Origin of the sequence: Roseovarius tibetensis, assembly GCF_050896375.1 — a bacterium.
Taxonomy (GTDB): Bacteria; Pseudomonadota; Alphaproteobacteria; order Rhodobacterales; family Rhodobacteraceae; genus Roseovarius; species Roseovarius tibetensis.
Map to the genome: position 1 here is coordinate 1 of NZ_JBPBBB010000027.1, position 41,827 is coordinate 41,827.

Annotated in this window: 34 protein-coding genes and 1 other annotated feature; of the genes, 7 read left to right on the plus strand and 27 right to left on the minus strand. The window is 64.3% G+C overall.

The genetic code is table 11. The features are described 5' to 3' along the window. The 9 genes from ACROSR_RS14975 to ACROSR_RS15015 form a co-directional block, all read right to left on the minus strand. On the minus strand, positions 1-1,283 hold a 1,283-nt coding region (locus ACROSR_RS14975; RefSeq protein ID WP_432686437.1), incomplete at its 3' end, for a SulP family inorganic anion transporter. 66 nt (positions 1,284-1,349) lie between these two features. Then, positions 1,350-1,406 (minus strand) — a sequence feature (sul1 is cis-regulatory element that is thought to sense ions involved in sulfur or methionine metabolism; They are found in Alphaproteobacteria). 218 nt (positions 1,407-1,624) lie between these two features. Further along, complete coding sequence (locus ACROSR_RS14980; RefSeq protein WP_432686439.1) at positions 1,625-2,443, minus strand: formate/nitrite transporter family protein; 819 nt, start codon at positions 2,441-2,443, stop codon at positions 1,625-1,627. 213 nt (positions 2,444-2,656) lie between these two features. Further along, a complete protein-coding gene (locus ACROSR_RS14985) occupies positions 2,657-4,042 on the minus strand; it encodes a M20 family metallopeptidase (RefSeq protein ID WP_432686441.1) in 1,386 nt (461 codons plus the stop codon). Continuing rightward, on the minus strand, positions 4,039-5,616 hold the full coding sequence (locus ACROSR_RS14990; RefSeq protein ID WP_432686443.1) for a gamma-glutamyltransferase: 1,578 nt from the start codon (positions 5,614-5,616) through the stop codon (positions 4,039-4,041). The genes ACROSR_RS14985 and ACROSR_RS14990 overlap by 4 nt, the downstream gene beginning before the upstream one ends. 1 nt (position 5,617) lies before the next feature. Then, positions 5,618-6,613: an ABC transporter ATP-binding protein gene (locus tag ACROSR_RS14995; RefSeq protein ID WP_432686445.1), complete on the minus strand. Its 996-nt coding sequence runs from the start codon at positions 6,611-6,613 to the stop codon at positions 5,618-5,620. Next, positions 6,610-7,608: an ABC transporter ATP-binding protein gene (locus ACROSR_RS15000; protein WP_432686447.1), complete on the minus strand. Its 999-nt coding sequence runs from the start codon at positions 7,606-7,608 to the stop codon at positions 6,610-6,612. Before ACROSR_RS15000 ends, ACROSR_RS14995 begins: the two co-directional genes overlap by 4 nt. Before the next feature lie 4 nt (positions 7,609-7,612). Next, on the minus strand, positions 7,613-8,509 hold the full coding sequence (locus ACROSR_RS15005; RefSeq protein ID WP_432686504.1) for an ABC transporter permease: 897 nt from the start codon (positions 8,507-8,509) through the stop codon (positions 7,613-7,615). 7 nt (positions 8,510-8,516) lie between these two features. Next, positions 8,517-9,434 (minus strand): ABC transporter permease, encoded by a 918-nt coding sequence (locus ACROSR_RS15010; protein ID WP_432686449.1) that lies wholly within the window; start codon positions 9,432-9,434, stop codon positions 8,517-8,519. Positions 9,435-9,526: 92 nt separating this feature from the next. Further along, the gene (locus ACROSR_RS15015; protein ID WP_432686451.1) at positions 9,527-11,044 is read right to left on the minus strand and encodes an ABC transporter substrate-binding protein; all 1,518 of its coding nucleotides are present in this window, start codon (positions 11,042-11,044) and stop codon (positions 9,527-9,529) included. A 171-nt stretch (positions 11,045-11,215) separates the two neighbouring features. Here ACROSR_RS15015 and ACROSR_RS15020 point away from each other — a divergent pair, with 171 nt between their 5' ends. After that, positions 11,216-12,016, plus strand: a complete 801-nt coding sequence (locus tag ACROSR_RS15020) for an IclR family transcriptional regulator (RefSeq protein WP_432686453.1) — start codon at positions 11,216-11,218, stop codon at positions 12,014-12,016. Between the two features lie 80 nt (positions 12,017-12,096). Here ACROSR_RS15020 and ACROSR_RS15025 read toward each other — a convergent pair whose 3' ends face one another. The 9 genes from ACROSR_RS15025 to ACROSR_RS15065 all read right to left on the minus strand — a co-directional run bounded on the left by ACROSR_RS15025 (position 12,097) and on the right by ACROSR_RS15065 (position 21,377). After that, positions 12,097-12,885 (minus strand): amino acid ABC transporter ATP-binding protein, encoded by a 789-nt coding sequence (locus tag ACROSR_RS15025; RefSeq protein WP_432686455.1) that lies wholly within the window; start codon positions 12,883-12,885, stop codon positions 12,097-12,099. Further along, on the minus strand, positions 12,872-13,537 hold the full coding sequence (locus tag ACROSR_RS15030; RefSeq protein ID WP_432686457.1) for an amino acid ABC transporter permease: 666 nt from the start codon (positions 13,535-13,537) through the stop codon (positions 12,872-12,874). Before ACROSR_RS15030 ends, ACROSR_RS15025 begins: the two co-directional genes overlap by 14 nt. 6 nt (positions 13,538-13,543) lie before the next feature. Continuing rightward, positions 13,544-14,194: an amino acid ABC transporter permease gene (locus ACROSR_RS15035; protein ID WP_432686459.1), complete on the minus strand. Its 651-nt coding sequence runs from the start codon at positions 14,192-14,194 to the stop codon at positions 13,544-13,546. Between the two features lie 75 nt (positions 14,195-14,269). Then, positions 14,270-15,145: a transporter substrate-binding domain-containing protein gene (locus ACROSR_RS15040; protein ID WP_432686461.1), complete on the minus strand. Its 876-nt coding sequence runs from the start codon at positions 15,143-15,145 to the stop codon at positions 14,270-14,272. A gap of 250 nt (positions 15,146-15,395) precedes the next feature. Beyond that, positions 15,396-16,703, minus strand: coding sequence for a histidinol dehydrogenase (gene hisD, locus ACROSR_RS15045; RefSeq protein ID WP_432686463.1), 1,308 nt, complete (start codon positions 16,701-16,703; stop codon positions 15,396-15,398). Positions 16,704-16,723: 20 nt separating this feature from the next. Beyond that, on the minus strand, positions 16,724-16,894 hold the full coding sequence (locus tag ACROSR_RS15050) for a hypothetical protein (RefSeq protein WP_432686465.1): 171 nt from the start codon (positions 16,892-16,894) through the stop codon (positions 16,724-16,726). Next, positions 16,891-17,925 carry a YeiH family protein gene (locus ACROSR_RS15055; protein WP_432686467.1) on the minus strand — a complete coding sequence of 345 codons (1,035 nt, stop codon included), beginning with the start codon at positions 17,923-17,925 and terminating at the stop codon, positions 16,891-16,893. The genes ACROSR_RS15050 and ACROSR_RS15055 overlap by 4 nt, the downstream gene beginning before the upstream one ends. Before the next feature lie 7 nt (positions 17,926-17,932). Continuing rightward, positions 17,933-19,711 carry a sulfoacetaldehyde acetyltransferase gene (gene xsc / locus ACROSR_RS15060; RefSeq protein WP_432686469.1) on the minus strand — a complete coding sequence of 593 codons (1,779 nt, stop codon included), beginning with the start codon at positions 19,709-19,711 and terminating at the stop codon, positions 17,933-17,935. Between the two features lie 34 nt (positions 19,712-19,745). Continuing rightward, a complete protein-coding gene (locus tag ACROSR_RS15065; RefSeq protein ID WP_432686471.1) occupies positions 19,746-21,377 on the minus strand; it encodes a GMC family oxidoreductase in 1,632 nt (543 codons plus the stop codon). Positions 21,378-21,491: 114 nt separating this feature from the next. Here ACROSR_RS15065 and ACROSR_RS15070 point away from each other — a divergent pair, with 114 nt between their 5' ends. From ACROSR_RS15070 to ACROSR_RS15085, 4 genes are all read left to right on the plus strand, one after another. Then, entirely contained in the window at positions 21,492-22,727 is a 1,236-nt protein-coding gene (locus ACROSR_RS15070; RefSeq protein ID WP_432686473.1) for a TRAP transporter substrate-binding protein, read from the plus strand. Between the two features lie 105 nt (positions 22,728-22,832). Next, positions 22,833-23,501, plus strand: coding sequence for a TRAP transporter small permease (locus ACROSR_RS15075; protein WP_432686475.1), 669 nt, complete (start codon positions 22,833-22,835; stop codon positions 23,499-23,501). 1 nt (position 23,502) lies between these two features. Beyond that, positions 23,503-24,861, plus strand: a complete 1,359-nt coding sequence (locus tag ACROSR_RS15080) for a TRAP transporter large permease (RefSeq protein ID WP_432686477.1) — start codon at positions 23,503-23,505, stop codon at positions 24,859-24,861. A gap of 13 nt (positions 24,862-24,874) precedes the next feature. Next, entirely contained in the window at positions 24,875-25,699 is an 825-nt protein-coding gene (locus ACROSR_RS15085) for an IclR family transcriptional regulator (protein WP_432686479.1), read from the plus strand. 45 nt (positions 25,700-25,744) lie between these two features. Here the strand turns inward: ACROSR_RS15085 and ACROSR_RS15090 are convergent, their stop codons facing one another. From ACROSR_RS15090 to ACROSR_RS15125, 8 genes are all read right to left on the minus strand, one after another. Beyond that, complete coding sequence (locus ACROSR_RS15090; RefSeq protein ID WP_432686481.1) at positions 25,745-28,804, minus strand: efflux RND transporter permease subunit; 3,060 nt, start codon at positions 28,802-28,804, stop codon at positions 25,745-25,747. Then, on the minus strand, positions 28,801-29,868 hold the full coding sequence (locus tag ACROSR_RS15095; RefSeq protein WP_432686483.1) for an efflux RND transporter periplasmic adaptor subunit: 1,068 nt from the start codon (positions 29,866-29,868) through the stop codon (positions 28,801-28,803). Before ACROSR_RS15095 ends, ACROSR_RS15090 begins: the two co-directional genes overlap by 4 nt. 415 nt (positions 29,869-30,283) lie before the next feature. Continuing rightward, entirely contained in the window at positions 30,284-31,246 is a 963-nt protein-coding gene (locus tag ACROSR_RS15100; protein ID WP_432686485.1) for a 2-hydroxyacid dehydrogenase, read from the minus strand. 3 nt (positions 31,247-31,249) lie between these two features. Then, complete coding sequence (locus ACROSR_RS15105) at positions 31,250-31,408, minus strand: hypothetical protein (RefSeq protein ID WP_432686487.1); 159 nt, start codon at positions 31,406-31,408, stop codon at positions 31,250-31,252. Positions 31,409-31,423: 15 nt separating this feature from the next. Then, positions 31,424-32,767, minus strand: a complete 1,344-nt coding sequence (locus ACROSR_RS15110; protein WP_432686489.1) for an amidase — start codon at positions 32,765-32,767, stop codon at positions 31,424-31,426. After that, entirely contained in the window at positions 32,760-34,178 is a 1,419-nt protein-coding gene (locus ACROSR_RS15115; protein WP_432686491.1) for a TRAP transporter large permease, read from the minus strand. The genes ACROSR_RS15110 and ACROSR_RS15115 overlap by 8 nt, the downstream gene beginning before the upstream one ends. After that, positions 34,175-34,759 (minus strand): TRAP transporter small permease subunit, encoded by a 585-nt coding sequence (locus tag ACROSR_RS15120; RefSeq protein ID WP_432686493.1) that lies wholly within the window; start codon positions 34,757-34,759, stop codon positions 34,175-34,177. Before ACROSR_RS15120 ends, ACROSR_RS15115 begins: the two co-directional genes overlap by 4 nt. Before the next feature lie 77 nt (positions 34,760-34,836). Beyond that, positions 34,837-35,967 carry a TRAP transporter substrate-binding protein gene (locus tag ACROSR_RS15125; RefSeq protein WP_432686495.1) on the minus strand — a complete coding sequence of 377 codons (1,131 nt, stop codon included), beginning with the start codon at positions 35,965-35,967 and terminating at the stop codon, positions 34,837-34,839. A 405-nt stretch (positions 35,968-36,372) separates the two neighbouring features. Between ACROSR_RS15125 and ACROSR_RS15130 the strand changes: the two genes are divergently transcribed. Both ACROSR_RS15130 and ACROSR_RS15135 read left to right on the plus strand, forming a co-directional pair. Further along, positions 36,373-37,515, plus strand: a complete 1,143-nt coding sequence (locus ACROSR_RS15130) for an efflux RND transporter periplasmic adaptor subunit (RefSeq protein ID WP_432686497.1) — start codon at positions 36,373-36,375, stop codon at positions 37,513-37,515. Then, the gene (locus tag ACROSR_RS15135) at positions 37,512-40,631 is read left to right on the plus strand and encodes an efflux RND transporter permease subunit (RefSeq protein WP_432686500.1); all 3,120 of its coding nucleotides are present in this window, start codon (positions 37,512-37,514) and stop codon (positions 40,629-40,631) included. The genes ACROSR_RS15130 and ACROSR_RS15135 overlap by 4 nt, the downstream gene beginning before the upstream one ends. 65 nt (positions 40,632-40,696) lie before the next feature. On the opposite strand, the gene ACROSR_RS15140 is transcribed toward ACROSR_RS15135, so the two are convergent. Further along, complete coding sequence (locus tag ACROSR_RS15140; RefSeq protein ID WP_432686502.1) at positions 40,697-41,701, minus strand: hypothetical protein; 1,005 nt, start codon at positions 41,699-41,701, stop codon at positions 40,697-40,699. Positions 41,702-41,827 lie beyond the last annotated feature (126 nt).

The window sequence follows — 41,827 nt, forward strand, 5'->3', positions numbered from 1 at the left end:
TCCTTGAAGTCGAAGGCGGTCATGAAATCCTCGACCGAGCCGTAGAACAGCTGTCCCTCGACCCGGTAGGTCCGCACCCGGCCATCGGCGCTGATATCGGTCGTCACGCGGAAAAGCTGCGCGATCTTGCCCGCGAAGAAAATGCCCGACAATAGCACGCCCACCAGCACGCCGATGGCAAGGTTGTGGGTGTAGACCACGGTCACGACCGTGGCGATCATCACCAGCGACGACGAGCGCGGATGCACGCGCAGCGCCTTGATCGAGGACCACGAGAATGTGCCGATCGCGACCATGATCATGATCGCCACCAGTGCGGCCATCGGGATGATGCTGACCAGATCGCCCAGCACCACCACCATGAACAGCAGGTAGACCCCGGCCGCGAACGACGACAGGCGCCCGCGCCCGCCCGATTTCACGTTGATGATCGACTGGCCGATCATGGCACACCCCGCCATGCCGCCGATGAACCCGGTCGCGGTGTTGGCCACGCCCTGGCCGATGCATTCCTGGTTGCGGTTGGATTTCGTGTCGGTCAGGTCGTCGACGATGTTCTGCGTCATCAGGCTTTCGAGCAAGCCCACGACGGCCACCGCCACCGAGTAGGGCAGAATGATCATCAACGTCTCGAAGGTGAGCGGGATCTGCGGTATGAGGAAGATCGGCAGCGTGTCGGGCAATTCGCCCATGTCGCCCACCGTGCGCACATCGAGCCCGAGCGCGAAGGCCAGCGCGGTCAGCACGACGATGGTGACCAGCGGCGAGGGGATCGCCTTGGTCAACAAGGGCAGCCCGTAGATGATGCCAAGTCCCGCAGCGACCAGTGGATACGTGATCCAGGTCACATCGCGGGGATCAAGCTCGGGAAGCTGCGCGATGAAGATCAGGATCGCCAGGGCGTTGACGAAGCCGGTCATGACCGATTTCGACACATAACGCATGATGAAGCCGAGCCGGAACACCCCGGCGCCGATCTGCAACAGCCCCGCCAGCACGGTCGCTGCCAGAAGGTATTGCAGCCCGTGATCCTTCACCAGCGTGATCATCAGAACGGCAGTCGCGGCCGTCGCGGCCGAAATCATGCCGGGCCGCCCGCCGGTGATCGCGATGATGACCGCAATCGAAAAGCTTGCATACAGTCCGACCTTCGGGTCGACGCCGGCAATGATCGAAAACGCGATGGCTTCGGGAATGAGGGCCAGTGCAACCACCAGCCCGGCCAGCAGGTCGCCGCGAATGTTTCCCAGCCACTGGCTGCGGTAAGCGTCGAATGAAATCATGTAAACGTATCCGGTACCGACCGCGCTCGTGTCGCGCTGCCGGTGTGCAAGTGCACGATTGTCTGTCGTTGTCCGGCGGATCGGCGGCCGGAAGAGCCACCCGGGATCGCCCCCGGGTCCGTGTTCGCTGCAACGCCGGGTAAGGCCTGTCGATGACAAGGGCAACCCGATAGGCGGATCGAGGCACGGAACGGACCGATTTCGCGCCGGTTCGACGCGATCCGCCCTGAAAATCGGCACGTGCGGGTTACGCCACGTGCGGGCAGCGGCACACGCCCACCGGCGCACAACCGCGACGCACGGGCTGCAAGACAAGCGGTCGCACCACGCGGGGCCGCGGATCAGATCTCTTCGCGGACCTGCGCATAGGTCAAGGCGGCAAATATGCCGGTACCGCCCAGCACATTGCCGGCAAGCGCGGGCAATATTCCCCCGAACACCGCTGGTACGATCCCGATCTCTCCGCGGGCGACGAGGATGAACAGTTCCGTCGAACCGGCCACGACATGCGACATCCCCCCAAGGCCGATCACGTATGTGATGAGAACGATCATCAGGACCTCGCCCGCATCTTGCATGCGCGGCAAGATCCAGACCAGCGCGGCGATGAGGAAGCCCGCCGGAATGCCCCAGGCAAAATGCTCGAACGGTGTTGCCTCGGCGTAATGCCGCGAAATGGAGAGGATACCCTCAAGCCGTGTCTCCGGCAGGATGTGGCCATGGGCCAGCACCAGCGCCGCGGCCGCGCAGCCCACCATGTTGGCCGTGAAGACGATCCCCCACAGACGCGCCGTTTGGTAGAAATTGCCGCGCGTCGGCCCGAGAAACAGCGTCAGGATCGGGGTCAGCGTGTTCTCGGTGAACAGTTGCATCCGTCCGAGGATGACGATCAGAAATCCCACCGTGTAGCCCAGGCTAGAGACGCCGTCGGACCAGTCGGCATCGGGCAGGATCGAGGCGAGCAGCCCCTTGCACAGCACCGAAGTGCTGATCGCGAGACCCGCGGCGACACCGGACCACCAAAGCGCGCTGAACGGGCGCGACAACTCGTGCTCGCCTTCGCGGCGGATCGCCTCGAAGATGACCGAGGATGGAACCGACTCGAACTCATCCGCCTGGTCACCCGTCGCGGACGTTAGCGCCGCTTTTTTATCCGACATTCGTCATCCCCCTCGCCGCCCGGTCAGACTGTCGCACCGTCCGGTGGGTTGCCACGCGACCGTTCCCCGACGCCGCGTCGCACCGGCGTCGGGGAACGGTCGCGTCAGGCATCTGCCGGTCGCATGCTTGTCGAGAAAATCTACACCGTATCCAGAACGGATAAAAGATAACTCGTGCAGGCAGGAACGGTCCACCGGGCGACGGATCGCGGCTCAGCGGGGCGTGGCCCCTGCACCGACATCCCAGAACAGCCCCGCCATCAGGCGCAACGCATCGCGGCAGACGGGCTTGAGCACATGTTCATCCGGTGCGTGCTGCGAACAGCCCCGGTAGGAATGCGGCACCCAGACCGTGGGCAGGCCAAGGATCTCGGCAAAGGCATCGTTTGGCAGCGACCCGGCGAGGTTGGGCAGGATGTGCGGCGCCTGCCCGGCCGTTTCCTGCAACGAGGCCGCGGCAAAGCGTACCCACGGATGATCCGGGTCCAGCCGCGTGGCGCGGAAGAAGCCGCGGTCATGCGGAATGATCTGCACCGACGTGAACCCGTGCGCGTCCAGATGGCGGCGCAGCGCGGGGATGATGTCCTCGGGCGTGGTGCCGACGACGTAGCGCAGTTGGCAGGTTGCGCGGGCATGGGCCGAGATCGCGTTGACCGGCGCCTCTGGCACGCCGCTTTTCATGGCCAGAATGGCAAAGCTGTTCCAGCCATAGGCGCGCTCGACCGGGGTCAGGCCCTCTTCGCCCCAGTCGGCGTCGATGGCGGGGCCGTCGTCGCTTTGGATCGGCAGGTCGCCCAAGGCCGCGCGCACGCTGTTGGACAGGCTGTCGGGCCGCCATTCGGGGATGCGGATCTGGCCGCGCGCATCGGTGATCGTGGCAAGCGCATGGGCGAGGATCATCGCCGGATCGGCCAGCAGCCCGCCCCAGTTGCCCGAGTGGTGCGCGCCCTCGCGCAGATCGACCGCAAGGTCAAAGGTGACGCCGCCGCGTGACCCCATGAACATGGTCGGTGTCTCGGGTTGCAGACGCGGGCCGTCCGAGGCGATCAGCACATCGGCAGACAGCGCGTCCTTATGGGCCGCGAAGAAGTCGTGCAGGCCGGGCGATCCGGTTTCCTCGCCCGTCTCGATCACCATGCGGCAGTTGAAACCAAGCCGCCCGCGCGCCGCGATCACCGCCTCCAGCGCCGCGATGTTGATCAGGTGCTGGCCCTTGTTGTCGGCGGTGCCGCGGCCGTACAGGCGTTCGCCCTCCTCGACCAGCGTGAAGGGGTGCAGCCCGTCGCGCCACTGGTCGGTCTGGGCGCGGATGACGTCGCCATGCCCGTAGCTGAGGACGGTGGGCAGATCGCCCCCCTCAAGCCGTTCGGCGGTCAAGATCGGCCCGGCGCCGGGCGCGGGATTGTCGTGCACGCGGCAGGTAAAGCCCATCTCTTCAAGGCGCGGCTGCATCGCCTGTTGCAGGTAGCGCACCAGTTCGGGGGCCTGATCGGGATTCTGGCTTTCGGTCTGGTATCCCACGAGATCGGCAAGATCTGTCTGGAAGGTGCCGGCGTCGAAATACTCGGAAATCGTCTCTATCGCTACGTCTCTGGTCATGACTGTCCTGTCTGGTCTTCTGAAACGGCATCGCCCCAGGGCGACATGATCTCGGTGCAACCGGTATTGTGTTGGCCCTGCCGCATGACCCCGGCGGGGCAGCCGAAGGCAAAGGGAAAGGGGCTGCGCCGGGTGGTGTGCACGGCATGATCGGCACGCAGACGCGCCAGCACGTCGTCAGGCAGCGTCTCGTCGGCAACCACCACCGGCCCGCCCGACACGTCGATGCGCGGGTGGTGGAAGGTGTCGTTCAGGTCCATGCCGTGATCGGCGATGAGGGACGCCATCTGCACCATCGCCGAGACGATCTTGCGCCCGCCCGAGGCGCCGAGGGCGAAGCGCGCGCCGCCCGCATCCCCGAGGATCGGGCAGACATTCATCAGGCAGCGCTTGCCCGGCGCCAGAGAATTGGGCCGGCCCGGGACCGGGTCGAACCACATGATGCCGTTGTTCATCGTGAACCCAGTGGACGGCGACACCACCCGCGACCCGAAGATCGACAGCAAGGTTTGCGTCTGCGACACCATGTTGCCGTGGCGGTCCACGACCGAGAAATGCGTGGTGCAGCCTGAGTGCGCCTCATCCTCGCCGGTGTCGCCCATCGTCGCCAGCCGGTCGGCATACGCGGATTTGAGCGCGGCGGCATAGGCGGCGAAAGCGTCGGGTTTCGTGCCCATGTCGCGGGCGTCCATCAGCCGCATCGCGTGGGCGAAGGTCGGCCCGGCGGTCAGGCCCGGCGGCACATGAAACTGCGCGTCACGATACGGAACGCTCAGCGGCTCGCGGAATTCGGCATGGTAGCCGCGCAGGTCGTCATGGCTCAGGCAGCCGCCCTTGGCCTGCACATCAGCGGCCATCGCAGCACCGAGATCGCCATCGTAGAGCGCACGCGCGCCGTGCCGGGCGATCTGGTCAAGGCTGTCGGCCATGCGGGTCTGATCGAGACGTTTTTCGGCCAGCGCCGTCCAGCCCGAGATCGTCGGCCACTGCCCGTCCTCCAGAAACAGGGCTGCGGCATCCGCATCCTTGGCCAGCTCACGGGTGGTCGAGGCGATGACGAGGGCAGCGTACCAGTCGACCAGCAGCCCCTGCCGGGCATGCGCTATCGCGGGGGCCAGCAGATCGGCCCAGGGCATGCGACCGTAACGCGCATGCAACCGCCCCATGCCGTCCACCAAGCCGGGGACGGCCACGGCGGTGGCCCCTTGCACGTTGCGGTCGCCGGTCACCTTTTCCCACGGAAAAAGATCACCCGCCACGCCCTCGCCCGACAGCGGGTAGTCCCCCGGATCAAGGGCCTTGGGCGCACGCATCCCGTAGTCGAGCGCCTGCGCGCGGCCGTCCTCGGCGCGCCACAGCATCAGCGTGCCGCCGCCCGCCGGGCCGCTCATCCACGGTTCCAGCACGCCGATGGCAAAAGAGGTGGCGATCGCGGCATCCACCGCGTCGCCGCCCGCCGCCAGCACATCCGCCCCGGCCTGCGCGGCCAACCGGTGCTGGGCGGCAACGATGCCGTGTTCGGTCTCGATCACGGTCTTGGTGGTGGTCGCGGTGCGCGACAGGTTCACCGACATGTCAGGCCGCCTGCCTGTCATACATCGGCCCGTCCGGGTCGTGCAGGTGGCATTCGACATGACCGACCGTCGTTGCGACGGGCCGCGGCGCCGTGGTCTTGCAGTGATCCGTGGCGAACGGGCAGCGCGGGTGGAAATGGCACCCCGAGGGCGGGTCGATCGGATTGGGATACGCCATGCCAAGCTGCGTGTCGGGCACGCCGAGGCCCGGCTCGGGCGTCAGCACCGATTTCAGCAACGCCTGCGTGTAGGGATGTGCGGCCTGATCGAAAAGGCCGGCCACGTCCGCCTCTTCCACGATGCGGCCGAGATACATCACGGCAACGCGGGTTGCCAGATGCTCGACCACCGCAAGATCGTGGCTGATGAACAGGTAGGTCAGCCCGAATTCCTTCCGCAGATCGCCCAGCAGGTTCAGGATCTGGCTTTGCACCGACACGTCCAGCGCCGAGGTCGGCTCGTCGCAGATCACGATCTCGGGCTTCATGATGAGGGCGCGGGCGATCGCCACGCGCTGTCGCTGGCCGCCCGACATCTGGCTGGGAAAGGTGTTCATCACCCGCGCGGGCAGCCCGACGATGTCGAGGATATCGCGCACCTGTTTTTGCCACTGCGCGCTGTCCCCCACGCCATGCACCCGCAGCGGCAGCGACACGATGTCGAAGATGCTCTTGCGCGGATTGAGCGACGAATAGGGATCCTGAAAGATCGGCTGGATACGGCGCGCCAGCGTCATGCGATCCTGTACGGCGACCTCTTCCCCATCGACCAGCACCTGCCCGCTTGTCGGTGTCTCCAACCCCAGAAGGATCTTGGCCAGCGTGGACTTGCCGCAGCCGGATTCGCCCACAAGGCCCAGAACCTCGCCGCGCGGCAGCGCAAGCGAGACGTCATTGACGGCCGTCAGGGGCCGGGACGTGCCGAAAAGACCCTGCTTGACCCGGTATGTCTTGGTGACGTTGCGCAGTTCGAGGATCGCGGGGGTTTGCGTGCTCATGCGAGGGCCTCCTCTTCGGCGTGGCGTTTGCCGTCCGGGTGAATGCACCGAAAGGCGTGGGACCCGTCCTCGTGACGCGGGATCGCGGCGCGGCAGGCCTGCTCGGCATACGGGCAGCGCGTGCGAAAGGCGCAGCCTTCGACATCGCCGACAAGCGACGGCACAATACCGGGGATGGTGCCAAGGGTACTGCCCCGCTCGGTCTTGCCCGGTTGCGGAATGCAGCGCAGCAGGCCGCGGGTGTAGGGGTGCGACGGGGTGTTGAAGACGTCGGCTGCCGGGCCGGTTTCCACCAGTTCGCCAGCATACATCACCGCCACCTTGTCGGCCACGCGCGCCACGACGCCCAGATCGTGGGTAATCAGGATCATCGCCATGTTCATCTCGCGCCCGAGATCGTAGAGCAACCGCAGGATCTGTGCCTGGATGGTGACGTCGAGCGCCGTCGTCGGCTCGTCCGCGATGATCAGTTCCGGCTCGCACATCAGGGCCATGGCGATCATCACCCGTTGGCGCAGCCCGCCCGAAAGCTGGTGCGGGTATTGGCCAAGACGGCTGGCCGCGCCGGTGATGCCGACCTTTTCCAATAGCTCCACGGCGCGCGCACGGGCGGCTTCGCGCCCGACGGGCTTGTGCAGCAGAAGCGCCTCGGTCAACTGATCCCCGATCGTGTATGCGGGGTTGAGCGAGGTCATCGGCTCTTGAAAGATCATCGACATGCGCGCCCCGCGCAGGGCCCGCATGGTGCGCGGCTTGGCGCGCAACAGGTCCGTGCCGTCGAAATCCATGCGGTCGGCGGACCTGTTGATGGTCTTGCCCAGAAGGCCCATGAGCGCCAGCGAGGTCAGCGACTTGCCCGACCCGGATTCGCCCACGATGCACAGCGTTTCGCCACGATCGAGGTCGAAGTCGATGCCACGCACGGCGTGCAGGGTACCGCCGCCGACAGGGATATCAAGCGTCAGGTTACGGACGCTCAGCAGAGGTTTCGCCATGATTTCAGCTCCGGTTTTCGGGGGCGGTGACGTCGCGCAGCCCATCGCCCATCAGGTTGATCGCCAGAACGAGGATGAACAGCACGATACCGGGGATGACGACCATCCACGGCTCGAACAGCATCATGTTCTTGCCTTCGGACACCATCAGGCCCCAGCTTGGCGTCGGTGGCTGCACGCCAAGCCCCAGGAACGACAGCGCCGCCTCCAGCAGGATGGCATGCGCCATTTCCAGCGTGACCACGACGATCAGGTTGTTGGCGATGTTGGGCATGATCTCGGACAGGATCACCCGCGGGGTCGAGGCGCCGATGGCGCGCGCGGCAGAGACGTATTCGCGGTTGCGCACCTGCAGGGTCGAGGCGCGCATCACCACCGCGAACCGGTCCCACAACAAAAGGCCCAGCACCACGATCACCACCTGAAGCGAGCCGCCCAGAATGGCCACGACCGCCAGCGCCACAAGCACCACCGGCATGGCAAGCCGCACGTTGATGAGAAACGTCACCACCATGTCCACGCGCCCGCCGAAATAGCCGGCGGCAACGCCCATGGCGGTGCCGATCACCCCCGAGATGAGCGCGGCGATCACGCCGATCATCAGCGACACACGCGCGCCATAGATCAGCCGCGACAGGTAGTCGCGCCCCAGATGATCGGTGCCCAGGGGGTGTTCCCAGTCGCCGCCCAGAAACACCGGCGGCTCCATCCGGGTCATCAGGCTTTGGGCGTAGGGATCGTGCGGGGCCAGAAGCGGCGCGAAGATCGCGACGAAGGTCAGGAACAGCAGGACGATCGCGCCGATCATCAGGCCCTGATGGCCGAACACGCGTTTGCGCAGCATCATCCCCGGTGTCGGGCCGGTGATCTCTTGCAACAGGGGATCGGTGGTTTCGGTCATGGTCATCTCAGCTGCTCCGCATCCGGGGGTCGAGCCAGGCATTCAGCACATCGGCAAGAAAGGTGAACACGATGTAGAACATCGAGAAAACGAGGATCAGCGCCTGCACCGTCGGCAGATCGTTGCGCGCGATGCTTTCCCAGGCCAAGTACCCGGCCCCGTGCAGGGCGAAGATCGACTCGACCACGATGGACCCGCCCAGCATGAACCCCATTTGCACGGCGGCCAGCGACACCACCGGGATGATCGCGTTGCGCAGCGCGTGGCGGAACAGCACCCGGCCCTCGGGCGCGCCCTTGGCCCGCGCCGTGCGGATATAGTCCGATGACAGCACATCCAGCATCCCGGCGCGTGTCAGGCGCATGATGGCGGGCATGGCATAATACCCCAGCACGATCGTCGGCATCACGAAATGCGCCGGGCTAGAGGCACCCGAAGGCGGCAACCATCCCAGTTGGATCGCGAAGACCACGATCAGGATCAGGCCGAACCAGAAGCTTGGCATCGCCTGTCCGGCAACCGACAGGAACAGCGCCACGCGGTCGATGATCGAATTCGGGCGGATCGCCGCGGCCACGCCAAGCGGCACCGCGGTCAGCAACGCAAAGCTGATCCCGCACACGCCAAGCGTCATCGTCACGCTCAGCCTGTCGGCGATGAGGGACGCGACCGGCAGGCGGAAATAGTAGCTTTCGCCGAAATCGAACTGCATGGCAGAGATCAGCCAATCGCCGTACTGGACCAGCATGGGCCGGTCAAAGCCGTAAAGCTTGCGAATCGACTCGATATCCTCGCCGCTGGCGGTCTCGCCGGCCAGCGCCGCCGCCGGATCGCCCGCCAGGAAAAGCAGGCTGAAGCTGATGAAGGACACGGTAAAGGCCACCAGAACGGCAAGGCCCAGTCGTTTGAGGATGAATAACAGCACGGAGGGCCCCTCGTGGTCAGGCGGGTCTCTGGAAGCTCGGGCGACGGGGGAGACGGAGGGCCGGTGACGGCCCCCCGTTCAGGTGGCGTGGATCAGTTCCACTCCATCGTGGTGAAGCGCAGCACCTCGTCGGCCGTGGGTGTGTACGCGACCTCCTTGGTGAACACGTAGTTCGTGTTGTACGAGAACATCGGCGCCCAATAGGCCTGCTCGGTGATGCGTTCGATGGCGTCTTCATAATGCGCGATACGCGTCTCGGGATCTGTCGAGCTGTCGGCAATCTCCAGATCGGCCAGAACCTGATCGTCGCGCGCATCATCCAGCGCGCCATGCTTGAAGAACTGGCTGACCATCGCCGACGCATCGTTGACCGAGTAGCTGCCCCAGGTGAGGAAGGCCAGCGGCACTTCACCGGACATGTTCATCTCGCGCAGCGCGGAATACTGCAGGAACTTGAAATCGACATCGATGCCCACGGCATTGAGATAGCTCAGGATAGCTTCGGCATATTCGCGATCACGATAGGCATAAAGCTCGGTCGAGAAGCCATCGGGATACCCGGCCTCGGCCAGCAGCGCGCGCGCTTTCTCGGGGTCGTAGTCATACTGCACGGCCGCCTCCTCGACACAGCCGAACTGGCTGGGAAAGCACGGCGTGTAGATCGGCTTCGACTTGCCCTTCAGCAGCGCCTCGACAAGTTCCTCGCGGTTGATGGCGTGATTGACCGCGCGCCGCACGTTGAGATCGGTGAACGGCGTATCGCCCGAACGACCGGCGGCATCCATCGAAAGATACCCGACGCGCATCGTGGATTCGTTGGCGACGGTGAACCGATCCATTTCGGCCAGCTTTTCGGCCTGGTCGGCAGGCACCTGCCAGATCAGGTCCAGCGTGCCACTGAACAGTCCGGCCATCTGCGTGTTGACATCCGGGATCGTGCTGATGTCGATATTGGTGATCGACGGCTGGCCCTTGGGGCTGTCGTGATAGCCGTCATATTTCTCCAGCACGAAATGCTGGCCCGACACCACCGAGACCGCCTTGTAGGGGCCGGTGCCGACAGGCTCCAGACCCATGCCCGACGGGCCCACCTCGGCGTAATAGTCGGCCGGGTACATCGAGACCGGGCCGGACAGGAACTCGATCGCCGCCGGGAACTTTTCCTTGAGGTGGATGCGCACGGTGTAGTCGTCGATCTTCTCGGCCGACTCCATCCAGTTGACATTGCGCTGCGTCTTGACGCCGTTCTCTTCCTTGGACACGAAATTGACGGTGTAGACCACGTCATCGGCGTCGAACGCGTCGCCGTTGTGGAAGGTCACGCCCTCGCGCAGCTTGAACTCGATCGTGGTGTCGTCGATCCATTCCCACGACGTGGCGAGGTTGCCCTTGTACTCGTTGGTGACCGGATCGCGGTAGATCAGGCCGTCCCAGATCGCGCGCTGCAGCACCACGCCCTCGCGCGACGAGTTGAAGTAGCTGTCGACGTTCTCGAGTTCCTTGGTGAAGGCGACGCGCAGCGTGTCGTTGGCCTTTTCGGCGAACGCCGCGCCCGAGGACGCGACGAGGGCCAGACCGGCGATGGCATGTGTCAGGTCGGATTTTTTCATGGAAGTCTCCCTGTGTTGGTTACGCGCGGATGTAACGCGTCTTGCAGTGTCGGATCTTGCTTGACATATCATATTACGATATTAAGTTGCATCCTTAATGCATTAACGTCGCCCGGACTACATTCGTCAAGTCCCGAGCGGCATGGTCGGTAAATTTTTTGTGAGATCTGCATGACAACCAGGCAAGATACGCTGTTCGTCGCCTCGCTTGCCAAGGGGTTGCGCTTGTTGCGCGCATTCGACGAAAGCCATTCCGAACTGTCGCTGACCGACCTCGCGCTGCGCACCGGCCTTGACAAAAGCGCGACGCAGCGGCTTGCCAACACGCTTCATGTCGAGGGCATGCTCGACAAGGACCCCGGCACGCGCCGTTTCCGCCCGTCGCATGCGTGGCTCGAAATGGCCTACTCGTATTACTGGTCCGACCCGCTGGTCGGTCAGGCGATGCCCAAGCTCATAAATCTCAGTCAGGACATAAACGAGACAGTCAACCTGACCGAGCGTTCAGGCGACCACATCATCTATGTCAGCCGTCTTCCCTGCAAGCGCACCTATTTCGCAGCCACCATCATAGGCCGGCGGCTGCCGGCGCTATCGACCTCTGCGGGGCGCGCAATGCTTGCGACCTGCCCCCCGGACGAGCGGCGCCACGCCGTCGAAACATGGCCGATCACCGCGTTCACACCCAGCACCACGCTGGATCGTGACAAGATCGCGGACAGCGTGGAACAGGCCGCGCGCGACGGCTTTGCCATATCCACCGGTCAGATGATCCTCAACGAGATCGGGGTGGCCAGCCCGATCATCGGCCATGACGGGCGCGCGCTTGCCGCCGTGCAATGCTCTGTCTCGGCGCACACATGGACGCGCGAGAGGATCGTCGCCGAAATCCTGCCAAAGCTTCAGGACACCGCGAACGCGATTTCGCCGAACCTCTCACGCTCGCCCCGCGGCAGCGTCGCCCCGCCTTGACCCGATCCGTCGCGCGCGGACTGATCTCCGGTTCTTACGGGCACGACATCGCGCCGAACCGGGGACATGGCGCGGCGCGATCAGGCGTACCGTGCAAGGAACTGCCTGGCTCGTTCGGTTCCGGGGGCCGAGAAGAACGCGGCAGGTGCTGCGCGTTCGACGACGTGACCCTTGTCCATGAAAACGACCTCTTCGCAGACGTCACGCGCAAAGCTCATCTCGTGGGTGACGACGACCATGGTCATCCCTTCGGCCGCGAGATCGCGCATCACCGCCAGCACCTCGCCGATCAGCTCGGGATCGAGCGCGCTGGTCGGCTCGTCGAACAGGAGCACCTCGGGCGACATGCACAGCGCGCGGGCGATCGCGACACGCTGTTTCTGCCCGCCTGACAGCGAATACGGGTAGACGTCGCGCTTGTCGCTGAGACCGACCTTGTCCAACAATTCCTCGGCGCGGGCGATCGCGGCGTCGCGGGCCATGCCCAACACCTGCGTCGGGGCCTCAATGACGTTCTGCAGCACGGTGAAATGCGGCCACAGGTTGAAGCCCTGGAAGACCATGCCCATGCGGGCGCGCACCTTGGCCAGTTCACGGTCCGACATCAGCTTGCCATCCGGGCGCCGCCCCACCGGCGCCCCGCCAAGCAGGATGCGGCCACTATCCGGCGTTTCCAGCCAGTTGATGCAGCGCAGCAGCGTGGACTTGCCCGAACCCGAGGGCCCGAGGATGCTCATCGTGGTGCCGGGCCGCACCGTCAGATCGACATCGTGCAGCACCTCCAACGCGCCGAAGCTCTTGCAGATCTTCTGCGCTTCAAGCGCGTATGTCTGCGTTTCGGGGTGCGACGCGGGGTCAGGAATCGCCAAGACCTCTCTCCTTTGCAAATCGGTTCACGATCAGGACGACGCCCTCGATCGACAGGCTCATCAGCCAGTAGAGCAGCAGCGCCACGACGAACGGCTCCAGCGGGACGAAATACATCGACTGTACCGAGGATGCGGCATAGGTCAGTTCCTGCACGGTGATGATCATCAGGAACGCGGTGTCCTTGAGCATGTAGATCAGCTGATTGCCGAGGATCGGCGCGCTGTTCAGCACAAGCTGCGGCAGGATTATGCGACCGAACATGCGGTATCCGTGATGGCCCTGCGCGCGCGCCGCCTCGGCCTGACCGGCGGGCAGTTGCGACCACGCCCCGCGCAGGATCTCGGCGACATAGGCGCAATGATACAGCGTCAGCCCGACGATGCCGGCGGTCCACGCGGTCATGCTGATCCCGACCGACGGCAGCCCGTAATACAGAAGGTAGACGAAGATCAGGAAGGGCAGCATCCGCATGCCGTCGATATAGATGCCCACGGCCTTGCGGGCGATCCGGTTGCGCCCGTAAAGGATGTTGACGAAGATCATGCCGATCAGGAACGCGCCGATGGTCGATAACAGAAACAGCGCCAGCGTCGTGCCGAAGCCGCTGGCAAAGCGGGGCCATTCGCTCAGGACGATTTCCCAGTCGGTCATTGCGGCCTATCCTTCGATCGAGGCAAAACGCTCTGCCCGGCGTTCAAACCGGCGCTGCAGGCGCACCATGCCCGCGATGATCGCGATGTAAAGCGCGCCGGCGACGATGATCGGCGGCAGCGGCTCGTAGGTTTGCGAGGCGATGCGGTTGGTCACACGGGTCAGATCGACGATGCCGATCACCGCCACGGCGGGGCTGGCCTTGACCAGCAGCGTCGCCTCATTGACCAGCCCCGGCATCGCGGCAAAGGTCATCTGCGGGAACATGATGCGGCGGAAATAGGCGGGGCGGGTCATGCCCACGGCCTTGGCCGCCTCGATCTGCGAACGCGGAAACGCCTGGTAGACCGAGCGCCAGATCTCGGCGTTGAAACACGCGGTGTTGAGCAGCAGCGTCAGCACGCTGGCGGTGTAGCGGTCGATATTGATGCCAAGCGTGGGCAGCCCGATGAAGATGAACAGAACCAGCGTCACCAGCGGCGTGGCGCGCCCGATGCTGATATAGATGGTGACGATCTGCGAGATCACCGGCACCTTGGAGATCCGCGCGAGGCCCAGAAGCAGGCCAAGCGGGATGCCGCCGGCGATCGCGATCACCGAGATCCAGATCGTGACCCATGCCCCTTCGAGAAGGGTTTGAAAATCGCCGGCACCCATGCGTGTCGCTCACTCTGTCAAGAGAATGTCATGGACGGTGGCCGGCGCCGGGCCGACCACCGCCGGGGTATGCGGTCACTCGACCGAGGTCAGCTCGTTATACTGCTCGACCGAGGTGATGGGCACGCGCGGCAGGTCGGGGAATGCCTCGCCGAACCATTTTTCCTGCAATTCGGCCAGCCGCCCGCTGTCGCGCAGTTCCAGAATGAACTCGCTGATATATTGCAGCAGCTCCTCGTTGCCCTTGGGCACCGGGTAGGCATGAAAGCCGGGGCCGGAGACGGGCTGCCCCATCTCGAAGGTGTCGCCGCGCTCGGCGATCACGCTTTTCGCCGAGATGATCGAATTGACGGTGTAATCAAGCCGCCCGTTCGACAGGTCCTCGTAGATTTCCGGGTACGAGGTATATTCGACGACATCGCCAAGGCTGCCGCCGGTTTCCTCGAGCATCGCTTCGAGCTCGGGCAGGCGCGACAGCAGGACACTGCCCGCCTGCACGCCGACGGTCAGCCCATCGAGATCGGCAACGCTGGTGATCCGGTCATCGCCCTTGCGCTTGATGTAGTAATGCTGCGCACTGGCCGTGGGCACGCCGAAATCGAACACCCGCAACCGCTCTGTCGAGATGATCGAGCCGGTGATCGCCATGTCGTACTGGCCCGCACGTACCGCGGCCAGAAGGCCCGACCATGGCAGGATCTCCTGGCGGACCTCGAAATCGGCGTAGTTCTTGAATTCCGCGACCACGTCATGGGTAAAGCCCGTGGGTTCGCCGTTCTTCATGATCTCGAACGGGGCGTAATTGTCTTCGGTCGCAATGTTGATATAGCCGCGCTCCATGATCTCGTCGAGCGAGACCGCCCCCGCCGAAACGGGGATTGCCAGTCCGGCGACAAGCGCAAGCGTGTATCTTTTCAGGCGGCCCCATACGGGCAATGTGCATTTTGTCATTCGATCTTTCCTTCCTGCTGGTGGTTTTGGTTTTTTCTCAAAAACTGTGGCATGATCGGTTCTGTCGATCCACAGGAACTTGAGCCGACGGGATTTTTCGTCTCGGGTCGCCTCCATCGTCGCGGATCGCGATCATCCTGAAGGCACAAACGTGCAGATCCCCGTCAATATCTGCACGAAACCGTGGTCCGGAACCTTTCGCACGCCATGGGACACGGCAACTGGTGCGGTTCTGGTCCGGCATCATGCGTCAGCCCTCCGCGCTCAGATCGAAGGTTTCACCGGGGAAATACTTGGCAAGCCGCATGTCGGCGGCTCGGGCGTGCCCTTCCATCCCTTCGAGCCTGGCGATGCGCGCCGTGGCGATGGCCACGGGTTTCGAGCCTTCGCGCGTGGCGCGCTGCCAGGTGACGATCTTGAGGTATTTGTGCACGCTCAGCCCGCCGGTATAGTTCGCGGCCCCCGAGGTGGGCAGCACGTGGTTGGTGCCCGACGCCTTGTCGCCGTAGCTGACCGTGGTTTCCTCGCCCAGGAAAAGCGATCCGTAGCAGCGCAGCCTGCCCAGCCACCAGTCGAGATCGGCGGCCTGAACGGTCAGGTGTTCGGGCGCATAGTCGTCCGAGGTCGCGGCCATCTCCTCGCGGTCGGCGCAGACGATCACCTCGGCATAGTCGCGCCAGGCGGCGGTGGCGTTCTCGCGGTTCATCTCGGGCAGGGCGTCGATCAGGCCGGGGACAAGGTCCATGACACGCGTCGCAAGCGCGCGGTCGTCGGTCACCAGCCACACGGGCGAATTGTAGCCATGCTCGGCCTGGCTGACGAGGTCGGTCGCCACGAGATGCGGGTCGGCGTCGCCGTCGGCGAGTATCAGGCTGTCGGTCGGACCGGCCACCATGTCGATCCCGACGCGGCCGAACAGCATCCGCTTGGCTTCGGCCACGAACTGGTTGCCCGGCCCCACGAGAATGTTTGCGCGCGGCAACCCGAACAGCCCAAAGGTCATCGCCGCGACGCCCTGCACGCCCCCCATCGCCACGATCCGGTCGGCACCGCAGACATGCGCCGCGTAGACGATGGCCGGATGCACGCCGACACCGGGGCGCGGCGGCGAACAGGCCGTGACATGCCGGCATCCCGCGACCTTGGCGGTGGTCACGGTCATGATCGCTGTGGCGATGTGGCTGTAGCGCCCGCCGGGCAGGTAGCAGCCGGCGGCATCGACCGGGATCGCCTTTTGTCCCGCAACAAGGCCCGGCACGATCTCGGTCTCGAAATCGGTGATCGTGGCGCGCTGTGCCTCGGCAAAGCGGCGCACGTTGTCATGCGCGAAACGGATATCGTCCTTGGCCTTTTGCGATACCTGCGCCGCGGCGGCAGCGATCTCGGCCTCGGTCAGCAGGATGTTGCCGTCATAGCGGTCGAACTTCGCCGCGTATTCAAGCGCCTTCGCGTCGCCGCCGCTCTCGATGTCGTTCAGGATCCCGGCCACGATGTCACGGGTTTCAGAGTCGTCGGACGCCGGCGTCCGCGTTGCGGTCTTGAGATACTCTCGGGCCATGGTTGCATCCTTGTCTGGGTCTATCCGGGACCGGCGCCGGGAAACCTGTGTCGGTGAAAAGCGTAAACCCGAACTGTCGCGCCGGCAAAGCCCGGTCGCGCGGTATCGCGGACCCCGGCGCGGTCCGTGTCCATCGTGCCGGGAAATCCGGCACGCCGCCCGGTCATCGGCACATGCGGGGCATCGGTCATGGCGCTAGCTCCAGAAATCCGATCCCGCCAAGCACCAGCAGCGCAAGAAACAGCGTCTCGGCCACGATAAGCGTGATCGCGCCGCCACCGACCTTTACGATGTTGCGCAGATCGGTCTTCATGCCGACCGCCGCGATGGCCGACAGCAGGGCCCAGGATGACAACTTGGCCAGGAACGCGCCAAGCGACTGCGGGATCAGCCCCAGCGAATTGAGCGTCGCAAGACACAGGAAGCCCAAAACGAAACCGGGAACGATGGGCGGGCGGGCACCGTCCTGTCGTGTCTCGGTGCGTTGCCAAAGCAGCGTGATCACGATCACCACGGGGGCGAGGAACGAGACCCGGATCAGCTTGACCAGCGTCGAGGTCTCGCCCGCCGTGTCCGAGATCGAGAAGCCCGCGCCCACCACCTGCGCCACGTCATGCACGGTGGCCCCGATAAAGGCCCCGGCCGTCACCTCGTCAAAGCCCAGGGCATTCGTCAGGATCGGATAGACGATCATCGCGATGGTCGACAGTACCGTGACGCCAAGCACTGTGAACAGCAGGTTGCGTTCCGACTTGTCGTCGCGGGGCAGCACAGCGGCGATCGCCATGGCCGCCGAGGCACCGCAGATCGCCACCGACCCGGCGGTCAGGATGGCAAAGCGCGGCCCCTGCCCGATCACCCGCGCCAGAGCCATGCCGAACAGGATCGTGGCGACCACGCCCAGCACCAGCAAGCCGATCATCCCCCAGCCGAGCGAGGTCAGCATCTCGACGCTGATCCGCGCCCCGAGGATGGCCACGCCAAACCGCAGGACGGAGCGCGCGGTAAAGCCGATCCCGGACGCGGTCGAGCCCTCTTCGCTGAGGAAGTTGAGCGCGATCCCGAACAGCAGCGCCATCAGCATCGCCGGCGCGCCGTAGTGTTCGGCCACGAACTGCGCGGCCAGCGCCACCAGCACGGCGATCATCACGCCGGGGAAATACTCCTTGGCGCGCCCGGCCACATGCCGACCGGACGCGAGGGTGAGCGACGGCAGTTTCATGCCGGCATCATGCCGGCTGATCGACCATGTCGGCGGGGTCGATACCGGCGACCTCGACAGGGTTCTTCATGGCGTCGCGGCGGAACGGATCGCCGAGTTCCTGGTTGAGCATCGCCTCGATCAGGGTGGTGGTGTTGTTCTCCATCTGGTCCTTGATCGCCTGATTCAGTGCCGCCGTCAGTTCCTCCATCGTGCGGGCGACCACGCCTTTCAGGCCGCAGGCCTCGGCCATGCGGGCAAAGCTGACTTGCGTGTCAAGCTCGGTACCCACGAAATTGTCCTTGAACCACAGCGTCGAGTTGCGCTTTTCCGCGCCCCACTGGTAGTTGCGGAACACGATCTGGGTGATCGCCGGCCATTCCGGGCGGCCGATCGCCGTCAGCTCGTTGACGGCGATGCCGAAGGCCCCGTCGCCGGCAAAGCCCACCACCGGCACGTCGGGGCAGCCGATCTTGGCGCCCATGATCGACGGCAGGCCGTAGCCGCAGGGGCCAAACAGGCCGGGCGCGAGGTATTTGCGCCCCTTCTCGAAGGCCGGGTAGGCGTTGCCGATGGCGCAGTTGTTGCCGATATCCGAGGAGATGATCGCCTCGCGCGGCAGCGCCGACTGGATCGCGCGCCAGGCCATGCGCGGGCTCATCCAGTCGGGCTTGGCCGCGCGGGCGCGCTCGTTCCAGTCGGTGCCGGGGTCGTCCTGCTCGTGATCCATCGACGAGAGCTGCTGCGCCCATTTCGACTTGGTCTCGGCGATTCGCGCCTTTCGCTCGTCGCGCCCCGCATCGCCGGCGCTATCCGACAGCTGCCCGAGGATGCCGCGGGCCACCTTGGCCGCGTCACCGACGATACCGATCGAGACGGCCTTGGTGCGCCCGATGCGGTCAGGGTTGATGTCAACCTGGATAACCTTCGCGTCCTTGGGCCAGTAGTCGATGCCGTAGCCCGGCAGTGTCGAGAACGGGTTGAGCCGCGTGCCGAGGCACAGCACCACGTCTGCATCCTTGATAAGCTCCATCCCAGCCTTCGATCCGTTATAGCCCAAAGGCCCGGCAAAGAGCGGGTGCGAGCCCGGAAAGGCGTCGTTGTGCTGGTAGCCCACGCAGACCGGCGCATCGAGCCGCTCGGCCAGCGCCTTGGAGGCCTCGATCCCGCCCTCGGACAGCACCACGCCCGCGCCGTTCAGGATCACGGGGTTGCGGGCCTCCGACAGCATCTGCGCGGCGCGGGACACCGAGGTTTCGCCGCCCGGCGAGCGCTCGAATTCCAGCGCCGTGGGCAGGTCGACATCGATCACATGCGTCCAGTAATCGCGCGGGATATTGATCTGCGCAGGCGCCGAAAGCTGTTTCGCCTTGGAGATCACCCGCGCCAGAACCTCGGCCATGCGCGACGGGTCGCGGACCTCTTCCTGGTAGGCGACCATGTCCTCGAACAGCTTCATCTGCTCGACTTCCTGAAAGCCGCCCTGGCCGATGGTCTTGTTGGCGGCCTGCGGGGTCACCAGCAGCAGCGGCGTGTGATTCCAGTAGGCGGTCTTGACGGCGGTGACGAAGTTGGTGATGCCGGGGCCGTTCTGCGCGATCATCATGCTCATCTTGCCGGTGGCGCGGGTATAGCCGTCGGCCATCATCCCCGCGCTGCCCTCATGCGCGCAGTCCCAGAACGTGATCCCGGCCTTCGGAAACAGGTCCGAGATCGGCATCATGGCCGAGCCGATGATGCCGAAGGCATGCTTTATGCCGTGGCGTTGCAGGGTTTTGACGAAGGCCTCTTCGGTCGTCATCTTCATGGCGTGTCAATCCTTTCGCGACTGGGTGTCGGGGTCATGTGGCACGGCTGAGCGCGCCAGAGGTGCGATCCGCGAGGATCATGTCGGAGGCTTTCTCGCCGATCATGATCGCCGGGGCATTGGTGTTGCCAGAGACGATTTCCGGCATGATGGAGCAATCTGCAACCCGCAGGCCGGTGATGCCATGCACGCGCAGCCGGGCATCGACCACGGCCTCGCGGCCCGGCCCCATCTTGCAGGTGCCGGTGGGGTGGTAGATCGTGGTCGAGTAGTTCCGCGCCCAGTCAAGCGTGCCCTCGTAATCATCGAGATCGAGCGACGCATCGGGCCGGTACTCCTCGGAGATCTTGTTCACGAGCGGCTCGTGCCGGGCGATGCGACGGGCGATCTTTATGCCCTCGACGATCGTGCGGCAATCGGCTTCGGTGGACAAGTAGCGCGGCAGGATGCGCGGGTAGACCGCGCTGTCGGCCGAGGCGAGGCGGATCTCGCCACGGCTTTCGGGGCGCAGCTGGCAGACCGACATCGTGAAGGCCGAGAACGGATGAACCCCCTCGCCGGGGCTGTCGGCCGACCAGGGCTGTACGTGGAACTGGATGTCGGGTGTGTCGACATGCGGCCCGGTGCGCATGAAGCCGGTGGCAAGGCTGGCGGCCATCGCCATCGGCCCGGACCGGAACATGGCATATTTCAGCGCGATCCGGGCCTTGTTGAACAGGCTGCGGACCTCGTCGTTCAGCGTCGGCTCGTTGCATTTGAAGACCAGTCGCGCCTGCAGGTGATCCTGCATGTTCCTGCCCACGCCGGGGCGGTCTTCCAGCACGTCGATTCCGTGGTCACGCAGATGCGCCGCCTCGCCGATACCCGAGGTCATCAGCAGATGCGGCGAGCCGATCGCGCCCGAACACAGGATCACCTCGGCCCGTGCCTTGACGATCTTCTCGGCCCCGGACGCGTCGCGCCAGGCCACGCCCGTCGCCCTTTTGCCGTCAAACAGGATGCGAGATGCAGGCGCCTTGGTCATGATCGTCAGGTTGGCACGATGGCGCACCGGGTTGAGAAAAGCCACTGCCGCCGAACACCGCCGCCCGTTTTGCGCGGTCAGCTGGAAATACCCGACACCGTCCTGTTGCGCGCCGTTGTAGTCGGGATTGAACGGATAGCCGGCCTCTTGCGCGGCGGCCACCCAGGCATCGCATATCGGCCGTTGCAGACGCATGTTCGAGACGTTGAGCGCGCCCTGGTCGCCGTGATAGTCGTCCGCGCCGCGTTCCTGCCGTTCGGACCGCTTGAAAAGCGGCAGCACGTCATCCCAGCCCCAGCCCGGATTGCCCATCTGCGCCCAGCGATCATAATCCTGCGGCTGACCGCGCACATAAAGCAGCCCATTGAGCGACGACGACCCGCCCAGCACCTTGCCGCGCGGCCAGTCGAGCGCGCGGCCATTGAGACCCGGATCAGGCTCGGTCCGATAACACCAGTCCACGGCGGGGTTGTGCATCGTCTTGAAGTACCCGACGGGAATATGAATCCACGGATTCCAGTCGCGCCCGCCCGCCTCCATCAGGATGACCGTGACCTTCGGGTCCGCCGACAGGCGATTTGCCAGAACACACCCCGCCGACCCGGCCCCGACGATGACATAATCCGCTGATAGTTCGGTCATTTCCGATCAATCCTTGCGCGTATTTTAGGCACAAAATAATTTTCTTGCCAGATTGATCATAGTGCAGCAGTATTGAGACCGCAAGTATCATTCTTGTGAAAAAGGGAGGACGTCATGAAAGTATCAAAAGCCCTGGCCGGGATTTCCCGGCGGGACCTGTTTCGCCTGTCGGGTCAGTTCGGCCTGTCATCCGTGGTGCTGGGCGCCGGCGCGCTGACCGGGGCGGTGTCGCTGCCCTCGCTCGTGCGCGCGGCCGAAAGCACCTACGAAAAACGCTTCGGCAAGGAGCCCAAGCACACGCTGAAGCTGGGGGCGTCGGGATTCAACGCGCAGAACCTGCTGATCGAGCGCGCCGGCGTGCTGCAATTCGCCCGCGATCTCGAAGAGCGGACCGACGGCGAGATCCGTGTCGAATTCATCGGCGACAACCAGATCTGCGGTCAGCTCAACTGTGTGGAAAAGACCCAGACCGGCGTGATCGAGATGTATGCGGCATCGACGCAGAACTCCGCCGGCGGGGCCCCCTATCTCAACGTGCTCGATTATGCCTACATGTTCCCCAGCCGGGCGTCGCAATATCATTTCCTCTACAGCCCTGAATCACAACGCATCCTGCGCGATCCGCTGGAAAAGCGGCACGGGCTGAAATTCCTGTTCTCGCATTGCGAACTGCGCGGCATCCAGCTTGGCAACACTTTCGCCGACAAGCCCACGGTCACCAAGCTTGAAGAGCTGTTCGGCACCAAGAACCGCGTGACCGGCACGCAACTGGGCCGGATCGCGATGCAGCAACTCAACCTCAACCCGGTGCCGGTGGCATGGGAGGAAACGCTCGACGGTCTCAAGCAGGGCCTCATCGACGGGGCCGAGACATGGGCGTCGGCGGTGGCCTATGCCAACATGTCCCCGGTGGTCAGCCAGTCCGTCGATCTGAAATTCTTCTGCGGGACCGAGCACACCTCGATGTCGGCCCGTGTCTATGACGCGATGGAGCCGCATTTGCAGGACGCGATCATGGAATCGGCCTATCTGGCGCAGGTCCATGTGCAGGCTGCCAACGAGGCCGCGCTGGTCAAGACCGTCGGATTTTCGGACCCGCAACTGCCGGGTACGATCTTCGCGGAAAACAACGTGCGCCCCGCCTTCCTTGCTGACGATCAGATCCGGATGGCCGAGGAGATGTGCTCGCCCGAGTTCAACCCCGAGCCATGGGCGCAGTGGCGCGAGCGCCTCAACAACTGGGCCGATGGCATCGACACCTATCAGGAGATCTACGACGTCGCGCGCCAGATCCCCGTGGACACCCTGCCCGAAAATGTCGAGCCGCGCCGCTGGTGGCGGTCGGCCTGACGCGACAGGCGTGATGACGGGCCGCCCCGATCCGGGCGGCCCGGCGACAGTGAAAGCCGCCGACAGCGCGGACCGACATACGGCAACCCGAGGGGAGAGATGGGAATGACTGGCTGGTTTCAGGGCATGAACGACATCCTGAGCGCGCTTTTCGCGGGCGATGCATGGATGCTGAGCGAGGCGATGCGACACCCTGTGATCTGGCCGCTCGGGCTGATGGCGATGCTGGCCCTCGCCGTGATGTTTCTGATCTTGTACCGTCTCGTTCCATGGACCGAGCGCAATCTCGAACAGACCTTGATGGTGGTGTCATATCTGGCGATCGGCGGGATCATCTTTGTCGAGGTGATCCGCCGCTTCGTCTTTTCGGTGCAGGCCCCGTGGTCGACCACCCTGCCACCGTTCCTTTTCCTGATCATGACCTGGTTCGGCTGCAGCTATAACGTCAAGCTGCGCACCCATCTTGCCTTTGCGGAATTTCGCACCGCCATGCCGCGCACGGGCCAGATGGCGTGCCTGATGCTGGATGCACTCTTGTGGATCGGGTTTTCGTGGGTGGTGATCGTCACAGCGCTGAAGCTGGTGGTCAATTCCGCGGCGAATTTCCAGATCATGCTGGGCACCGACAACGTGATGCAATGGTGGTTCCTGATCTCCATGCCGCTGGCCTTCACGACACTGGTCGCGCGGGTGCTGGAAAACGCGTTGATCGACATCGCCAGGTTCCGACGGGGCGATACGCTGATCCATCAGGCCGTGATCGGAGGAAACTGAGATGAACGATCCGACCCTGATTACCCTGATTTCCATAGGGGTGACGCTGTTTTTCATGCTGGGCGTGCCGGTGTTTCTGGTCATCGGCTACTGGGTGATCGGCATATCTTTCGTGATCGGCATGCCGTTGCAGAATATCGGCGGGGCGCTTTCGAATGTCTTTACCGACGGGTTCGCGCTGCTGGCCATGCCGCTATTCATCCTGACCGGCGACCTGATCAACCGTTCGGGGATCGCGCGCCGGCTCAGCGATTTCGCCTATGCCTGTCTTGGCTGGATCCGGGGCGGGCTGTCGATGGCCGCGCTCGGGGCCTGCGGTCTGTTTGCCGCGATCTCCGGCTCGAACTCGGCCACCACCGCGACCATCGGGTCGATGCTGCATCCCGAGATGGTCAAGGGCGGCTATGACGAGCGGTTCTCGGCCGCGACGGCCGCCGCGGGCGGCACGGTGGGCATCATCATCCCGCCCTCGATCATCTTCATCGTCTACGGGTTCCTTCTGAACCTGCCGATATCGGAACTGTTCGTGGCCGGCATCCTGCCCGGCGCGCTGATGGTAGTTGCGATGATGACGGCCGCCTTTCTGCTGAGCTGGAAGAACGGCTGGGGCTACATCATCGCGCTTCAGCCGATGCGCGTTATAAAGACCGCGATCGGCGCGTGGCTCGGTTTCTTCGCCATCGGGCTGGTGCTGTGGGGAATCTACACGGGCAAGTTCTCGCCCACCGAGGCGGCGGGCGTGACGGTGGGGTTCTGCGTGATCGTGGGCTTCATCAGCCTGCCGCTGCATTGGTTGATGGGCGGGGCCAAGGGGCGCGACGTCTCTGAAAAGCGCGTGTCGGAAATGCTCGTGGTCGAGGGTTTCAGCCCGCTGGAGCTGCCGTCGATCACCATGCGCTCGGCGCAGATAACCGGCATACTCGCCCCGCTGATCGCGATCTCGGTGGTGATGCAGCAGATCCTTTCGGTGCTGGGTGCGCGGGCGGTCGTCGGTGACTTCGTCACCTCGATGGGTGGCTATTACGCGGTGCTGTTCACCGCCATGGCGATCGTGTTCATCGGCGGCATGGTGCTGGAAAGCCTGCCGGTGACGATCATCCTTGCGCCGATCCTCGCACCGATCGCGCACAGCGTGGGCATCGACCCGATGCAGTTCGCGGTGGTGTTCCTCGTGGGTGCGTCGATCGGGTTCATCACGCCGCCTTACGGGCTGAATCTCTATGTCGCATCGGGTGTGACGGGCGTTCCCTATTTCCGGCTCTTGCGCTACACGGTCGCCTATATCGTGGCGCTGGTCGCGGTCTGGATCCTGATCGCGCTGGTACCGGCGCTTTCGACCGCATTATTGCCGCAACGCTGACGCAGGAGGCCGCATGGAGGGTGACAGCAAGGAGACGATCCCGACCACCCTGCGCCTGCTGCTGGTGATCGAACAGATCGCGAAGGCGGGCGTGCCGGTCACGCCCACCCATGTGAATGCCGCCATGGGCCTGCCCAAGCCGACCATCCACCGTCTGTTCAACACGCTGGAAGAAGAAGGGTTTCTTCAGCACGACATGGACGGGCGCACCTACTCGCCCGGCCCGCGCCTGCGCAGCATGGCCGGCGGAATCCTGTCCTCGCTGCGCATCAGGACCGCGCGTCAGGCCATCCTGCGCCGCCTGAGCCGCGAGATCGGCGAGACCTGCAACATCGCGCTGCCGGATCGCGACGCGATGACCTATCTCGAACGGGTCGAAACCGAATGGCCCCTGCGCATCCAGTTGCCCATCGGCACGCGCGTGCCGTTCTACTGCACCGCCAGCGGAAAGATGTATCTCGCGTCATTGGCCCGCAACCACCTGAAACAGTATCTGACCGCCACCGATCTGAAACGCCGCACACCCAACACGATCACCGACCGCGACGCGCTGATGCGCGAGATCGAGACCGTGGGCGCGCAGGGGTACGCGCTGGACCGCGAGGAATTCATGGAGAACATGATCGCCCTCGCGGTCCCCGTACTGGACGTCAACGGGCGTTTGATGGTGACGCTGTCCTTCCACGCCCCTTCGCAGCGGTTCGACGTGGACAAGACCCTTGCCTGTCTTCAACCCCTGCGTGACGCGGCCGATGATCTCTCAAAGCTCGTACTGGACAACGACGCGACGCAGCCCGAGGATGGCGCGCATCCCCAGCGCGATGCCCGGAACGGCTGACGTATCTTGCGGTTCAGGGCTGCGCGGCCCGCATCGGTTGCACCTTCAGGTCGCCTGCGCCGCAGGTTCGGCGTCGGTTTCGCGATCGCGTTGCAGAAGATCGTAAAGCACCGGCGTCAGGAACAGCGTCAGGATCGAGGCCACAAGAAAACCGCCAATGATGACGATCCCGATGGACATGCGGCTTGCGGCACCGGCCCCGCCCGACAAGACCAGCGGCACCGCACCCAGCACAGTTGACAGAACCGTCATCATGATCGGCCGCAGGCGCACGGTCGCCGCCTCGATCGCCGCCTCGCGCACGGCATAGCCCTGTTCGCGTAGCTGGTTCGCGAATTCGACGATCAGGATCCCGTTCTTGGCCATCAGGCCGATCAGCATGACCATGCCGACCTGCGTATAGATGTTCACCGCCTCTCCCAGCGCCAGCAGGGTCAGCAAGGCACCGGCCACGGCCAACGGCACGGACAGCATGATCACGACCGGCTGAATGAAGCTTTCGAACTGCGCCGCGAGAACAAGAAACACCACCAGCAGGGCAAGACCGAAGGTCGCGGCGATCCCACCCGATGTTTCCTGAAAGCTTTCGGCCTGCCCGGAATAGAAGATCTGCATCTGCGGAGGAAGGTCCGCGGCGATCCGTTCGACCGTCGCGATGGCCGACCCGAGATCGACGCCATCCGCAAGCGACGCCGACACCTCGACCGAGGGCTGGCGATTGAAGCGGTTGAACGCCGCCACAGAGGCGCGGCGTTCCAGCGTCACAAGGCCGTCGAGGGGAACGAGGTCGCCGTTCTCGACGCGCACATTGATGCCGCGCAGGTCGGATTCCGCCACGCGGCGGTCATCCGGGGCCTGAAGGATGACCGGATACTGCCGATCCCGCGAGATGAATTCGGTCACCTCGGCCGATGCGAAGAACGTGCGGATCGCATCCGAGATGGCCTGCGCATCCACCCCGATTTCACGCGCCAGCGCGCGGTTGACGTTGATGTCAAAGCCGGGCGTGTTGATTTCGTAGTCGCGGCGCACGCCGACAAGGTCGGGCTCGTTGCGCAGGCGTTGCGTCAACCGCTCCGAATACTCCGCAACCTGATCGAAACTGGGCGCGGTGACGATCACCTCCAGCCCCGATCCGCCACCGGCGCCCAACCCCGAGGGCGCAAAGCTGCGCACGCTGGCCTGCGAGATCTTCGCAAATTCCGGTCGCAGTTCGGCCAGAACGTCGCGCGGTCCGACATCGCGGTCATTCCAGTGGGACATGATCCCGACAAGAAAGGCGCGTCCGGTTTCGCCATACTGTCCGACAATCGCGATCAGGTCTTCCACGACACCTTCGTCCCGATAGGGGGCGATCAGATCCTCGACCTCGCGGACGGCCTTGTCGGTCAAAGGCAGCGCCGATCCGGCCGGGGCCTGGACCGACACGAAAAAGATGCCCCGATCCTCGTTCGGGGTCAGCTGCGAGGGCAACTCCTGATACAGCGTCCAGGACATGCCCGTGAGACCCGCGGCAATGGCAAGGATGACGACGGGCCTGTGGATCGCACGGGTCAAAAGCCGGTTGTAGCCACGCGAAAGACGCTCTGTCCCAACGGCCACGGCCCGACCGAACCGGTTGTCATTCAGACCCGGTTTCAGGACAAGGCCGGCAATCACCGGGCACAGCGACAGCGCCACGAATGTCGACAGGGCGACAGCGATGGCGAGGGTTACACCGAATTCCTGAAACAGCTTGCCGATTTCGCCTTCAAGAAAGGACAGCGGCACAAAGACCGAGATCAGCACGGCAGAGGTCGACACGACGGCAAAGAACACCTGGTTGGCGCCCACGCGCGCGGCCTCTTTCGGCGGGTCGCCCTCGCGCACCCGCCGCTCGATGTTTTCAAGGACGACGATCGCGTCATCGACAACCAGCCCGATGGAGAGCACGAGCGCGAACAGCGTCAGGATGTTGATCGAGAACCCCGCGAGCGCGATACCCGCGCAGGCGCCCAGAAGGGCTATGGGAATCGTCACCGCCGGCACTATGGTCGCCCGGACGGATGTCAGGAACACGAAGATCACGGCCACCACGATGGCGACCGAGATGCTCAGCGTGGTCAGCACCTGCCGGATCGAGCTTTCGATGAAATCCGCGTCGTCGGACGTGATCTGCAGGGCCGTGCCGCCCGGCAGACCGGACTGGATCTCGGCCACTTCGGCGCGCACGGCAGAGGAAATCGACAACGTGTTCGCCGCCGACTGGCGCAGCACGCCCAGCCCGATGGCCGTGGTGCCGTTCGAGCGGAACTCGCTGTTGTCGGTTTCCGTCCCGATCTCGATCCGGGCGACATCCCCCAGGGTGATCCGCCCCGCATCCGTCCGTGTGACGATCAGATCCTCGAACTCGGCCACGGTGGACAGCCGCGTCTGGGTGCGCAGAAGGTAGGTCCGCGCGCTGTTCTCAAGCTGGCCGGCCGGCAATTCCAGATTGTTCGCGCGCAGGGCATTCGCAACTTCCGTCGCGGTGATGCCGCGCGCCGCCATCGCCTCGGGTTCCAGCCAGACGCGCATGGCATAGGGCCGGTCGCCATACACCTGCACGGCAGCGACCCCGGCCAGCGTTTCCAGCCTGTCGGTCACGAACCGGTCGGCATAATCCGTGAGTTCCGACGCGGACATGGTATCCGAGGTCATCGTCATCCAGACGATCGGATCGCCCTGGCTGTCATTCTTTTCGATTTCGGGGTCTTCGGCCTCATCTGGCAGGTCGCCGGTGACGGCCTGAACCGCCGCACGAACGTCGGATGCGGCCTGATCGACATCGCGCCCCTGCCGGAAGGTGATGACGGTACGCAGCCCGTTCAGTTCGGATTCGGTCTCGATCCGGTCTATGCCCGCAACGGTGGAAATCGCGCCTTCGATGACGGTGGCAAGTTCGCTGTCGACGACAGCGGGGCTCGCCCCGATGTAATCGACGCTCACGGTGACCTGGGCCGTGGCTGTATCGGGCAATTCGCGCACGGGCATCCGGGACAGGCCGGTCAGTCCCAGAATCACGATCAACAGGGACATTACCGTCGCCAGCACGGGGCGGCGGATGCACAGATCCGGCAGCGTCACTCGGGCTCTCCCTCGGCATCGATCTCGACGGCCGCGCCTTCGGAAAGCTGATCCCATCCGGCGACAACGACGCGGTCCCCGGCGCGCATCTGGCCGCGCACTTCGGTCACGTCACCCAATGATTTGCCCGGCTCGACATCGGTACGCGTGGCGGTGCCATCCACCACCGTGTACACGTAGTTCTGCAACCCCTCACTGATGATCGCGGCGTCGGGAAGAACCAGGGCCTCGTAACTGCCAAGTACGAGACGCGAATTGGCAAACATACCCCCCACCAGACGGCGATCGGGATTGTCGATTTCCGCCCGGATCTCGAAACTGCGCGTGGCGCGGTCAATCTCGGGCGCCCGCACGACCACGCGCCCCTCGAAGGTTTCGTCCGGATATGCAGGGGTTGTCACCATCAGGGTCTGGCCGGACGTCACGCGGTCGTAATACCGCTCTGGCAACGAGACGGAGACCTCGACCGATGACAGGTCCGACAGCCGCGCCACGGGTTCGCTGCCGTCCAGAAACGTCCCCGGCTCGACATCGATGACGCCCAGGGTGCCGGCAAACGGCGCGACGATCGTCCGATCTTCGAGATCGGCCTGCGCGGCCATCTCGGCCGCCTCGGCGCGGCGAAAGTCGGCGCGCGCCGCCTCGAGCTGCGATTCTGCGGCGGCGTTGCTTTGGGCCAGACGCTCGATCCTGCGATAGTCCTGCCGTGCCTCGCTCAGCGTCACCTCGGCATCGGCAAGCGCCGCCCGCGCCGCGCGATCGTCCAGCTGAATCAGCAGGTCACCCGCCGCAACCTCGTCACCCGAAGAAAAGGGCACCGCGGTCACGCGCCCGGGCGCATTGGGCACAATCTCGACCGAACGTACCGGCCGCAGCGTGCCGATGGCCGTGACCGCATCCTCGATGCGGCGCGTCTCGGGGGATGTCACGCCGACCGGGGTCGAACGCGCGCCACCGCCGCCGCGCGCGCCCTCGTCATCCTGAAGCGAAAGAAGCGCTTGGGTGCCCGACACACCTGCCACCGCGAACAACAACACGACGCACAGGCCGAACAATATTTTCATCGCGCGTGTCACGTCGCCGCTTGAGCCTCGTCCATTGGAACAGGGGTAGGATCTAGTGCTTGGTCCTGCATTTCAACATTATGTCGCAGGTTGGGGATATCCCGCCCGCCAGATCACGCCTTTTTGAACGCACGCGATCCCGCAGACACCCCTTTTCAGCCCCGCCGGGGGTCGAGATGAAGCTACGGGCCATGGCAGCTTGCGGCCGCCGCACCCGGCCTTGTGCCTCTCGGGCGCATCCGCTGGCACCACACTATGACAACAGGGTCCACAGGCCGAAGACTCGAGCTGCTCCGGGGTGCAAAGGATATGACGACGTCCTTCGCAGGGTTCTCAATGGTTTGGTCGAGACGTAACGCCAACTGCGATTGCCCTGCCTTTTCGGACGGCAGGCATTCAACGGGTCATGACACCCTCAGACCAGTCGATCCCGCGGCGCGTCCCCCGCGAAGAAGGCATCGAGATTGTCGAGCGCCCGAAACCCCATGGCGTCGCGGGTTGCCCGTGTCGCGCTGCCGATATGCGGCAACATGAAGATGTTGTCATGTCGGGCAAAGGCGGGGTTGCCGCCCGGCTCGACCTTGAAGCAGTCGAGACCGGCGGCGGCGATATGACCCGACTCGATTCCGGCCAGAAGCGCGGCTTCGTCCACGAGGGCGCCACGCGCCGTGTTCACCACGACCGCCCCCTCCGGCAGCTTTGCAATCCGCGCCGGGTCGAGCATGTCGGTGGTTTCGGGCGTGGCCGGGCAATGCAGCGACAGGAAGTCCGACACCGAAAGAAGATCGTCAAGATCCTCGTGAAAGATCGCACCCTGCTCCACGTCCGGGGACAGTCGGCTGCGGTTGTGATAATGGATCTCCATGTCAAAACCGCGTACCTTTTCCGCGAAGGCCCGGCCAACACGTCCCATCCCGACGATGCCGATCCGCGCGCCGGTCACCTGCTTGCCCACCATGAATGACGGGGACCAGCTGTCCCAGTTTCCCTGCCGCACAAGGCGGTCGCCACTGACAGCGTGCCGCGCCGCGCCCAGCATGAGAAGCATGGCGATTTCGGCGGTGGCGTCCGACAGCACGTCGGGTGTGTTCGTCACCACGATCCCGGCCGCCTTAAGCGCGTCCAGATCACAGTGATCGACACCGACCGAGTGATTGGCGACGATCCGCAGCCTGGGCTCCAGCCGGGCCACGACCTCGGGCGAGAAACGCTCGGAATGACAGGGGATCATGCCATCCACCTTCCCGCTCATCTCGATGATGTCATCGGGCGTTCCGGGCAGGTCGTCATCGGGCAGGATCACGTCGTAATCCCTGCGCGCGCGTGCGATCGTCGCATCCGACAGGCGCCGCGGAATCCAGATGACCGGTTTGGCCATGGATCAGCCCTTGTTCTTGCTGGAGGTCACGAAATCATAGGCTGCCAGCCCGGCCGCCAGTATCGTTACCACCATCAGATCCGTCTCTCCGATCTTGCTGACAAGGATATAAAGAAACGCGGCCAGCACCGCAAAGGCGAAAAGTGCCAGTATCCTGTTCATCACGTCATCCTTTCGTCATTCTTCGGCCTCGATCACCCATGAGCGAAACCAATTCGCGCTGCGCAGCAGGCGTGCGTCGTCGCCCCGTGCCGCGACCATCTGCACCCCCATCGGCAGCCCGTTCTCGGACGTGAACACGGGTACCGTCACCGCCGGCACCCCGGTGAGCGTCCAAAGCCCGTTGAAGATCGAGTCGCCGGTAAACTCCAGCCCCTCTGGCGCGGGGCCGGTCGCCGCGGGGCAGAGAACCGCATCGCAACGTTCGAATATTTCGGACAAACCGGCATAAAGCACCTTTGGCCAGTCAAGCGCGGCAAGGTAATCACGGGCATAGATCGCTTTGCCCTTGGTCAAGGCCTCTTGCGTGCGGGGGCCGAGCGCATCCATTTGCTTGCCGTAGCGGTAGTAATGCCGCGCCATTTCCGCGACATTGATACGCTCGCGGATCGCCGCCGCCTCTGTGAAGGCGGTTGGCAGAGACACCTCGAACACCTGATCGCCAAGCGCATCGCACAACTCTTCGAAGGCGGCATGCAGTTGCGGGTCGGCATCGTCCCAGCCGGGCGGCTTGACGAAGGCGAACACCGGTTTGACCAGCGGTTGCGATGTGGTGACCTCGTGCAGGCGGGGGGCCGGTTCGGGCGATGTGGCCGGGTCATCCGCATCATGGCCGAACAGCACCTGTGCCAGCATCGCCGCATCCGCGGGCGTCCGGGCGAACACACCGACGGTGTCGAGCGTCGGGGATTGCATCAGCACGCCCGTGCGCGGGATCGCCCCGAAGGTCGGCTTGTAGCCGGTGATACCACAGAACGAGGCTGGCCGGATGACCGACCCGCCGGTCTGCGTGCCCACGGCCAGCGGGACCATGCCGTCCGCCACCGCCGCCGCGGACCCCGAGGACGACCCGCCGGGGCTGTGTGCGAGGTTGTGCGGGTTGCACGTCGCCCCGGCCTGCATGAAAGCCAGTTCGGTGGTGACGGTCTTGCCGATGATGATCGCCCCCGCCGCCTTCAATCGGTCGACGATGGCCGCATCCCGGACCGGCACCCGCCCGCTGTCCATCGCGCACCCGTTCTCCGTGGGGATTTTCGCGGTGTCGATGATGTCCTTCAGGGCGACGGGCAGACCATGCAACGGCCCAATCGCGCGCCCCGCCTGCCGGTGCGCATCAAGCGCCTTGGCCTGATAGCGGGCGAAATCCGGGTCGAACCAGATCCACGCCCGCACCTCCGGCTCGCGTGCCTCGATCCGCGCGATCGAGGCTTCGACCGCGTCCAGCGCGCTGATGGCCCCGCGCGCCAGACGGTCGCGCAGGGTACAGGCATCAAGGGTCAGAAGATCGGTCTGCTCAGCCATACATCAGTTCCGGCAGGTAGAAGACGATCTGCGGATAGATGTACATCAGCGCCATGGAAACCAGAACGCAGAACAGGAACGGCAGGACCCCCGCGAAGATCTGGGTCAGCCTGATTTCCGGCGGCGCGATCCCCTTCAGGTAATAGGCCGACATCGCCATTGGTGGGGTCAGGAAACTCGTCTGCAGGTTCAGCGCCACGAGGATGCCGAAGAACAGCGGATCGACGTCGAAGAATTGCAGCAGAGGCAGGAAGATCGGCACGAAGATGATGATGATCTCGGACCATTCCAGCGGCCAGCCCAGCAGGAAGATGATCAACTGCGCCAGCAGCAGGAACATCAGCGGGGTGAGGTTCAGCCCCTGCACGAACTCTGAAATCAGATGCTCGCCGCCGAGATACGAAAACACCGCCGAGAACACGTAGGAGCCGACGAACAGCCAGCAGACCATCGCCGTGGTGCGCACCGTGAGATAGACGCTTTCGCGCAGTCGCTGCCATGTCATCGCGCGGTAGACGAAGGCGAGGAAGATACCGCCAAGTGCCCCGATGGAGGCCGCCTCGGTCGGTGTCGCCAGACCGAACAGGATCGAGCCGAGCACCGCGAAGATGAGGAATGCGAGCGGCACGAAGGATGTCAGGATCATCATGACCAGCTTGATGATCGGCACATCCGGGATTTCTTCCTTGGTGGGCTTCGGCGCCACCGACGGCTGGAGAACCGACCGGCCGACCACATAGATCAGATACAGCCCGACAAGCGTCAGCCCCGGCAGAAGCGCCGCCGCGTAGAGCCGCACGATCGACACGTTCGACGCCGCGGCATAGACGATCAGCATGATCGACGGCGGGATCAGGATGCCCAATGTGCCGCCCGCGCAGATGATGCCGCTGGCGAAGGACGGATCGTACCGCGCCTTGAGCATGGCCGGCAGCGCCAGCAGCCCCATCAGCGTCACGACCGCGCCGACGATGCCGGTGGCCGTGGCGAAAAGCGCGCATGTGATCAGCGCCGCGACGCCCATCGAACCCGGCATGTTCTTCGCGGCGACGTTCAGCGTCGAGAACAGCTTGTCGACGATATTTGCGCGCTCGACGATATAGCCCATGAACAGGAACAAGGGCACGGCGGTCAGAACCTCGTTCGACATCACCGTGAAGGTCTGGTTCACGAACAGGTCGAATATTCGGTTGTTGAAGAACCCCTCGATCCAGAGGGACCATTGATCCCAGGTGCTCGCCACCTCCTCCTCGAGGCGGTTGTAGTCACGCCACATCCGGCGTTCCTGGTAATAGGCGTAATAGCCAAAGCCGATCCCCATGGCCATCAGGGTGAAAGCGATCGGAAAGCCCAGAAAGACGAAGACGAGAAACAGGCTCAGCATCATCAGGGCAATTTGCGGATCGGTCATGGATGTGCGTCCTTTTCGGCCTTCGAGGCCTGTGTCATCAGCAGATCTTCGGTCTCGAACACGTCCTCGTCGGCGGGAAGCCACTCGTTGGTGCGCATTGCGAGAATGCAGCGGCAGACCTGCGCCATACCCTGAATGAACAGAAGGATGCCGGCCGCGACGATTACCGTCTTGAACTGGTAGATCGGCACGCCCGCCGGACTGTTGACCGAGACCTCGCCATAGGACCACGAGCGCGACGCGTATTTCCAGCCGGCAAGGATCAGCGCGGTCACGCCGGGAAAGAAAAACAGGATGTAGAGCACCAGGTCGATCTTGGCCTGATTGCGCGGTTGCCACAGCCGGTACAGGAAATCGCCCCGGACGTGCCCGCCGCGCGACAGCGTGTAGGCTCCGCCCATCATGAACAACGTCCCGTACATGATGAAGGACACGTCAAGTGCCCATGACGTCGGCGCGTTGAACAGGTAGCGCGAAACGACCTCGTAGCCGGTTCCGACCGCCATGAGAATGATCAGCCAGGCAAACGCCTTGCCGAACCACGCCGACAGGCCGTCGGCGAACCGTATGAACCCTATCACGTGAAGCCCCCCTCAGTTGGAAAGCGGCCCCGGCGTATACTGCGCCGGGGCCTTTTCTAGCAGGTCAGCGACCGGGATTACATGTTCAGCTTGCCGGGGAAGTAGTGGTTGAAGGCAAGCGTGTAATCCGGCGCGTTCATGAGCTCGTAATAGGTGACCTGCTCGACCCAGGCGCGCTGGCTGTCGAGGGTCTTTTTCATGAACGGGTCCTGTTCGAGTTCGGGGATCAGCTTGTCCCATGCCTCGAGCTGGGCCGCGAGGATATCCTCGGAGGTGCGGTGCACGGTCACGCCGGCCTCGTTCTGCAGCCACTGCAGGTCCGCAGAATAGCGACGCATCGCCTTGGCAGTGTTCGCGGTCGAGACCGCCTCGACGCCGTATTTCAGGATCGCGCGCAGATCGGGGTCGAGATCTTCCATGGTGAACTTCGAGAACAGGAACTCGAAGCTTTCCGACGCCTGGTGATAGGACGACAGGTAATAGTTCTTCGCCACGTCATGCGCGCCGAAATCGCGGTCCGAGGACGGGTTGTTGAACTCGAACGCGTCGATCACGCCGCGCTCCATCGCCGGCACGATCTCGCCGCCCGGAAGCTGCGCCACCGACATGCCCATGCTTTGCAGCAGGTCCGCCGCAAGACCGACTGTGCGATACTTGAAGCCTTCGAGGTCCTCGGCGGTGTTGACCTCTTCCTTGAACCAGCCGAAGGGCTGCGCGAACATCGGAAAGCCCATGTAGCCGTCGACATCCATGCCCAGGATATCCTGCGTCAGCTCGTCATAGAGCGCCTTGCCGCCGCCTTCGTAGAACCAGCTCAGCATCGTGGTCGCCGAGCCACCAAAGACCGGGCCCGTCCCGAAGAGCGAGGCCGCCTTGTTCTTGCCGTACCAGTAGACCGGCACCGAGTGCGCGGCATCCAGAACGCCATCGTTCACGGCATCAAGCACCTGGAACGCGGCCACGACGGCGCCCGCAGGCAATACGTCGATCTTGAGCCGGCCACCCGACATTTCCTCGACCCGGTTGGCGTAATCTTGTGCGAATTCCTGCCAGATGTTCCCGGCGCCCCAGGATGTCTGCATCTTCAGGACGATCGGCGCTTGCGCCAGCACGGCCGGGGCCGCGAGCGTGCTTGCGGCGGCGACCGGCGCCCCCACGGCCGCACGACCGAGAAATGAACGGCGGTTCAGCTTAGATTTTTGTGTCATGGTTCCCTCCCTGTATTCAGACTTGCGATCGCTCTCGACACTGGAACGCCATGAACCACGCTTCCGATTCGATGCAATCACTATTGCCGTGATCGGCAGCCTAGCGTCTCAAGCTACAAGCGCAAGCATCTTGGCAAGGAAAATTTACCAATACGGCCAGCCGCCGACACTCGGCCGCATGGGGTCCGTCACGCTTTTTCGGCCTGTTTGCAGTCTGTTGAGCACCCGACCTCGCCGGGGTTCGGATCATATCGCGGGTGCCGTATCGGTGATGGCAGCGACGCACCTCGCCGGGTGCAGGACGCGCGAAAAGCGCACAGCGTCGCGATCTGGCCCCTTTGATTGCGACCTGACGACCTGTATTGAGCCTGTCATGAGTGACGCGGCAGATTGGACCCATGCAGCATGACGAGGCCATCCGATACCCCAGACCAGCCGCGCCGTCTGAGTTTCGAGACCGACCGTGGCGCGTCGCACTCGATATGGATCGCGGGCGCCGTTCTCGTGGCGCTCGTCGCATGGATGGGCAGCGGTTTCATTTTCCCGACCGAGCCGGAAACGATCCAGCAGGACACACCCGAGCCGCGAGCGGCCTCCGTGATGGTGCGCCCGTCGACAGCGCAGACCGTGCCCCTTGTCTTCAGTGCGGAGGGGCAGGCGCAGCCGGACCGGGACACCAGCCTGCGCGCCGAGGCGTCGGGCAATGTCGCGGAGCGGTTCGCGCGCAAGGGTGACCGGGTCGAGCGTGGCACGGTCATCGCGCGCCTCTCCTCGGCCCCGGCCGAGGCCGATCTTGCCCGCGCCGAAGAGGAACTGGCCCGCGCGCGACGAGACTTCGAGAACGCGCGCGAGTTGCTGAACCGCGGTGTCGGGACCGCCGACCGGGTCTCGGCCACCGGGGCGGCCCTCGCCGCGGCCGAGGCGCAGGTGACGTCCGCCGAGCGGGCGCTTGAAAATCTGGAGATCGAAGCCCCCTTCACCGGACGGATCGAGACCCTGAGGCTCGATGTCGGCGAATACGTCTCGGTGGGCGAGGACGTCGGGCGGATCGTCGATAACAGCCCGCTGCGCGTCGCCATACAGGTGCCGCAGCAGGAGCTGAACCGCATCCGCGACGGTCAGACCGCGACCGTCCGGTTCATCACCGGCGAGACGCGCGAGGGCACGGTCGCCTTTGTCGGCACCGCCGCCGCCGCCGCGACCCGCACGTTCCTCGCCGAGATCGAGGTCGCAAATGCCGACGGCGCGATTCCCGCCGGTGTCTCGGCCCAGATCGATATCCCGACCGGAGAGGCGCGCGCGCATTTCGTGGAACCCTCGATCGTGTCGCTGAACCCGCAGGGGGCCCTGGGTGTCAAGACCGTCGAGAACGGCATCGTGCAATTTCACCCCATAGACATCGTCAAGGCCGAGCTGGAGGGGGTGTGGGTCCGGGGGCTGCCGGAAACGGCGCGGATCATCACCATCGGACAGGGCTTCGTGCGTGCGGGTGAAGCCGTCACCGCGCAGGCGGCCCAAGGTGTGACCGGGGCGGAGCGGTCGGAATGAACACGCTGATCGACGCCGCCTTTTCGCGCGCGCGGGTCGTGGTCCTCGCCCTCGTGATGATCCTGACCGTCGGCGCCGTCGCCTATGTCGCGATCCCCAAGGAGGCCAATCCAGAGGTGCCGCTGCCGCTGGTCTATGTCTCGACCGGGATCGACGGCATCAGCCCCACGGATGCGGAACGGCTACTGCTGGAACCGATGGAGGCCGAGTTCGGCGCGATCGAAGACCTTCAGAAGATGTCGAGCGAGGCGGCCGAAGGCTTTGCCAGCGTGCAGCTGGAGTTTTCGGCCGGCGGCGATACCGACGATGCGCTCGACAAGGTCCGCGAAGCCGCCGACCGGGTCGAGGGGGAACTGCCCGATACCGCCTATGACCTGACCGTGACCGAGATCAACACGGCGCTGTTTCCGATCATCACCGCAATCCTGTCCGGCCCCGTGCCCGAGCGGACGCTCAACGATCTGGCCGAAAGGGTGCAGGACAAGGTCGAGAGCCTTCCGGGCGTTCTCGAAGTCGATATCGGGGGGGCGCGCGACGAGTTCCTCGAAGTACTGATCGATCCGACCGTGTTCCAGACCTACAGCCTCAGCTTTGACGAGCTGATCACGCTGCTCCAGCGCAACAACCAGCTTATCGCGGCGGGTGCCATCGACACCGGCGGCGGGCGCATCGTCCTGAAGGTTCCCGGCCTGATCCAGGATGTCGAGGACGTGATGCAGATGCCGGTCAAGGTCGAGGGGGACACGGTCGTCACCTTCGGCGATGTCGCCACCGTGCGGCGCACCTTCGAGGATCCGACAAGCTTTGCGCGTATCGACGGGCAGCCCGCGCTGTCGCTCGAGGTCAAGAAGCGCTCGGGTGCCAATATCATCGACACGGTGTCAGCGACGCAGGCCGCCATCGCGGAGTTGCGACAGGAGTGGCCCGACACGGTCGAGGTCACATATCTGCAGGACCAGAGCGAACAGGTGAAGACGCTGCTGTCGGACCTGGAATCCAATGTCATCGCGGCGATCATCCTGGTGATGATCGTGATCGTCTTCGCGCTCGGGGTGCGGTCCGCGATCCTTGTCGGGCTTGCGATACCCGGCGCGTTTCTCGCAGGTGTCACGGCGCTGTGGGTCATGGGGTACACGATGAACATCGTGGTGCTGTTCTCGCTCATCCTCGTGGTTGGCATGCTGGTCGACGGGGCGATCGTCACCGTCGAACTGGCCGACCGGAGACTGCAGGAGGGCGACACCCCGCGCCGCGCCTATGCCGTCGCGGCCAAGCGCATGGCCTGGCCGATCATCGCCGCGACCGCGACGACGCTCAGCGTCTTCTTTCCGTTGCTGTTCTGGACCGGGCTGGTCGGCGAGTTCATGAAATACCTGCCGATCACCGTGATCCTGACCCTGTTCGCATCGCTTTTCATGGCGTTGATCTTCATTCCGGTGGTCGGCGGCATCATCGGCAAGCGTCAGCCGCAATCGGCCCGCGCCAAGGCCGCGTTGCATGCCGCCGAATCCGGCGACCCGCGCGAGATCGGTGGGATCACCGGCGCCTATGTCGGGCTGCTTGAAAAGGCGATCCTGAAGCCATGGACGACATTGCTGCTGGCAATATCGCTTCTGGTCGGGGGGTTCGCCCTTTACGGCGAGTTCGGGCGCGGCATCGCGTTCTTTCCGTCGGTCGAGCCCGAATTCATGCAGGTCGAGGTGCGCGCCCGCGACAACCTGTCGATCCATGAACGCGACATGCTCGTGCGGCTGGTCGAAACGCGCCTGCTTGATCAGGACGGGGTCGAAAGCGTCTATGCACGCACCACGCTCAAGGCCGGGCGTGGCGACGAAGAGGTGATCGGCACGCTCCAGCTTGATCTGCTGGACTGGGACACCCGCCGCCCCGCCGCCGAGATCGGCGCAGACATCCGGGCGGAAATGGCCGATATCGCCGGGATCGACGTTCAGGTGCAGACCGAAAGCGGCGGTCCTACAAGCGGCAAACCCGTCAACCTGCAAGTCAGCGCCGCCACCCCGGCACGGCAGGCGGACACCGTCGAGCAGGTCTTGCGCGTGATGGAGCGCGTGGGCGGTTTCACCGACATCACCGACACACGGCCCTTGCCGGGGGTCGAGGTGGCCATCGACGTCAACCGGGCCGAGGCGGCGCGGTTCGGCGCGGATGTCAGCCTGCTCGGACAGGCGATCCAGCTTTTGACCCAAGGGATAACCGTCACCGATTATCGCCCCGAGGATGCCGATGGAGAGCTTGATGTGCGGGTCCGCTTTCCCTCGGACGCGCGATCCCTCGCCGAGCTTGGCCGCCTGCGCGTGCCGACACCGGCGGGGCTGGTGCCGATCTCGAATTTCGTCTCGTTCAGCCCGACCGAACGGGTCGGCGTGATCCGGCGGATCGACGAAGAACGGGTCACCACGATCGAGGCCAATGTCGCGTCCGGCCTGCTGGTCAACGACAGGATCGCGATGCTGTCAGATGCGCTGGCGGCGGCCGACCTGCCCGAAAGCGCCAGCTACAGCTTTGCCGGCGAAGCCGAGGATCAGGCCGAGTCCATGGCCTTTCTGGCCAGCGCGTTTGCCGCGGCGATCGGGCTGATGTTCGTGATCCTGCTGTTGCAGTTCAACAGCTTCTACCAGGCCCTCGTGGTGATGAGCGCGATCGTCTTTTCGATCGCGGGCGTGCTGCTCGGCCTCATCGTCACGGGACGGCCTTTCGGCGTGGTGATGGGCGGGGTCGGCGTGATCGCGCTGGCAGGCATCGTGGTGAACAACAACATCGTGCTGATCGACACCTTCAATGATCTCAGGCGTGGCGGCATGGGCCCGCGCGAGGCCGCGCTGCGCACCGGCGCCCAAAGGCTGCGACCGGTGGTCCTGACATCGGTGACGACGGCGCTTGGCCTGATGCCGATGGTGATCGGGCTGAACATCGACTTCTTCACCCGCGAAATCGTCTACGGCGCCCCGTCGACGCAATACTGGACCGAGCTTTCCAGCGCCATCGCCGGCGGGCTGGTGGTCGCGACCCTCCTGACACTTGTCGTCACGCCCGCGATGCTGATGCTGCGCGGCGCGCATCCTCAGTCGGGGGATGGCGACAGAACAGCGCGGTAAGCTACGCATACCGACGTGGCGAAGGGCCGAGGCGCTTTTGCAAAGGCCCGCCCCGAAAGGCGCCGTCAGCCGTGGACGGGGTCCGGCGCGCCGGGATCGCCCTTGCCCCCGAAGGTCAGGTAACTTTCAAGCTCTTGCCGGATTTCGGGGCTCAAATCCTCGGGATGAAGCAGCCGTGCATAAAACAGTGTGAAATAGATCACCTTCGCCGCCGTCACGACACATTTGAACGCCGTCGAGATCAGCTTGCCCAGGAAGGTGCACACGAAAATCGGCAGCCAGTTGAACAGCGTGTCCGACGTCCATGGCAGATAATCGAATGCAAATGCCGGCAGTAACGCGCCCAACTCGCCGCCCTCGAAGGCGCCGGGCAAGATGCCGCTGAGCCACGTTCCTGCGGCCACACCGATCAGGACCAGCAGCATATATAGCGGTGCCACGAGGGTGGCGACGACCCGCCCCAGCACGTCGATCCCGAAGACGCCAACCAGGGTTTCCGGGACGCGTTCGCGCGTGGCGCGCAACTTGTCCATCCCGTCGCGAAAGCCCACGCCATCCACCGCGAAGGCGGGCAGAAGGAAATGGTTCACCAGATCCCAGCCCTCTGTCATCGCCCCAAGCACGAGATTTGTCAGAAAGCCTTTCTTTTCGGACTGTCCGCGCCGCGACGCGATCCAGGCGGCGGCCATGTCAAGCAGGGCCAGTATGCGGATCTGCCCGCCAAGGGACCCGACGCGATCCATCGCCTCTGCAAAGCTGCGATCGCGCCCCGCGGCGGTCTCGTAGACAAGCCAGCTCAGCGCCAGTTCCTGCCGATTGAAGTAGAAGAAGTGGTAAATCCCAGCCCCGGCCCAGACCAGCAGCAAAGCTGTGCCGGCCCCCCTCGCCTCGACAGCATAGGCGGCAACCATGGCGAAGAACAGCGTCACCAGGATCACCGACACGATGATTGTGCGGATCACCGGCGTCAGGATGTCCCGGTCGCGGCCCACGATGGTCGCCGTATGCCTGAGCAGATAACCCATCTGCGAAAAGCGCTCGCCCAGTCCGTGCGTGCGGAACCGTGTCATCTCTGCCCCCCTGTTTTCGTTCAAAAGTAAGGGCATCGCACGCGTGCCTTGAATCGCCCCGGATTTGTCGGAGACCATCAACTTAAGTAAGGATGATGGGTATGACAAAAAGCAAAATGGCAAATC

Bases quoted from the DNA above. Each gene is read 5' to 3' on its own strand.
- ACROSR_RS14980 (WP_432686439.1), bottom strand. From the start codon at position 2,443: ATGTCGGATAAAAAAGCGGCGCTAACGTCCGCGACGGGTGACCAGGCG.
- ACROSR_RS14985 (WP_432686441.1), bottom strand. From the start codon at position 4,042: ATGACCAGAGACGTAGCGATAGAGACGATTTCCGAGTATTTCGACGCC.
- ACROSR_RS14990 (WP_432686443.1), bottom strand. From the start codon at position 5,616: ATGTCGGTGAACCTGTCGCGCACCGCGACCACCACCAAGACCGTGATC.
- ACROSR_RS14995 (WP_432686445.1), bottom strand. From the start codon at position 6,613: ATGAGCACGCAAACCCCCGCGATCCTCGAACTGCGCAACGTCACCAAG.
- ACROSR_RS15000 (WP_432686447.1), bottom strand. From the start codon at position 7,608: ATGGCGAAACCTCTGCTGAGCGTCCGTAACCTGACGCTTGATATCCCT.
- ACROSR_RS15005 (WP_432686504.1), bottom strand. From the start codon at position 8,509: ATGACCGAAACCACCGATCCCCTGTTGCAAGAGATCACCGGCCCGACA.
- ACROSR_RS15015 (WP_432686451.1), bottom strand. From the start codon at position 11,044: ATGAAAAAATCCGACCTGACACATGCCATCGCCGGTCTGGCCCTCGTC.
- ACROSR_RS15020 (WP_432686453.1), top strand. From the start codon at position 11,216: ATGACAACCAGGCAAGATACGCTGTTCGTCGCCTCGCTTGCCAAGGGG.
- ACROSR_RS15030 (WP_432686457.1), bottom strand. From the start codon at position 13,537: ATGACCGACTGGGAAATCGTCCTGAGCGAATGGCCCCGCTTTGCCAGC.
- ACROSR_RS15035 (WP_432686459.1), bottom strand. From the start codon at position 14,194: ATGGGTGCCGGCGATTTTCAAACCCTTCTCGAAGGGGCATGGGTCACG.
- ACROSR_RS15040 (WP_432686461.1), bottom strand. From the start codon at position 15,145: ATGACAAAATGCACATTGCCCGTATGGGGCCGCCTGAAAAGATACACG.
- hisD (WP_432686463.1), bottom strand. From the start codon at position 16,703: ATGGCCCGAGAGTATCTCAAGACCGCAACGCGGACGCCGGCGTCCGAC.
- ACROSR_RS15050 (WP_432686465.1), bottom strand. From the start codon at position 16,894: ATGACCGATGCCCCGCATGTGCCGATGACCGGGCGGCGTGCCGGATTT.
- ACROSR_RS15055 (WP_432686467.1), bottom strand. From the start codon at position 17,925: ATGAAACTGCCGTCGCTCACCCTCGCGTCCGGTCGGCATGTGGCCGGG.
- xsc (WP_432686469.1), bottom strand. From the start codon at position 19,711: ATGAAGATGACGACCGAAGAGGCCTTCGTCAAAACCCTGCAACGCCAC.
- ACROSR_RS15065 (WP_432686471.1), bottom strand. From the start codon at position 21,377: ATGACCGAACTATCAGCGGATTATGTCATCGTCGGGGCCGGGTCGGCG.
- ACROSR_RS15070 (WP_432686473.1), top strand. From the start codon at position 21,492: ATGAAAGTATCAAAAGCCCTGGCCGGGATTTCCCGGCGGGACCTGTTT.
- ACROSR_RS15075 (WP_432686475.1), top strand. From the start codon at position 22,833: ATGACTGGCTGGTTTCAGGGCATGAACGACATCCTGAGCGCGCTTTTC.
- ACROSR_RS15080 (WP_432686477.1), top strand. From the start codon at position 23,503: ATGAACGATCCGACCCTGATTACCCTGATTTCCATAGGGGTGACGCTG.
- ACROSR_RS15085 (WP_432686479.1), top strand. From the start codon at position 24,875: ATGGAGGGTGACAGCAAGGAGACGATCCCGACCACCCTGCGCCTGCTG.
- ACROSR_RS15095 (WP_432686483.1), bottom strand. From the start codon at position 29,868: ATGAAAATATTGTTCGGCCTGTGCGTCGTGTTGTTGTTCGCGGTGGCA.
- ACROSR_RS15100 (WP_432686485.1), bottom strand. From the start codon at position 31,246: ATGGCCAAACCGGTCATCTGGATTCCGCGGCGCCTGTCGGATGCGACG.
- ACROSR_RS15105 (WP_432686487.1), bottom strand. From the start codon at position 31,408: ATGAACAGGATACTGGCACTTTTCGCCTTTGCGGTGCTGGCCGCGTTT.
- ACROSR_RS15110 (WP_432686489.1), bottom strand. From the start codon at position 32,767: ATGGCTGAGCAGACCGATCTTCTGACCCTTGATGCCTGTACCCTGCGC.
- ACROSR_RS15115 (WP_432686491.1), bottom strand. From the start codon at position 34,178: ATGACCGATCCGCAAATTGCCCTGATGATGCTGAGCCTGTTTCTCGTC.
- ACROSR_RS15125 (WP_432686495.1), bottom strand. From the start codon at position 35,967: ATGACACAAAAATCTAAGCTGAACCGCCGTTCATTTCTCGGTCGTGCG.
- ACROSR_RS15130 (WP_432686497.1), top strand. From the start codon at position 36,373: ATGACGAGGCCATCCGATACCCCAGACCAGCCGCGCCGTCTGAGTTTC.
- ACROSR_RS15135 (WP_432686500.1), top strand. From the start codon at position 37,512: ATGAACACGCTGATCGACGCCGCCTTTTCGCGCGCGCGGGTCGTGGTC.
- ACROSR_RS15140 (WP_432686502.1), bottom strand. From the start codon at position 41,701: ATGACACGGTTCCGCACGCACGGACTGGGCGAGCGCTTTTCGCAGATG.